52 protein-coding genes and 1 tRNA gene (1 of these 53 cut by a window edge) are annotated in these 56,845 nt (G+C 62.1%); 29 read left to right on the plus strand and 24 right to left on the minus strand.

All coding sequences use genetic code 11. The annotated features are described in order from the left end of the window. Window positions 1–126: 126 nt before the first annotated feature. The 3 genes from AADA15_RS03055 to AADA15_RS03065 all read right to left on the minus strand — a co-directional run bounded on the left by AADA15_RS03055 (window position 127) and on the right by AADA15_RS03065 (window position 3,374). On the minus strand, window positions 127–1,947 hold the full coding sequence (locus AADA15_RS03055) for a M3 family oligoendopeptidase (protein ID WP_341640077.1): 1,821 nt from the start codon (window positions 1,945–1,947) through the stop codon (window positions 127–129). A gap of 122 nt (window positions 1,948–2,069) precedes the next feature. Beyond that, window positions 2,070–3,029 (minus strand): alpha/beta fold hydrolase, encoded by a 960-nt coding sequence (locus tag AADA15_RS03060; protein WP_341640078.1) that lies wholly within the window; start codon window positions 3,027–3,029, stop codon window positions 2,070–2,072. 54 nt (window positions 3,030–3,083) lie between these two features. Next, the gene (locus AADA15_RS03065) at window positions 3,084–3,374 is read right to left on the minus strand and encodes an SCP2 sterol-binding domain-containing protein (RefSeq protein ID WP_341640079.1); all 291 of its coding nucleotides are present in this window, start codon (window positions 3,372–3,374) and stop codon (window positions 3,084–3,086) included. Between the two features lie 99 nt (window positions 3,375–3,473). Between AADA15_RS03065 and AADA15_RS03070 the strand changes: the two genes are divergently transcribed. The 6 genes from AADA15_RS03070 to AADA15_RS03095 all read left to right on the plus strand — a co-directional run bounded on the left by AADA15_RS03070 (window position 3,474) and on the right by AADA15_RS03095 (window position 9,548). Beyond that, window positions 3,474–4,049 (plus strand): tetratricopeptide repeat protein, encoded by a 576-nt coding sequence (locus AADA15_RS03070; RefSeq protein WP_341640080.1) that lies wholly within the window; start codon window positions 3,474–3,476, stop codon window positions 4,047–4,049. A 20-nt stretch (window positions 4,050–4,069) separates the two neighbouring features. Then, on the plus strand, window positions 4,070–7,012 hold the full coding sequence (locus AADA15_RS03075) for a helicase-related protein (protein WP_341640081.1): 2,943 nt from the start codon (window positions 4,070–4,072) through the stop codon (window positions 7,010–7,012). Window positions 7,013–7,018: 6 nt separating this feature from the next. Further along, window positions 7,019–7,393: an RNA-binding S4 domain-containing protein gene (locus AADA15_RS03080; protein ID WP_341640082.1), complete on the plus strand. Its 375-nt coding sequence runs from the start codon at window positions 7,019–7,021 to the stop codon at window positions 7,391–7,393. 63 nt (window positions 7,394–7,456) lie between these two features. Continuing rightward, window positions 7,457–7,795: a ferredoxin FdxA gene (gene fdxA / locus AADA15_RS03085; RefSeq protein WP_341640083.1), complete on the plus strand. Its 339-nt coding sequence runs from the start codon at window positions 7,457–7,459 to the stop codon at window positions 7,793–7,795. 374 nt (window positions 7,796–8,169) lie between these two features. Continuing rightward, window positions 8,170–8,679, plus strand: a complete 510-nt coding sequence (locus AADA15_RS03090; protein ID WP_341640084.1) for a CarD family transcriptional regulator — start codon at window positions 8,170–8,172, stop codon at window positions 8,677–8,679. 95 nt (window positions 8,680–8,774) lie between these two features. Beyond that, on the plus strand, window positions 8,775–9,548 hold the full coding sequence (locus tag AADA15_RS03095; protein ID WP_341640085.1) for an ion channel: 774 nt from the start codon (window positions 8,775–8,777) through the stop codon (window positions 9,546–9,548). Window positions 9,549–9,552: 4 nt separating this feature from the next. On the opposite strand, the gene cobS is transcribed toward AADA15_RS03095, so the two are convergent. Continuing rightward, a complete protein-coding gene (gene cobS / locus AADA15_RS03100) occupies window positions 9,553–10,308 on the minus strand; it encodes an adenosylcobinamide-GDP ribazoletransferase (protein ID WP_341640086.1) in 756 nt (251 codons plus the stop codon). Between the two features lie 101 nt (window positions 10,309–10,409). Between cobS and cobT the strand changes: the two genes are divergently transcribed. Further along, entirely contained in the window at window positions 10,410–11,426 is a 1,017-nt protein-coding gene (gene cobT, locus AADA15_RS03105) for a nicotinate-nucleotide--dimethylbenzimidazole phosphoribosyltransferase (protein WP_341640087.1), read from the plus strand. An 18-nt stretch (window positions 11,427–11,444) separates the two neighbouring features. Here cobT and AADA15_RS03110 read toward each other — a convergent pair whose 3' ends face one another. The 3 genes from AADA15_RS03110 to AADA15_RS03120 form a co-directional block, all read right to left on the minus strand. Further along, on the minus strand, window positions 11,445–13,325 hold the full coding sequence (locus tag AADA15_RS03110; RefSeq protein WP_341640088.1) for a monovalent cation:proton antiporter-2 (CPA2) family protein: 1,881 nt from the start codon (window positions 13,323–13,325) through the stop codon (window positions 11,445–11,447). Between the two features lie 105 nt (window positions 13,326–13,430). After that, entirely contained in the window at window positions 13,431–14,651 is a 1,221-nt protein-coding gene (locus AADA15_RS03115) for a PAS domain-containing protein (RefSeq protein ID WP_341640089.1), read from the minus strand. Between the two features lie 60 nt (window positions 14,652–14,711). Beyond that, window positions 14,712–15,167 (minus strand): Lrp/AsnC family transcriptional regulator, encoded by a 456-nt coding sequence (locus tag AADA15_RS03120; RefSeq protein ID WP_341640090.1) that lies wholly within the window; start codon window positions 15,165–15,167, stop codon window positions 14,712–14,714. A 145-nt stretch (window positions 15,168–15,312) separates the two neighbouring features. On the opposite strand from AADA15_RS03120, the gene hppD reads away from it, so the two are divergent. The 3 genes from hppD to AADA15_RS03135 all read left to right on the plus strand — a co-directional run bounded on the left by hppD (window position 15,313) and on the right by AADA15_RS03135 (window position 17,906). Then, complete coding sequence (gene hppD / locus AADA15_RS03125) at window positions 15,313–16,413, plus strand: 4-hydroxyphenylpyruvate dioxygenase (protein ID WP_341640091.1); 1,101 nt, start codon at window positions 15,313–15,315, stop codon at window positions 16,411–16,413. 221 nt (window positions 16,414–16,634) lie between these two features. Continuing rightward, window positions 16,635–17,069, plus strand: coding sequence for a GFA family protein (locus AADA15_RS03130; protein WP_341640092.1), 435 nt, complete (start codon window positions 16,635–16,637; stop codon window positions 17,067–17,069). A 174-nt stretch (window positions 17,070–17,243) separates the two neighbouring features. Continuing rightward, the gene (locus AADA15_RS03135; RefSeq protein WP_341640093.1) at window positions 17,244–17,906 is read left to right on the plus strand and encodes a hypothetical protein; all 663 of its coding nucleotides are present in this window, start codon (window positions 17,244–17,246) and stop codon (window positions 17,904–17,906) included. A 95-nt stretch (window positions 17,907–18,001) separates the two neighbouring features. Here AADA15_RS03135 and AADA15_RS03140 read toward each other — a convergent pair whose 3' ends face one another. Beyond that, complete coding sequence (locus AADA15_RS03140) at window positions 18,002–20,644, minus strand: hypothetical protein (RefSeq protein ID WP_341640094.1); 2,643 nt, start codon at window positions 20,642–20,644, stop codon at window positions 18,002–18,004. Window positions 20,645–20,815: 171 nt separating this feature from the next. On the opposite strand from AADA15_RS03140, the gene AADA15_RS03145 reads away from it, so the two are divergent. Then, window positions 20,816–21,559 carry an SIMPL domain-containing protein gene (locus AADA15_RS03145; protein WP_341640095.1) on the plus strand — a complete coding sequence of 248 codons (744 nt, stop codon included), beginning with the start codon at window positions 20,816–20,818 and terminating at the stop codon, window positions 21,557–21,559. Window positions 21,560–21,628: 69 nt separating this feature from the next. On the opposite strand, the gene AADA15_RS03150 is transcribed toward AADA15_RS03145, so the two are convergent. From AADA15_RS03150 to AADA15_RS03185, 8 genes are all read right to left on the minus strand, one after another. Further along, window positions 21,629–22,921: an O-acetylhomoserine aminocarboxypropyltransferase/cysteine synthase family protein gene (locus AADA15_RS03150; RefSeq protein WP_341640096.1), complete on the minus strand. Its 1,293-nt coding sequence runs from the start codon at window positions 22,919–22,921 to the stop codon at window positions 21,629–21,631. Between the two features lie 152 nt (window positions 22,922–23,073). Continuing rightward, window positions 23,074–24,006 carry an AEC family transporter gene (locus AADA15_RS03155; RefSeq protein ID WP_341640097.1) on the minus strand — a complete coding sequence of 311 codons (933 nt, stop codon included), beginning with the start codon at window positions 24,004–24,006 and terminating at the stop codon, window positions 23,074–23,076. A gap of 36 nt (window positions 24,007–24,042) precedes the next feature. Continuing rightward, window positions 24,043–24,840, minus strand: coding sequence for an MBL fold metallo-hydrolase (locus tag AADA15_RS03160; protein ID WP_341640098.1), 798 nt, complete (start codon window positions 24,838–24,840; stop codon window positions 24,043–24,045). Further along, complete coding sequence (locus tag AADA15_RS03165; protein WP_341640099.1) at window positions 24,840–25,652, minus strand: TatD family hydrolase; 813 nt, start codon at window positions 25,650–25,652, stop codon at window positions 24,840–24,842. Before AADA15_RS03165 ends, AADA15_RS03160 begins: the two co-directional genes overlap by 1 nt. A gap of 60 nt (window positions 25,653–25,712) precedes the next feature. After that, window positions 25,713–26,831: a DNA polymerase III subunit delta' gene (locus tag AADA15_RS03170; RefSeq protein ID WP_341640100.1), complete on the minus strand. Its 1,119-nt coding sequence runs from the start codon at window positions 26,829–26,831 to the stop codon at window positions 25,713–25,715. Next, complete coding sequence (gene tmk, locus AADA15_RS03175; protein ID WP_341640101.1) at window positions 26,828–27,481, minus strand: dTMP kinase; 654 nt, start codon at window positions 27,479–27,481, stop codon at window positions 26,828–26,830. The genes AADA15_RS03170 and tmk overlap by 4 nt, the downstream gene beginning before the upstream one ends. Further along, entirely contained in the window at window positions 27,478–28,659 is a 1,182-nt protein-coding gene (locus AADA15_RS03180) for a D-alanyl-D-alanine carboxypeptidase family protein (RefSeq protein ID WP_437343166.1), read from the minus strand. The genes tmk and AADA15_RS03180 overlap by 4 nt, the downstream gene beginning before the upstream one ends. A gap of 54 nt (window positions 28,660–28,713) precedes the next feature. Next, window positions 28,714–29,604, minus strand: a complete 891-nt coding sequence (locus AADA15_RS03185; RefSeq protein WP_341640102.1) for an SPOR domain-containing protein — start codon at window positions 29,602–29,604, stop codon at window positions 28,714–28,716. Between the two features lie 250 nt (window positions 29,605–29,854). On the opposite strand from AADA15_RS03185, the gene AADA15_RS03190 reads away from it, so the two are divergent. The 3 genes from AADA15_RS03190 (at window position 29,855) to AADA15_RS03200 (ending at window position 31,363) form a co-directional block, all read left to right on the plus strand. Further along, a tRNA-Ser gene (locus AADA15_RS03190) sits at window positions 29,855–29,944 on the plus strand. Between the two features lie 32 nt (window positions 29,945–29,976). Beyond that, window positions 29,977–30,474 carry a GNAT family N-acetyltransferase gene (locus AADA15_RS03195; RefSeq protein ID WP_341640103.1) on the plus strand — a complete coding sequence of 166 codons (498 nt, stop codon included), beginning with the start codon at window positions 29,977–29,979 and terminating at the stop codon, window positions 30,472–30,474. A 103-nt stretch (window positions 30,475–30,577) separates the two neighbouring features. Next, a complete protein-coding gene (locus AADA15_RS03200; RefSeq protein WP_341640104.1) occupies window positions 30,578–31,363 on the plus strand; it encodes a lysozyme family protein in 786 nt (261 codons plus the stop codon). 32 nt (window positions 31,364–31,395) lie between these two features. Here the strand turns inward: AADA15_RS03200 and AADA15_RS03205 are convergent, their stop codons facing one another. The 5 genes from AADA15_RS03205 to AADA15_RS03225 form a co-directional block, all read right to left on the minus strand. Beyond that, window positions 31,396–32,319, minus strand: a complete 924-nt coding sequence (locus AADA15_RS03205) for a hypothetical protein (protein WP_341640105.1) — start codon at window positions 32,317–32,319, stop codon at window positions 31,396–31,398. Window positions 32,320–32,331: 12 nt separating this feature from the next. After that, window positions 32,332–33,645 (minus strand): TRAP transporter large permease, encoded by a 1,314-nt coding sequence (locus AADA15_RS03210; protein ID WP_341640106.1) that lies wholly within the window; start codon window positions 33,643–33,645, stop codon window positions 32,332–32,334. Further along, the gene (locus AADA15_RS03215) at window positions 33,642–34,355 is read right to left on the minus strand and encodes a TRAP transporter small permease (protein WP_341640107.1); all 714 of its coding nucleotides are present in this window, start codon (window positions 34,353–34,355) and stop codon (window positions 33,642–33,644) included. The genes AADA15_RS03210 and AADA15_RS03215 overlap by 4 nt, the downstream gene beginning before the upstream one ends. A 92-nt stretch (window positions 34,356–34,447) precedes the next feature. Then, window positions 34,448–35,428, minus strand: a complete 981-nt coding sequence (locus AADA15_RS03220; RefSeq protein ID WP_341640108.1) for a TRAP transporter substrate-binding protein — start codon at window positions 35,426–35,428, stop codon at window positions 34,448–34,450. 54 nt (window positions 35,429–35,482) lie between these two features. Continuing rightward, window positions 35,483–36,724, minus strand: a complete 1,242-nt coding sequence (locus tag AADA15_RS03225; protein WP_341640109.1) for an NAD(P)/FAD-dependent oxidoreductase — start codon at window positions 36,722–36,724, stop codon at window positions 35,483–35,485. Window positions 36,725–36,867: 143 nt separating this feature from the next. Between AADA15_RS03225 and AADA15_RS03230 the strand changes: the two genes are divergently transcribed. Both AADA15_RS03230 and AADA15_RS03235 read left to right on the plus strand, forming a co-directional pair. Beyond that, entirely contained in the window at window positions 36,868–37,773 is a 906-nt protein-coding gene (locus tag AADA15_RS03230) for a LysR family transcriptional regulator (protein ID WP_341640110.1), read from the plus strand. Between the two features lie 78 nt (window positions 37,774–37,851). Beyond that, a complete protein-coding gene (locus AADA15_RS03235; protein WP_341640111.1) occupies window positions 37,852–38,589 on the plus strand; it encodes an aspartate/glutamate racemase family protein in 738 nt (245 codons plus the stop codon). Here the strand turns inward: AADA15_RS03235 and AADA15_RS03240 are convergent, their stop codons facing one another. The 3 genes from AADA15_RS03240 to AADA15_RS03250 are packed head-to-tail and all read right to left on the minus strand — an operon-like array spanning window position 38,590 to window position 41,686. Continuing rightward, on the minus strand, window positions 38,590–39,651 hold the full coding sequence (locus AADA15_RS03240; RefSeq protein WP_341640112.1) for an ABC transporter substrate-binding protein: 1,062 nt from the start codon (window positions 39,649–39,651) through the stop codon (window positions 38,590–38,592). It lies immediately after the preceding gene. Beyond that, window positions 39,621–41,024 (minus strand): sensor histidine kinase, encoded by a 1,404-nt coding sequence (locus tag AADA15_RS03245; RefSeq protein ID WP_341640113.1) that lies wholly within the window; start codon window positions 41,022–41,024, stop codon window positions 39,621–39,623. The genes AADA15_RS03240 and AADA15_RS03245 overlap by 31 nt, the downstream gene beginning before the upstream one ends. Then, complete coding sequence (locus AADA15_RS03250; RefSeq protein ID WP_341640114.1) at window positions 41,021–41,686, minus strand: response regulator transcription factor; 666 nt, start codon at window positions 41,684–41,686, stop codon at window positions 41,021–41,023. Before AADA15_RS03250 ends, AADA15_RS03245 begins: the two co-directional genes overlap by 4 nt. Before the next feature lie 120 nt (window positions 41,687–41,806). On the opposite strand from AADA15_RS03250, the gene AADA15_RS03255 reads away from it, so the two are divergent. The 13 genes from AADA15_RS03255 to AADA15_RS03315 all read left to right on the plus strand — a co-directional run. Next, a complete protein-coding gene (locus tag AADA15_RS03255) occupies window positions 41,807–42,787 on the plus strand; it encodes a Bug family tripartite tricarboxylate transporter substrate binding protein (RefSeq protein WP_341640115.1) in 981 nt (326 codons plus the stop codon). 96 nt (window positions 42,788–42,883) lie between these two features. Continuing rightward, complete coding sequence (locus AADA15_RS03260; protein WP_341640116.1) at window positions 42,884–43,378, plus strand: tripartite tricarboxylate transporter TctB family protein; 495 nt, start codon at window positions 42,884–42,886, stop codon at window positions 43,376–43,378. Between the two features lies 1 nt (window position 43,379). Beyond that, complete coding sequence (locus AADA15_RS03265; protein ID WP_341640117.1) at window positions 43,380–44,897, plus strand: tripartite tricarboxylate transporter permease; 1,518 nt, start codon at window positions 43,380–43,382, stop codon at window positions 44,895–44,897. 132 nt (window positions 44,898–45,029) lie between these two features. Continuing rightward, a complete protein-coding gene (locus AADA15_RS03270) occupies window positions 45,030–45,941 on the plus strand; it encodes an MBL fold metallo-hydrolase (RefSeq protein ID WP_341640118.1) in 912 nt (303 codons plus the stop codon). A 132-nt stretch (window positions 45,942–46,073) separates the two neighbouring features. Next, the gene (locus AADA15_RS03275) at window positions 46,074–46,934 is read left to right on the plus strand and encodes an arsenate reductase/protein-tyrosine-phosphatase family protein (protein WP_341640119.1); all 861 of its coding nucleotides are present in this window, start codon (window positions 46,074–46,076) and stop codon (window positions 46,932–46,934) included. After that, a complete protein-coding gene (locus AADA15_RS03280; protein ID WP_341640120.1) occupies window positions 46,931–47,929 on the plus strand; it encodes an ArsJ-associated glyceraldehyde-3-phosphate dehydrogenase in 999 nt (332 codons plus the stop codon). Before AADA15_RS03275 ends, AADA15_RS03280 begins: the two co-directional genes overlap by 4 nt. Then, complete coding sequence (gene arsJ / locus AADA15_RS03285) at window positions 47,926–49,191, plus strand: organoarsenical effux MFS transporter ArsJ (RefSeq protein WP_341640121.1); 1,266 nt, start codon at window positions 47,926–47,928, stop codon at window positions 49,189–49,191. Before AADA15_RS03280 ends, arsJ begins: the two co-directional genes overlap by 4 nt. Continuing rightward, window positions 49,188–50,201, plus strand: coding sequence for an ACR3 family arsenite efflux transporter (gene arsB / locus AADA15_RS03290; protein ID WP_341640122.1), 1,014 nt, complete (start codon window positions 49,188–49,190; stop codon window positions 50,199–50,201). Before arsJ ends, arsB begins: the two co-directional genes overlap by 4 nt. Before the next feature lie 552 nt (window positions 50,202–50,753). Next, entirely contained in the window at window positions 50,754–51,341 is a 588-nt protein-coding gene (locus AADA15_RS03295; protein ID WP_341640123.1) for a heme NO-binding domain-containing protein, read from the plus strand. Next, window positions 51,338–52,348: a diguanylate cyclase domain-containing protein gene (locus AADA15_RS03300; protein ID WP_341640124.1), complete on the plus strand. Its 1,011-nt coding sequence runs from the start codon at window positions 51,338–51,340 to the stop codon at window positions 52,346–52,348. Before AADA15_RS03295 ends, AADA15_RS03300 begins: the two co-directional genes overlap by 4 nt. A gap of 363 nt (window positions 52,349–52,711) precedes the next feature. Next, entirely contained in the window at window positions 52,712–54,766 is a 2,055-nt protein-coding gene (locus AADA15_RS03305; protein WP_341640125.1) for a molybdopterin-dependent oxidoreductase, read from the plus strand. Between the two features lie 103 nt (window positions 54,767–54,869). After that, window positions 54,870–56,300 carry a MocR-like pyridoxine biosynthesis transcription factor PdxR gene (gene pdxR / locus AADA15_RS03310; protein WP_341640126.1) on the plus strand — a complete coding sequence of 477 codons (1,431 nt, stop codon included), beginning with the start codon at window positions 54,870–54,872 and terminating at the stop codon, window positions 56,298–56,300. Between the two features lie 173 nt (window positions 56,301–56,473). Next, a protein-coding gene (locus AADA15_RS03315) for an SDR family NAD(P)-dependent oxidoreductase (protein ID WP_341640127.1) crosses the window boundary here: on the plus strand, window positions 56,474–56,845 show its 5' end (the start). Its footprint extends 393 nt past the window's final position; 372 of the gene's 765 nt are visible here — the first part of the coding sequence; it begins with the start codon at window positions 56,474–56,476; its stop codon lies off the right edge, out of view.

Raw genomic sequence — 56,845 nt, forward strand, 5'->3', positions numbered from 1 at the left:
TTCTGTGCGACGTCACCATGGAACGGCTGCAATAACAGACTTTCAGTAAGCAAATTCGAACGCCCGCTTTGTCCCGCACAGCGGACGATCAGGCGGGCGCAGAGCACACCCGCCTGACGCGATGGATCAGTCCTCCATTGCCTCCAGTTCGTCGATCATGCCCGAGATCATCGACAGGCCCTTGTCCCAAAACTTGGGATCCGAGGCATCAAGGCCGAAGGGCGCCAAGAGCTCCTTGTGGTGCTTGGATCCGCCCGCCTTCAGCATGTCGAAATACTTCTCCTGGAAGCCCTCGGGGTTCTCCTCGTAGACCGAGTAGAGCGCGTTCACCAGACCGTCGCCAAATGCGTAGGCGTAGACGTAGAAGGGCGAGTGCACGAAATGCGGGATATAGGCCCAGAAGGTTTCATACCCGTCCATGAAATCAAAGGCGTCGCCCAGGGACTCGGCCTGCACCGACATCCAGAGCGCGTTGATGTCATCGGGGGTCAGCTCGCCGCCGCGGCGCGCCTCGTGCAGTTTGCACTCGAAGTCATAGAATGCGATCTGGCGCACGACCGTGTTGATCATGTCCTCGACCTTGCCCGCCAAGAGCACGCGGCGCTCGTTCTGGTCCTTGGCCTTTTCCAGCATCTTGCGGAAGGTCAGCATCTCGCCGAACACGGAGGCGGTCTCTGCCAGCGTCAGCGGGGTCGATGACAGCATTTCACCCTGACCGGCAGCCAGCACCTGATGCACGCCATGGCCCAGCTCATGCGCAAGGGTCATCACGTCGCGCGGTTTGCCGAGGTAGTTCAGCATCACGTAGGGGTGCACCTCGGTGACGGTGGGGTGGGCAAAGGCGCCCGGCGCCTTGCCGGGTTTCACGCCCGCGTCGATCCAGCCCTTGTTGAAGAAGGGATCGGCCAGATCCGCCATGCGCGTATCAAAGGCGCCGTAAGCCTCCATCACGATATCGCGGGCCTCGTCCCAGCCCACGGTGCGGGTGACTTCCATCGGCAGGGGCGCGTTGCGGTCCCAGACCTGCATGCGGTCAAGGCCGAGCCATTTGCGCTTGAGCTCGTAATAGCGGTGCGACAGCTTGGGGTAGGCGGCGACCACTGCCTCGCGCAGGGCCTCGACCACCTCTGGTTCCACGTCATTGGACAGGTGGCGGCCCATCTGCGCCGAAGGCATGCCGCGCCAGCGGTCGACGATTTCCTTTTCCTTGGCTTGCGTGTTGTGCACGCGGGCAAAGATCTTGATGTTGTCGGCAAAGACGCTGGCCAGTTCCCGCGCGGCGGCCTCGCGTTTGCTGCGATCCGGGTCGGTCAGGAAATTCAGCGTGCCTTCGATGTTCATCTCTTCACCGTCGACGGTGAAGGTGAGGCCCGCGATGGTTTCATCGAACAGCTTTTCCCAGGCATCGCCAACCACACCCAGATCGTGCAGGAATTTTTCCAGCTCATCGGACAGCTGGTAGGGCTTCATCGCCCGGATGCGGCGGAAGACGGGTTCGTAGCGGGCCAGATCGGCATTGGCGGCAAACAGCGCCTGCAGGTGATCGTCCTCGATCCGGTTGATCTCAAGCGTGAAGAAGACCAGCGGCGTCGTGAAGACGGTGACCTTTTCCTGGCAGTCCGAGAGGAACTTGGCGCGGTCCGCATCGGTGGTCAGCTGGTAATAGCGCAGGCCGGCGAAGGACATGACTCGGCCTGCAATGGCGTTGATCTTTTCATTGCGCAGGATGCAGTCCAGCAGACCCTTGGCGTCAAGATCCGCCAGCTTGCCTTCGTAATCGGCGGCAAATGCGCTGCATTCCTGCTCCAGCCAGTCCAGATCGCGGGCCAGTTCCGGGGCATCCACGGCGGTGTAGAGATCGGTCAGATCCCATTCCGGCAGATTGCCGAGGCTTTCGGGGCCAGAGCCTGCATTTGCGTCGCGAAGGGGGAAGGGGAGTTGGAACATGGGGCCTCCTTGAAGGGTCATGTGACTGATTTGGGCACGCAAACCCGTGCCATTTGCCAAACATCTAAGCAGGGTGGCGCGGGATCACAAGCAGTCAGCTGTCCCGGCAATGAGCCCTGCTCTCAGCTGCGGTATTGATTGAACAGAGCGCACATGCGGTCAAAGGTATGCTGGCGGATGGCTGGGCCTTCCATCACCACCTCGTGCTGGGCCCCCTGAACCAGGTCCAGCTCTCCGCCCGGCCAGCGGCGCATCCGTTCATGCACGGCCTCTGCGTTCACGATCTGCTCGTCACTGCCCAGAAAGGTGACGCAGGGCAGCGCCGGAGAGGGCAGGGTTGCCAGCCGCGCACATTCCTTCAGGCTTTCGCTCAGCCAGTGTACCGTGGGGCCACCAAGCGTCAGATCGGGTTCTGCTTCCAGCTGTTCCTGCATGAAACGGTACATGTCCGCATCATTCGTCAGGGTGTTGCCCTCGTAAGGGGCGCTTTGCACATAGTGCCCTTTGGTGGTGGTCGGAGCGCGCATGGCGCTGAAACCAAAAATGGGCGCCAAAGTGCCAAGAATGCGGGCAACAGGCTGCATGGCGGGGGGGATCTGGATGCCCCACATCGGCCCGGTAAAGGCGCAGGCCTTGACCGGCAGCCCTTCGATCAGGGCCCGCAGGCCGATTGCGCCGCCCATGGAGTGTGCCAGCAGGAACCAGGGTTTGGGCAGATCCAGCGCTTCGGCGAGTTTCACTGTTGCGCGCACGTCGCGCTGGAAATCGGGAAAATGATCCACGTGACCGAGCAGACGGTCATCCAGCATGCGATCGGCAATGCCCTGACCACGCCAGTCAATCGCAAGGCTCGCAAAGCCGCGCTTGCCCAGATCGACCGCTGCGGGCCCGTATTTCTCGACATATTCGGTGCGCCCCGGAAAGATCAGGACGGTGCCCCTGATCGCCTCGTGCGCCGTACCTTTGGGCAGCCAATGGCCCACGCGAATGCGCAGGCCATCTTCGCACGAGACCCAATGTGCCGCTCCCCCCTCTGGTCCGTCAGCGATCTCACCGAAGTACGGGGCAGGGGTCAGCTCCATCAGGGGTCTCCTTTGGTCGGCCCAGTGGTCGGGCCGTAGTGTAGGTTTTGGCGATCAGGCCAGGGCCGAAGCCAGCTTCATCGCGGTGCCCATGTCGCCGTCAACGGTCAGTTTGCCGGACATGAAGGCGGCGGTGGGGTTCAGTTCACCTGACAGGATCGCCTCGAAGGTTTCAGCATCTGCGGACATTGTCACGTCAGTCTCGTCATCGCTGACACGCGCGCCGTCGCTGTCCAGCACGATGGCGCCCATATCCTCGATCTGGAACTTGGCGCTGCCGTCAAATCCGCCGCCGTCCATTTTTGCGTTCAGGGCCTCTGCGGCTTGTGTCAGGGTGTCGCTCATCGGTCATTCCTCGCTCATTTGCACGGGCATCGCATTTTTGTGTGAAGCTTTCGTCTACGCCACTGGTAAATACGCTGCCTTGGGTTACATTGCTTTATCATGATTGCAAATGTTCCGAACCTCAAAGCTATCGTGGCGGCAACGGCGCTGACAGTCACGTTTTCCCTGCCTTCTGGGGCGGCTGCACAGGCCGTGACGCCTCCGTCTGAGGCGGAACTCCTGAGTGAGCTGGCACAGGCCGACCCGGTGGATGCCAATGCCATCGAACGGGAACTGCAGGCGCTTTGGGGCAAAAGCGGTTCTCCGGCCATGGATCTGCTGCTGAAACGGGGCACTCAGGCGCTTGAGCGGGGCGAAACCTTGGTCGCGATCGAACATTTGACAGCACTCACTGACCATGCGCCTGGATTCGCCCGCGGCTGGTATGAACGCGCCCGCGCTTATTTCGTGGCGGGGCTTTACGGCCCGTCGGTGGCCGATCTGGAATACGCGCTTGCGCTCAATCCCAATGATTACGACGCGATCTTTGCGCTGGGCACGATCTTTGAACAGTTCCGGGATCCCAACAACGCCTATGCCGCCTATTTGCGCGCCAAGGCTATACATCCCAACCACGAGGAAGTAACCAAGGCGCTCGACCGATTGGCGCCTCTGGTCGAGGGCAAGGAACTATAGGCCCCGCCGGGGTGGCTCTTATGGCAAACGCATCACGGGTCGTGGCCGTTCTTGGCCCGACCAATACAGGCAAAACTCACTACGCAATCGACAGGATGCTGGGCTATCGCACCGGCATCATGGGCTTTCCGCTGCGCCTTCTGGCGCGTGAGGTCTATGACAAGGTCGTCGCGGCCCGCGGTCCGTCGGTGGTGGCGCTTGTCACCGGCGAAGAGCGCATCGTGCCGCCCCGCGCCCAGTACTGGATCTGCACGGTCGAGGCGATGCCCGAAGGGATGGGGTGCGATTTCCTTGCCGTGGACGAGATCCAGCTTTGCGCCGACCCCGAGCGCGGCCATGTTTTCACCGACCGCCTTCTGCGCGCGCGCGGCACCCATGAGACTCTGTTTCTGGGCGCCGATACCATGCGCGGGCCAATCCAGGCCTTGGTGCCCGGCGTGGAGTTTGTTCGCCGCGAGCGCATGTCGGATCTGGTCTATTCCGGGTCGAAGAAGATCAGCCGGATGCCGCCGCGCACTGCAATCGTCGGCTTTTCGGTCGACAACGTCTACGCCATCGCTGAGCTGATCCGCCGCCAAAAAGGCGGCGCGGCGGTTGTGATGGGCGCGCTCAGCCCCCGCACGCGCAACGCTCAGGTAGAGCTCTATCAGAACGGCGAAGTCGACTATCTCGTGGCCACCGATGCCATCGGCATGGGGCTGAACCTTGATATCGACCACGTTGCCTTTGCCTCGACCAGCAAATTCGACGGCCGCCGGATGCGCCCCCTTGCCCCCAATGAACTGGCCCAGATCGCGGGCCGCGCGGGGCGGGGGATGAGCCATGGCTCCTTTGGCGTCACCGGCGATGCCCGCCCCTTGGACGAGGGCACGGCACAGGCGATCATGGAGCATCGTTTCACGCCGCTGAAGAAACTCAACTGGCGCTCCGCGGCCTTGCAGTTCGGCACGGTTGAGGCATTGATCCGCTCGCTGGAAGCCAGCCCTGACGATGAGGTGTTGATCAAGGCGCGCGAGGCCGATGACCTGATGGCGCTGAAGGCGTTGTCGCAGGATCCGGAGATTCTGGCCCGCACCACCAATGCGCCTTCGGTGCGCCTGTTGTGGGATGTGTGCCGTATTCCTGATTTCCGCGGCATCAGCCACACGGAACATGCCTCGCTGTTGCGGGGGATATTCGATCACCTCCACGGCGGTGGTGTCGTGCCCGACGATTGGATGGCGCGGCAGATCAAAAGGATCGACCGGACGGACGGAAACATTGACGTATTGTCCAAACGGCTGGCATTTATCCGCACATGGACCTATGTGGCCCAGCGGAAAGGCTGGCTGCGTGATGAAAGTCATTGGCGCGAGCACACGCGCGCTGTAGAAGACAGGTTGTCGGACGCACTGCACGAGCGGCTGACTGAAAAATTTGTGGACCGGCGCACATCCGTGCTTTTGCGCCGGCTCAAACAGAAGGAGGCCCTTTTGGCCGAAGTGAATGACAAGGGTGAAGTGACCGTCGAAGGCGAATTTGTCGGACGGCTCGAAGGGTTCCGGTTCTCGCCTGACAAGGGCGCAGAGGGTGCCGAGGCAAAGGCGCTGAAATCTGCGTCCATGCAGGCGCTGTTGCCGCATTTTCATCTGCGGGCGGACCGGTTCTACAACGCACCCGATACCGAAATCGATTTCACCGAACAGGGCGGCCTCATGTGGGGCGACAGCGCGGTGGGCAAACTGGTTGCCGGGGCGGATCCGCTTACACCGGGTGTGCAGGTCTTCGTGGATGATGCTGCTGGAACCGAGGTTGCGCAAAAGGTCGAACGCCGCCTGCAGCATTTCATCAGCCGCAAGATCCAGGCCCTGTTCGAGCCGCTGTTGAACCTGCAAAAAGATGAGGAGCTGAACGGTCTCGCCCGTGGCTTTGCCTTCCGCATGGTCGAGGCGCTGGGCCTTCTGCCCCGTCAAGACGTCGCGCAGGAGGTCAAGGATCTTGACCAGGACGCCCGTGGCGCGCTGCGCAAACATGGACTGCGCTTCGGTCAGTTCACCATCTTCATGCCGCTGCTGCTGAAACCCGCCCCGACGCGCCTGCGTCTGGTGCTGTGGTCGCTGGCGAACGGTCTGCAGGAATTCCCCGAGGCACCGCCGCCGGGTCTGGTCACCGTGCCGACGCTGAAGGATGCGCCCGAAGGCTATGACACCATGTCCGGCTACCGCGCCGCGGGCGATCGTATGATCCGTGTCGACATGCTGGAACGTCTGGCCGACATGCTGCGCGCCGAGGACAGCCGCGGCGGTTTCGAAGCCAAGCCCGACATGCTGTCGATCACCGGCATGACGCTTGAGCAATTCGCCGACCTGATGCAGGGCCTTGGCTACCGCGCCGAACAAGGCGAGCGGGAGAAGGTCAAACCCGTGGATGCGGTGGTGACCGAAACCGGAACGCCTGCAGAAGGCCAGCCCGTCATGGACGCGGCCGCCGCAGTCGAGAACACGCCTGCGGCCGCTCCGGCTGGCGAAGGGGAGGCAACCCCGGCGGATGTCGTGCCCGAGGCGGCGGCGATCGAGGATGCAGGTGTTGCCCCGGTTGCAGAAACTGCACCCGAGGCGGAAGCAGCCGAACCCGTGGCCGAAGTGGCCGAGAATGAAACACCGACCGGCGCGGCGGCGGATGCGGCTGTTGATGCACCTGAAATCGAGATCTTCTACACCTTCACCTGGGGTGGCCGTGCCCGCCAGCAGGGCGGCGGACGCGGCCAGCGTCGCGGCCAGGAGGCTCAGGGCGGCGCAGGTGGCGGCAAGGGCAAACCCCGTGGTGCCAAGGGTGGCCCGGGCAAGCCCGGCGGCAAGAAGGGCGGACGCCCGCAGCAGCAGGGGGGCAAGACCTATTCGGCCCGCCCGCCCAAGAAGGAAAAGCAGATCGACCCCGACAACCCCTTCGCTGCGGCGCTCATGGGGCTGAAACAGGGCGACTGATCCGCGATGGAGGGCGCAGCCGCCAAGATCCGTATCGACAAGTGGCTATGGCATGCGCGGTTCTTCAAGACCCGCAGCCTGGCCGCCAAACAGGTCAGCGCGGGTCATGTGCGGCTCAACTCCGACAAGGTTTCGAAACCGGCTCAGAGCGTCTCTCCTGGGGACGTTCTGACCTTTCCTCAGGGGCGGCAGATTCGCGTCGTCCGCGTCGAAGCCATCGGTGAGCGGCGCGGTCCCGCCCCCGAGGCCCAGGCGCTCTACCATGATATGACCGAAAAGCAGGAAACCGTTCCGGACAATCCCCGGTTCGAGGGAAAGGGGCGCCCTGACAAGAAATCCCGCAGAGCGCTTGATCTTACCCGCGGTCGCGACATCTATTGACGTCTTGAAGATAACGCCGCGCTGGATTAGCTAAGCGTCAAACAGAAAACGGGACCTGGCCTCATGACCTATGTCGTTACGGAAAACTGCATCGCCTGCAAATACACCGATTGTGTCGAGGTGTGCCCGGTCGACTGTTTCTACGAGGGCGAGAACACGCTGGTGATCCATCCCGACGAATGCATCGATTGCGGCGTTTGCGAGCCTGAATGCCCCGCCGATGCGATCCGTCCCGACACCGAGCCGGACATGGAGAAATGGGTGGAGTTCAACCGGAAATACTCCGAGATGTGGCCTGTCATCGTCTCCAAGAAAGACCCGCTTCCCGGCGCCGAAGAACGTGATGGCGAAGAGGGGAAAATGGAGAAGTACTTCTCCGAGGCGCCGGGCGAAGGCGGCTGATACTCCGGGCTGAGCGCGGCCTGTCGATGGGTGCGCGCCTCTGCGCGATTCGCGCATCGGGTCTTCGCGAAGGGGCAGCGCTCCAGTCGCAGGTCGGCCTTCCAACGGCGAAATGCCTTTAAATTAGACGTTTGCGCCGGGTGTCCGCGGCTCTGTCAGGCTGCCTTCCGACAGGCCCTGTTTTGTGGTATTATCATTCTCCAATACCCAGAGTGAGAGAGATATGCCTGACCTGCCGGATGCGTTCTTGTGCAACTTGGGCAGTTTTTCTGCGGCTATAGCGTGAGCGCGGATCGCTCGAAGTGATCCGCCTCAGGTGCTTTTGTCGTTGTTGTGTCGGCCAGCCAGCCGACGAAGTGCAAGGAAAGACCTGTATGACCAAATCGAAGAAGCTCGAATTCCGCCCCAATGATTACGTGGTATACCCGGCCCATGGCGTCGGGCAGATCATCTCGATCGAGGAGCAGGAAGTGGCCGGCTTTGCGCTGGAGCTTTTCGTGATCACCTTTGAAAAGGACAAGATGACCCTGCGGGTGCCGACCAACAAGGCGGCCGAAGTCGGGATGCGTTCGCTCAGCTCGCCCGATGTCATCAACCAGGCCATGAAAACCCTCAAGGGCAAGGCCAAGGTCAAGCGGGCCATGTGGTCGCGCCGCGCTCAGGAGTACGAACAGAAGATCAACTCGGGCGACCTCATTGCCATCGCCGAAGTGGTGCGCGATCTGCACCGCACCGATGATCAGCGCGAACAGAGCTATTCCGAGCGTCAGCTCTATGAAGCGGCGCTTGAGCGTCTGACCCGCGAAGTCGCGGCTGTCGCGGACGGGGATGAACTCTCCGCTGCGAAGCAGGTCGATGAGGTTCTGACCTCGCGCGCGGCCTAAGCCAGCGCCTTGACCGTTGAAACTGGGGCCGCGGCAGGAACTGCGCGGCCCTTTGTCATGCCGGGTCATGCCATGCGCCAAGAAAGACCAATCCCATGCAGGACCTGAAATCGCGCATCGCCGCGCTTTACGAGGGCTCGTCGAACAGCGCCGTGCGCTTTCGCTATAGCGTCATCATATTCGATGCGCTGACGATCCTGTTCTTCATCGCAACGGCGCATGTGGCGCATGGGCTGCTTTTGATTGCGATCAGCCAGATACTCGGGGTGATCATCGGGATGGACCTGGCCGCGCGCCTGTGGATCGCCAAGAACCGCAAGGCCTTCTTCTGGCAGGTTTATACGTTGGCCGATGTCGTGGTCATCGTCACACTGCTGCTGGATCCCCTGTTCTCGGGCAGCCTTGCGTTCCTGCGGATCCTGCGCGCCCTGCGCCTGATCCATTCCTACCACCTGCTTCGGGATCTGCGCCGTGACAGCGCCTTTTTCCGCCGCAACGAAGATGCGCTTCTGGCGGGGATCAACCTTTTCGTCTTCATCTTTGCCACCACCATGACGGTGCTGATCTTCTTCATCGACGAAACCCAGACCCAATCGCCTTATATCGACGCGCTCTATTTTACCGTGGCCACCCTGACGACGACCGGTTTTGGCGATATCACCATGGCATCGCCAGCAGGCAAGATGTTCTCGGTCTTCGTGATGGTCGTGGGGGTCGCGCTGTTCGTGCGGCTGGCGCAGGCGATCTTTCAGCCGCAGAAGGTGCGCTATACCTGCCCGACCTGCGGTCTGACCCGCCATGATATCGATGCGGTGCACTGCAAGCACTGTGGGGAGCAGCTGAAGATCCTGACCGGCGGCGTCGACTGACCGGTCAGAGGGCCAAAAGCACCAGCAGTCCCATGATCTCGCAGATCTGTTGGGTGGCCCCCAGGATATCGCCGGTCTGCCCGCCTATCTTGGCGCGGGCAAGGGCGGCCGCTCCCAGGGTTGTCGCGATCATGAAAAGGGTTGCGCCAAGGGTTGCGTAGAAGCCCAGAGCAGGCAGGGAAATCATTAGCGCAATCAAGACGCCGAAGGTTACGGCCCTTTTCCCGGGGCGCCCAACCCCATGCGACAGACCTGCCTGTCGTGCGTTCGGCAGGGCATGCATCACGACCGGCATCGCTGCGCGGCTGAGGGCTGCCAATGCGACAAGGAACCAGGGGCCAGCGGTCTCAAACAGGGCTGCCAGTGCCATCCAGCGTAGTCCCAGCCCCAGGATCAGGGCCAGCACACCATAGGTGCCGATCTGGCTGTCCTTCATGATCTCAAGCCGCCGCGCGGTATCAAATCCGCCCCAGAACCCATCGGCGGTATCGGCCAGCCCGTCCTCATGCATGGCGCCGGTGAGCAGGATCTGCACGGCCAAGGCCAGCCCGGCCGCGACCGGCGCGGGCAGGTCAAGGCTCAGCGCAAGCGACGCCACCAGACAGGCAGGCAGGGCCACGGCAAGGCCCGCAAGGGGGAAGGCCCAGACCGCAGCCGATTGCCGCTTGAAGGCTTCCTGTGGCAAATGCGGCAGCGGCAGGCGGGTCAAAAGAACCAGCGCCAACAGGATATCGGCGGCGCGGATGTCGTATTTTCGCATTTGCGGGCCTCTTGCGGGACTTGCGGCGCGGGGGCGAGCGGTTAAACAGGTGCCCAACCGCTTTACCGGCGTTTCGCCAACCTTTGCAACGAGGCTGATCCATGCTGCCCCAGATATCTTCCCTTGATGACTTTCGTGCCCAGCTGAAGGCCGCGCCCGCTGCAGATGGTGCCGCCACAGCCGGGGCCGAGGCGCGCAATGGCCAGCTGACCAAGCCGCCGGGCGCCCTGGGGCGACTGGAGGATCTGGCGATCTGGTATGCAGGCTGGCGCGGCTGCGAGCGTCCCGAGATCAAGGCGCCGCAGGTGATCGTCTTTGCGGGCAACCATGGCGTCACGGCGCAAGGTGTTTCGGCCTTTCCGGCCGAGGTGACGGCGCAGATGGTGCTGAACTTCGACCATGGCGGCGCCGCGATCAACCAGCTGGCCAAACTCGCCGGGGCCCGCATGGACGTACATGCGCTGGATCTTGAGCGCCCGACCGAAGACTTCACCAAGGCCGCAGCGATGAGCGAAGCCGAATTGCTGTCCGCCCTGCAAACAGGCTGGAGTGCAGTCGATCCACAGGCCGATCTTCTGGTCGTGGGCGAAATGGGAATAGGCAATACCACCGCTGCTGCTGCTCTGGCCTGTGCGCTGTTCGGGGGCGCTGCTGCGGACTGGACAGGCCGGGGCACCGGCGTCGACGATGCGGGGCTTGCGAACAAGGCCCGCGTGGTGGCAGAGGGCGTGGCACTGCACGGGGCTGACATCCGGGATGGCCTGGACGCGCTGATGCGCCTTGGCGGGCGTGAGATCGCCGCCATGGCCGGGGCTATGGCGGCTGCGCGGGTGCTGCGCATTCCGGTGATCCTGGACGGCTATATCTGCTGCGCGGCTGCCGCCTGTCTGATGAAAACGGCTGAGGGCGCGCTGGATCACGCGGTCGCGGGCCACAAGGGCGCCGAGGCGGCCCATTTCGCGCTGCTCGAAAAACTGGGCAAAGAGCCGCTTCTGACGCTGGGCCTGCGCCTTGGCGAAGGCTCGGGGGCGGCGCTTGCGATCCAGATCCTGAAAGGCGCGATTGCCTGTCACAGCAGTATGGCGACTTTTGCCGAAGCGGGTGTTTCCGACGGCTGACCGGCTGGCTGGCGGGGGTCAGGAGGACTTGTGGTCCTTCTGCTCGGCCAGCTCCAGCAGAGCCGTTTCCAGGTCCTTTTCCAGCTCGCGCGCCCGTTTGATATAGGCGGGGTTCTCGCTGGCAGGTTTGCCGGGGATCCAGTGTTTTGCCAGCTCCCGGATGGTCAGGCGGTCATGGGCGTAGAAGGTCTGTTCGGCCTGAGCCGCCTCATATTCGCTGAGGCCGATCTGTTCGAGCACATAGCGGCCTGCCCGCAAGGAGCTGTCGAACATCTCGCGCACGATATCATTCGCGCCAGCCTGGTACAGTTCGAACACGTGATGGCGGTCATAGGCGCGGGCGATGATGTGAATGTCGGGGTAGTTGCGCCGCACGTATTCCACCAGTTTCACGGTGTTCTCCGGGTCATCCAGTGCGACAACCAGTATGTGGGCCTTTGCGATGCCGGCAGCTTTCAAGAGTTCGGGGCGCGTGGGATCGCCGAGAAAGCTTTTTACGCCAAAGCGGCGCATGAGCTGGACCGCCTCCATGTCGTTGTCGAGCAGGACCGTCTTGAAGCCGCTGGCCCGGACCAGCCGGTTCACGATCTGCCCGAAACGGCCGATCCCGGCGATGATGACCGGGCCTTCCTCATCGATCTTGTCGGGCTCGTGATCTGCACGCGCTTCGGTCAGGCGTTTGGACAAGAGATCATAGATGATGAACAACAGCGGCGTGATCAGCATGGAAAGCGCAATAACCAGCAGCAGTTTTTCCGACAGGGCAGGCGGGATGACGTTGAGCTGCTGTGAAAAGGCGAGCAGCACAAAGCCGAATTCACCGGCCTGAGCCAGCCCCAGGGTAAACAGCCATTGCGCGCGCTTGCGCAGACCAAAGGCGCGCCCCACGAAGAACAGGATCAGCCCCTTGGCGACGATCACAAGAAGCGCAAGACCGATTAGGTCTCCGGGGCTTGCAAGGAACAAACGGTAGTTGATGCCCGCGCCGACAGTAATGAAGAAGAGGCCCAGCAGCAGTCCCTTGAAGGGGTTCAGATCGCTTTCAAGTTCGTGCCGGAACTCCGAGTTGGCCAGAACCACACCAGCGAGAAAAGCGCCAAGGGCAGGTGAAAGCCCCACCAGTGTCATCAGAAAGGAGATGCCGACGACGATCAGCAGCGCCAGCGCCGTATACATTTCGCGCAGGTTGGAGGCATGAATGAAACGGAACAGCGGACGTGTCAGGTAGATGCCCGCAAGAATGATAAAGGCGATGGCGCCGAGGGTGATCAGGGTCACGGCCCAGCCTGGCATGCCTTCGACCAGCGACAGAGACCCATGTCCGCCGCCATGGGCGGCGTCTTCTCCGCGCTGGATCGACCCGTCATTTCCGAAACGGGGACCGACACCGGTGGCCAGCAGCGGCAGGAAGGCGAGAATCGGGATTACCGCGATATCCTGCGTCAGCAGCACTGAAAAGGACGCCCGCCCGCCACCTGTCTGCATCAGCCCCTTTTCGGATAGGGTCTGCAGGACGATGGCGGTGGACGAGAGGGAGAGCGCCAGACCGACTGCGAGGCTCACCTGCCAAGTTTGTCCTGCCGCCATTGCGGCCCCCATCAGGGCCAGGGTGCTGAACAGGATCTGCAGACCGCCAAGGCCCAAGAGCTTGTGCCGCATCGCCCAAAGCGCCCTTGGCTCCAGCTCCAGCCCGATGAGAAACAGCATCATGACCACGCCGAATTCGGCGAAATGCTGCAGATTCTGGGTCTCTGACCCGACCAGTCCGAAGACCGGTCCGATCAGGATGCCAGCGGCCAGGTATCCAAGGACGGACCCAAGGCCAAGGCGCGCGGCAATGGGCACCGCGATGACAGCGGCGGCAAGATAGATCGAAGCTTGATAGAGAAACGTGTCCATACTGCTGGTATCGCAAGCGTTAGCGGGCTTGGCAACGCAATTGGGCACGCCTCCGGCTGAGAACGCGCCCTTGTCGCAAAACTGCCGCCGCTGCCGACGGGGGGATCATTTGTCGTGGATGCGGATGTCGCCTGACAGTTTTTCGATCCGCTCCAGGCGTTCCGAAATCCGGCGCTGAAAGACGCCAAGCTGATCAATGATATCGGACAGGGTTTCGCCCGATTCCGGCAGGCGCGCGCTTTCGATCTTGCAGAGCACGCGGGTCGAGCTGAGGCCCAGGAACTGGCGGTGCATGACCTGGCAGGCATGCATGATCCGGTCGGCCTCGTGGTTGACGTCTTCCTGCCCCTTGCGCTTTCGTTCCTGCTGATCGCGCACGATCTGCTTCAGCAGGGCGCGTTCATGAGCCATGTCGACCCCTTCGATGGCACGACGTTCCTTGCTGAGCTGATCGTCGCATTCCTCCAGCATCCGGGTGATGCATTGCACCATCAGACTGGTGTTGACGGTCGATTTGATGGTGGCAAAGGTGCTGTTCTTTCCCATCACGTGGGCGGCAAACCAGTCCGACATTTCACGCGACATGGAGCCGTAGTTCTGCGACAGAACCGTCACCGGGCCACCGGCAGGTTCGATGCGCGATGCGATCACACGCAGATTGTGCGGGATCGTGTGCATGGCGTCGAAATCCTTGACCAATCCTTCGGTCTGTTCGACCAGGACCTGGGCGTTCTTCAACATTTGTGCAAGTGCAAGGAGTGTTTCGTCGGCCGGGTTGCCCAGAGCCGCGTCGCGGGTCTTGAATTCTTCGCACAGGGCATTGGCGGCAAATTGATCGTAATCCTCAAATCCCTTGCTGCGCACCCACTCCATCATGATCTCGGCGCTTTCCTCGGGGGCCAGGCCTTCCTGCTGTTCGGCTAGCAGCATGGTCTTGTAGACCTCGCGCACCTCTTTCAGCATCGGGCTGGAAGGTTTGATCCGTGCCGACAGATATCCGCCATCATAGGGCACCACCACGGCGAAGACCCAATAATGCAAACCATCCTTGGCCTGGTTCTTGACGTAGGCGCCGATGGTCTTGCCGGTCTTGATGGTGTCCCAGAACATGTGGAAGACACCGCGCGGCATATCCGGGTGGCGGATCAGCTTGTGCGGAGCGCCGATCAGTTCGGACCAGTCGTAATGAGCGACCCGTTTGAAGATATAGTTTCCGGCCTCAATGACCCCGCGTTTGTCCGTGCGGGAAAAGAACACCTCGTTCAGTTTGAAGGGGGCTTCTCCGCTGGAGGGGCGGGTTTCGATACGACGGTCGACAAATGACATAGGTGTCCCCAGAATTAGGCATGCGCCCTGCATCATTAACCGGAGAATCTTCCTGTATGGTTAAGTGGGGAGGGGCGCGTCCCGCTTTAATTGAGCCATAACGATCTGGCTTTGAACACGTGCAACCGCAGGGTGAGTCAGCAAGACTTCGTGAATCAGCGTGTTGAGCGCCTGCAGGTCACGGCAATAGACCCGCAGCAGGTAATCTGCCTCGCCCGTCATCGTCCAGGCCGAGGTGATCTCGGCCCGCGTGCTGACCAGCCGCGCAAAGCTGGCCGATTGCTCGGGGCCGTGGCTGCCCAGATGGACCTGGACAAACCCCTGAACCGTGAGACCCAGTTTTGCCGCATCCAGCCGGGCCGCATAGCCTTGGATGTATCCTTCGGCCTCCAGTCGCTGTCGCCTGCGCCCGGCCTGGCTGGCCGACAGGTTCAGCAGCTCTCCAAGCTCCTGCGCGGTAAGATGGGCATTCTTCTGCAATGCGGCCAGAAGGCGGGTATCGGTGGAATCAAGCACGTGCGTAAGTTTCCTGAAAAATAGACTATTCATGCGTATATCACGCAAGAAATCCTATCACGCTGCTCGATAACGCGCAAATCATGCGTTCAGGGTGCAGTATCATGGATGCAGAAACGAAACGCGCAAGCCAGGAGGAGCACCCATGGGTCCGTTCCCGCACAATGCCCCGAAGTCCGTCATCAGCGAAGAGAACCCCGCAGGCACCGACGGGTTCGAGTTCGTCGAATTCGCCAGCCCCGAGCCGCAGGAGCTGCGCGACCTTTTCACCAAGATGGGCTATGAGCTGGTGGGCCGCCACAAGACCAAGCCGGGGATCGAGCTGTGGCAGCAGGGCGACATCACCTATGTCCTGAATGCCGAAAAGGGCAGCTTTGCCGAGAAGTTCGTCGAAGAGCACGGCCCCTGTGCCCCGTCAATGGGCTGGCGCGTCGTGGATGCGCAAAAGGCGTTCGATCACGCCGTTTCCAAGGGCGCAGAACCCTATGAGGGCAGCGACAAGACCATGGATGTCCCCGCGATCAAGGGCATCGGTGGCTCGCTCATCTATTTCATCGACCAGTACTATGAGACCTCGCCCTACAACGAGGAATTCGAGTGGCTGAAACAGTCCAAGCCGCGCGGTGTGGGCTTCTATTACCTCGATCACCTGACCCACAACGTCTACAAGGGCAATATGGACAAGTGGTTCAAGTTCTACGGCGATCTGTTCAACTTCAAGGAAATCCGCTTCTTTGACATCGAGGGCAAATACACCGGCCTTCTGAGCCGCGCCCTGACCTCGCCCTGTGGCCGCATCCGCATCCCGATCAACGAGGATCGCGGCGAAACCGGCCAGATCGTGGCCTACCTCAAGAAGTACAAGGGCGAAGGCATCCAGCACATCGCCGTCGGCACCGAGAACATCTACGACTCCACCGACGAGATTTCCGAGCGTGGCATCAAGTTCATGCCCGCGCCGCCGGAAACCTACTACGATCTCAGCAAGGAGCGTGTCGTTGGCCACGAAGAGCCGCTGGACCGCATGAAGAAGCACGGCATCCTGATCGACGGCGAAGGCGTCGTGGATGGCGGCGAGACCAAGATCCTCTTGCAGATCTTCTCGAAAACCGTGATCGGCCCGATCTTCTTCGAGTTCATCCAGCGCAAGGGTGACGACGGCTTTGGTGAGGGCAACTTCAAGGCGCTGTTCGAATCCATCGAGCAGGAGCAGATCAACAACGGCGAGATTCAGGCCGCCGAGTGAGTTGGCGATGCTCGTGATCCAGCCCATGCGGTTGTGGGGGCTGAATACGTTTCATCTGACAACCGGCTCCTTCGGGGGCCGGTTTTCTTTTTGGGGGCGGATCGCAGAAAATCGGATTCCGACAAACGCCTTTGCGCCAGATCAATCACTCGGAAGTTGCAACGGCTAGTATCGGCTGTGTTTACAATCTTTGTTTCTGGAATTTTTGGGAGGGAAGGCGAATGGCCGAACAAACAGGTTTGTCGGGTAGCTGCCTTTGCGGCGCGGTCAAGGTGTCGGCCGTGGCACGAAAGCCAGAGGTGGCCGCCTGTCATTGCGACATGTGCCGCCGCTGGTCGGCCGGGCCGTTCATGGAGGTGACGGGCGAGGAGGTTCACTTTGAAGGGGCGGAACACATCGGTGTTTATCGATCATCGGAATGGGCCGAGCGTGGCTTTTGCAGGCAATGCGGGTCGAACCTGTTCTACCATATCCTTGGAGCCGATGATTATCAGCTGTCGATGGGCTTGCTGAACGATACCTCGGACCTGAAGTTTGCGTTGCAGGTGTTCACCGATAGCAAACCTGCGGTCTATGAGTTCGCGAACAGGACAGAGATGATGACCGCAGCAGAGGTCATCGCAGCTTTTGCCCCGCCGCCTGAGGATGGTTCATAAGCTGAACGAGCGGAGGCAAAAGTGCGGGGCAACGCATGTTGGGGGCAACGTGCCCCCTCGCTCCGGTTGTTCTCCGGGTGGCAATATTTGTATGTCTTGTATGAGATAGGTGCAGCGTGGCCCTGCTTGCGCGGCAAGTGATTGTTTTACTTTATTAATTGTAAGGACTAGACTGTGTATGCAATGAAGTTGAACGCTTACGTTGCGGGTCTTTTGGTTTTGATCGGTCTCGTTTCTGGTTGTGTGCCTACAAGCGAGACAGCCTCTGTCCCGGTGCCAGAGATCATGAGCAAAGACAGTGTGACTGTTGCTAACAAGACCAGAGTTGAGGTTCATTCCGGCATGACACTCGGCCAAGCGGCGCTTGCAGGTTTCACCAAGTTCAAAAATACGGGCGGGGTCTACGGTGCAATGTATGTCTCGCGGGATGGGAGTTCGTTCTCCTGGCGCTCGCGCCGCTATTCCGTGGAGGACGCGATGGTTGCCGCGCAAACCGATTGCGAGGCCTTCTACCGGACAGACTGCGAGCTATATGCGACCCTCGTGCCCGCCGCACCACGCGAAGGCCAGTTTTATCTTCGTGATCAGAGCAGGGACAACTGGGAAAGAGCTGTTCGAGAGACGCGGGCAGGGAACCTCATCGCGATAGCGGCAAACAAAACAGGCGCATCCGGTTTCGCCTGGGACTTCAGCAGCGCGGAAGAGGCCCGCGCAGCGGCGATCAGAACATGCGTGAAAAATGCGGCCGCCCTGCCTAAAGATGGTACCGCTCGCGTTGTCGCTGCGAATGAGGCGGCTGGAGTGTACCAGTGCCGCATCATTGGAGTCTTTCGATAGACTGTTCCGGTGCGCGTGAGCAGAGGAAATGTCGCTCAAGCTGTTGCGGTCTGACGATGCCAGGATCAGTCACTTCTGCTCCGTGGCAAACTCAATCAATCCGGGATCTTGAGCGTCTCGTTGCGACCGCTTTTCTGGTACTGGAGCTGTGCCTCCCCGATGGCGACGACCTGCCCGCCATCCAGCCGGTCACCGACCTGCACCTTCCGATAGCGCCCGTTTGGCAGACGTACCAGGGCACGCCGTTCGGCGGCCGTGCCGTAGACACCAATGAGGTTCAGCTTGCGCAGGTTGATCGCATTGTTGATCGTTGCCTGACGCGCCACCGAGGCAGAGCTTGGAATGCGCGGGGTGGCCGTGGCGGCGGCGGGCACGGCAGCAGCGGTCGCCGCGGCGGGTCTGCTGCGCTGAGCGCGATCCACGATGTTGGCAAAGTTGGCCGGGCGCTGTCGCGGTTTCACGGAAGAGGCGATGGCCTGCGCTGTTGCAGGTTGGTTTTCCTCTTCTTCGGTTTTCAGCGTGGCGGGGCGCACGCGGGGGCGCAGGCCGGCCAGCTCGGCCCGGCTGCGTCCGCCAAGCTGGGTGCGTTCCACCTGTTCGGCCAGATCGGTGGGTCGGGTGCGCGGGCGCAGCTGTGACAGGGCCTCAAGGCGTACCGCTTCCGCGGCGGCAGCTTCTGCTGCCGCCTGTGCATCGGGGTCGGCGCGCGGCGGGGTCGGGGGCGGCACCACCGGCGGGCGGCCAAGATAGACGATCACCCCATCGGGGTTCACGGTGCCTTCGGGCGTCGCTTCGACCAATCCGCGCTGATCCAGCGCAATCGCGCTGCCCGCTGCTGCCGGAGAGCTGACCACATCGGGCGCATCATCCAGTTTCAGATTCGGTTGCGGCGGCAGGGCGACAGCGTCCTGTGACAGGTTGGTGTGGTCGATGGAGGCAACGTAGATGTTGTCGAGGTCCACAACTGCGGGCACCTCGGCGATTTCCGGCACCGCCTGCCAGATGCCTGTTGCGGCATATTGGGCGGCCTGTTCGAGTGCGGCGTCCTGGCCAGCCTCCGTTTCAGGCGCCTCGGCAACCCCATCGGCAATGGCTTCCGGGTCCGGGGCTGCGGTCGGCGACGGGCTGCGACTGGCCAGCTCCGTGCCTGCTACACCTGGCGCGTCCGGCTCTTCGGGCAAAGGGAAAACGCCCGGATCGGGCTGGTCGGGGATCGGACTGACCTGAGGAGCGATGGGCCGGGTTTCCGGTTCCGCGAGGGCCAGAGGAACAGAAGCGGGTGCGGTGATGCTCTCGCTGTCCTCGGGGGACGGACGCTCGGAGATGGGGGGCTGGTCCGGGTCGTTGGTCTCGGCCTCGAGCGGTACTGCCTCCGGCTCTGGCACAGTGGACGTCTGCGTTTCGCCTGCATCCCGGTCCTCGATGGCCGCGGGCGCATCCGAGAAACGCGAAAAGGGTCCGGCACCGCTCACATAGGCCAATGCGGCGACCACCAGCATGAAGACCAGCAGGATCGCGGTCAGGATCAGACCCATGTTGCGGGATTTCTCAGGCGTCCATTGCGGCTGTGATTTTGAGAAGAAGCGAGAGAAGCCTCCGGCCGCGGCTGCGACGGCGGATCCGGACTGTCCCTCTTTGGCTGAAAGGTTTGCCGGGCCACCAGCGGTGAGCGGCGGCGCCGGGGGAATAGGGCGTGCAACAGCTGCGGCTGCCAGCTCTTTGGCCAGTTTCTCTTCCTGAGCTTTCAGCGGTGCCGGTGCTGCGGGGGCGGCAACCGGGTCTTTCGCGCCCGGCTGGCCTTTGCTGGCTGACAGAGCAGAGGCAGGGGCAGGGGCAGCGGGTGTTCGCGTGGCCCCGTCTAGTGACGGTATGTGCTCCGGTGTCTGCGCAGAAGCCACCTGCGCATTCACCGCATCATGCCGACGGCGACGGGTGCTGAATCCCGGGGCAGGCCCGGTATCTTCACCGTCCGCAGTTTCATCCTGGGGGCTCTCGGCCTCTTCCTCAAGGGAGGCGGTGACGCTGTCTGCTGTCAGCGTCAGCCCGCCCTTTGCACGCGCCGGGCCGCGATCGTCACGGTCCGGGTCAGGTTCTTCGGCGATGTCTTGCGGCGGGGCTGGTGATGGCGCATGTCCATCGGCAGGCGTGGCCTTGGGGGGTTCCAGCTTGGGAGCCGGGGGCAGTTTCGAAGGCGGCTGTTCGGCAGGGCCCACGTCCACAACGGCGATTCCGTCAGGCTCGATCGGGCTGTCCCCGATCGCTTTGGCCGGGCCGAAGAACGGCTCGCCGAGAAAATCCATGTCGCCGGGAATCGCCACGAAGCTGGCAGGGGTAAAGCCGTGATCCACCGCAAAGCTTTCGGCCTCGGCCAGGGTTTCGCGTGCGACTGCGGCAATATGGGTCAGCGTGCCATCTTCGGAAATGTCAAAGGACAGATCTGCGACCGCATAGGGCGTTGCCCCTTCCAGTGCCTGTGCCGCCAGCTCGCGCCGCGCGCGCGGATCGAGCATGCCGGTTTCGATTGTCAGGTACCGAATCTGGTCGTTCGGGATCACCAGTTTGCAGCAATCCGGATCGGTCAGATCGAGTGCGGCGCCTTTCTTGCGCAGATCGCTCAAGGCCCCCATAAGGTCGGAATGATCCAGCGCCACCGTTCCGATGTTGCGCCAGCCCCCGGCAGCACGGTGCAGGTAGGTGATACCGTCAGAAGACAGTGAGAGAGCAAACCCCGGTTTCATCGTGCGGTCAAACCATCCAAGTTCCTGTTGCCCGGACCGCGTTGTGCCCGATTGGCCTTGTGTGCAGACTTTAAAGCAGGAGTTTGCCGAGGAAAAGGAAAAGACAGAAACTGCCCTTGTCTGCGGCAAGGAAGCGCCCCCATCTTGATGTGGCAAAAGGAGGCAGTGCCCATGAATGCGAAATTGACAGCAATGATGACGACGCGGGCCCTTGTGGCGTCCCTGGCCCTGATGGCCTGTACAGCGGCACCGGTCCTGGCCGACCAGCATGTGCCGCCACGCCAGATTTCGGTGACGGGTGAAGCGCGCACCGAGGTCGCGCCGGACCGGGCCAGCATTACCCTTGGCGTGACTGCAAAGGCCGAGAGCGCGGCGGATGCGATGCGCGCCGTCTCGCAGGATATGGCGGCGGTGATTGACGGCCTGCGCGCGGCTGGTATCGCTGCTGAAGACATGCAGACCCAGCGCATTTCGGTAGACCCGGTCTGGAGCGGAGGGCACTATGACAGTGGATCCGGAAAACGTGAAATCACCGGTTTTGTCGCCTCAAACACGCTTTTGGTGCGGGTTCGTGACCTCGGGAACCTTGGCGCAATCCTGGATGACGTGCTGGATGCCGGCGCAAACGAGTTTCGCGGCCTGAGCTTTGGCGTTGCGGACCGGGCGGCGGTGCTGGACCAGATCCGGGGCGATGCGGTGCGCGATGCCATCCGCAAGGCGCGCCAGCTGGCCGAAGCCGCAGGTATGACCCTTGGCCCTGTGCGTTCCATCAGCGAGCATGGCGGTGGCGGCGGGGTTCCGATGATGGCGATGGAAATGGCGCGCTCGGGCGGCGTTCCTGTCGAGGCGGGGAGCCTGTCGTTTGAGCACGGCGTCTCGGTCGTCTTTGACCTGCTGGAGCCGAAGCCGGAGTAAAAGCAATTCACGCGAAAGACGAAAAAGGCCGGGGACTGCCCCGGCCTTTCTCATTTTCTGCTGCAGGGCTTAGCCGCAGGCTTTTGCCAATGCCTGGTCAAGATCGGCGATCAGATCGTCCGCATCCTCGATCCCGATCGAGATTCGCACCACGTTGGGGCCTGCGCCAGCGGCTTCCTGTTGTTCAGGCGTCAGTTGGCGGTGGGTGGTGGAGGCCGAGTGGATGATCAGCGAGCGGGTATCGCCGAGGTTCGCCACATGAGAAAAGATCTCAAGCGCGTCCACCAGTTTGATGCAGGCGTCATACCCACCCTTCACCGCAAAGGTGAACAAGCCGCTGGTGCCCTTGGGGTAGCAGGCCTGCGCACGCTCGTAATAGGGCGAGGAGGGCAGACCCGCATAGGTCACGTAGTCCACGCGCTCATCCTTCTCCAGCCAGCTGGCCACCTTCATTGCGTTCTCGCAGTGGCGCTGCATGCGCAGCGACAGCGTCTCGATCCCCATCAGCGTGTAATGGGCCGCCTGCGGATTCATGGTCATGCCGAGGTCACGAAGACCAATGGCGATGCCGTGGAATGTGAAGGCAAGAGAGCCGAAGGTCTCGTGGAACTTGAGGCCGTGGTAGGCAGGTTCGGGCGCGGACAGGGACGGGAACTTGTCCGAGGCGGACCAGTCGAAGTTGCCCGAATCGATCACCACGCCGCCGGTCACGGTGCCATTGCCGGTGAGGTATTTGGTGGTGGAGTGAACAACCAGCGTGGCACCCTGGGCAATCGGGTTGCACAGGTAGGGGGTTGCGGTGGTGTTGTCCACGATCAGGGGCAGACCTGCGGCATCGGCGACATCGGCGATGGCGCGGATATCGGTGACATAGCCGCCGGGGTTTGCGATGGATTCGCAGAACACCGCGCGAGTGTTTTCATCAATGGCATCGCGCACCGCGTCCAGATCGTCGGTGTCGACGAACTTGGCCGACCAGCCAAAGCGTTTGATGGTCTGGCTGAACTGGGTGACGGTGCCGCCGTAAAGGCGGGTCGAGGCCACCACATTGCAGCCCGGAGCCATCAGCGGGAACAGCGCCATGATCTGCGCCGCATGGCCCGAGGAACAGCACACCGCGCCGACGCCGCCTTCGAGCGTCGCGAGACGTTCCTGCAGAACCGCAACCGTGGGGTTGGTCAGGCGCGAATAGATGTAACCGACTTCCTGCAGGTTGAAGAGCGCCGCCGCGTGGTCGGCGTCACGGAACACATAGGAGGTGGTCTGGTAGATCGGCGTCTGGCGGGCGCCGGTGGCCGGGTCCGGCCGTGCACCGGCATGAATTTGCAGCGTGTCAAAGCCGTAGCTGGGCGCGTCGGTCATTTGTTTCTCTCCCTGAGGTCATTGGTTGGCACAGGTTTACGGCAGCAGCGCGCTCCAGACAACGCACTCCCTTCAAAATGGGACAGCCTGCCCGAAGGGGGCAGGCTTCGCAGGAAATCGTTCCGGCCATATTGGCGGCGGCGCAAGGGCGCTTACATCAGCACTTCCAGCCAGAACCAGACTGTCAGTACGGAAACCCCGGTCGCGATCAGCACAGAGGAGGCGGCCACCCGTTTTGCGCGGCCGTACATGTTGGCAAAGATATAGGCGTTGAAGCCCGGTGCCATGGCCGCATTCAGGACCCCTGAACGGAACAGATCCTGTTTCAGGCCCAGCACGCTGCCCAGGGTCCAGACAATGGCGGGATGAACCAGAAGGGCGGTGACGCAGACAAAGGCAATCGTGCGCAAATCGCCTTCGGGACGGTACTGGACCAGGACGCCACCCAGCGCAAAAAGCGCGCCCGGCAGCGCCGCGCGGATCAGGAGCTGCAGCGCGTCATCCAGTGCGCCAGGGACCGACAGCCCTGCAAGGTTGAAGGTGAACCCCAGCGCAATCCCGAGAATCAGCACATTCTTGAACATGGCGGTCAGGACCGAGCGGGCCATCTTGATGCCGCCGCTTCCCCGGTTGCGGACGATCTCCATCACGGTGATACCAATGCCGTAGCAAAAGGGTGAATGAAAGGCGATGATCGCATAGTTGCCTGTCAGGTTGTCGGCTCCAAAGGCCCGTTCGGTGATCGGCAGGCCCAACAGGACAGAGTTGGAAAACAGGCAGCAGAAACCGATGGCAACGCTATCTTCCCAGTCGCGATTGAAGATAAGGCGCGCGCCAAAGAGACCGATCACGAAGCAGATGCCTGCACCGGTATAGAAACTGATCAGCAGAATGGGGTCGAAGCTGCTCGACAGATCCAGGTTGGCAATGGCGTGAAACAAGAGGCAGGGGATGGCGAAACTCTGGGTGAATTTCATCAGCCCTTCGATATGGCCTTGGGTGAAATAGCCCTGCCGCGTGGCGGCATAGCCTGCGGCGACAACCAGAAAAACGGGAAGGATGACGTCGATCAGGCTTTGCAGCATGTGTTGGTCCTAATGGGAGAGCTGCGGCGCACCGCTCTAAATGGGAATGCGGATCACCATGCCGTCATAGGCGGGGGTGATGTGATCGGGGGTCTCTGCCTCGACCGTGGCGTAATCCATGTCGATATGCATGTTGGTCAGCACGGCGCGGCGCGGCTTCATGCGGGCGATCCACTCAAGCGCCTGATCCATGTTGAAATGCGTGGGATGCGGCGTGCGGCGCAGCGCGTCCACCACCCAGTAGTCAAGGTCCGTCAGCTCGGGCAGGGCGGCGTCGGGGATCTCTATCACGTCCGGCAGATAGGCAAGCCCGCCCATGCGAAAGCCGAGAGCGTCCATTGATCCGTGCCCGACCTCGAAGGGACGGAAGGGAATCTCTCCACCGGGGCCATCGATGCTAAAAGGCCCGTCGATGCTGCGCAGATCCAGAATGGGCGGGTAGGGGGAGCCTTCGGGCTGCACGAAGGCATAACCGAACCGCGACAGGAGTGCGTTCTGCGTGTCGCCATCCGCATAGACGGGAATGCGCGCGCGCATGTTGAAGACGATCATGCGCAGATCGTCGATGCCGTGCACATGATCCGCGTGGGAATGGGTATAGACCACCGCATCAAGCCGCCCGACACCCGCGTCCAGAAGCTGGCTGCGCATATCAGGAGAGGTGTCGATCAGCACCGTCGTGGTGCCTTCAGGGCCTTCCCGTTCCACCAGCATCGAACAGCGTCGCCGCCGGTTGCGCGGATTGTCAGGGTCGCAATCGCCCCAGTGCCCGCCAAGGCGCGGCACCCCGCCCGAGGATCCGCTGCCCAGAATGGTGAAGCGCAGCTCTGACATCACGCGGCGGCCTTGTGCTGGGCGACTTTCCAGAACAGGCGGTCGAAATTCTCCTGGGTGCGGGCGGCAAACTCCACGTAGTCGAGGCCAAAGGCCTCGGCACCAACCTTTGCCGTATGGGCGGTATAGGCGGGCTCATTGCGTTTTCCGCGATGCGGGGGTGGGGCGAGGTAGGGCGCGTCGGTTTCCACCAAAATGCGGTCCACGGGCGCGGCGGCAAAGATATCGCGCAACTCCTGGCTTTTGGGAAAGGCGGCGATGCCGGACATCGAGAGGTAAAACCCCAGATCAAGCGCCGCCTTGGCCAGTTCTGCCGAGGAGGAGAAACAGTGCATGACGCAGGAATAGCTGCCATTCTTCATCTCATCGGCAAGGATCCGCGCCATGTCGTCATCGGCAGCGCGGGCATGGATGATCAGCGGCAGGCCGGTTTCGCGCGCGGCAGCAATGTGAATGCGCAGGGAGGTCTGCTGAATCTCGGCGCTGTCGGCGGTGTAGTGGTAATCAAGGCCCGTCTCTCCGATGCCGACGAATTTCGGATGTCTGGCCAGCGCAACCAGTTCGTCCACGCTCACAAGTGGCTCATCCGCCGCGCTCATCGGGTGGGTGCCAGCGGCATAGAAAACCGGATCGTGCGCCTCGGCAATCGCGCGCACGGCGGGTTCGTTCTTCAGCTTGGTGCAGATGGTGACCATGCGGGTGACGCCGGCCTCGGCGGCGCGGGCAATCACCTGATCCAGCTCATCGTCGAAATCCGGGAAGTCCAAATGGCAGTGGCTGTCGGTGATCTGGGGAAGGGTGCTGCTGCTCATGCCTGTCTCTCGTCGCCTTGTTGCGCCGCAGCCCCCGGAAAAGCCCGCCTTGGCGGTGGGTCAGCGCGACGCGGTATCCTGCATCTTGAAAACCGTATCTAGAACTAGGGCGGCGGGGTCAAGGTTCACCGCCTGACCGTGGCGCGCCCGCGCCGTCGCCTCGGCCGACAGATCCGCCCATGCCCGCCCCTTGAGCGAATCGGGCGCCAGCCGCGTCAGCATTGCGGCTTCACCTGCCGCGGCTTCGGGGTGGGGGGGCTGACCGGTGGCGCCAGTACGGGCGAGACGCGCCATGGCAAATTCCACCAGCGTCAGAAGCAGTTCGAATTTCTCGGCCCCGCCGCGCTGGGCGGCCGTTTCAGCAAGTGCAAGGGCGCGCTGGCGGTCAAGGCGGGGCAGGGAGTCGAGGATCTGCACCAGCTCGCCATAGGTCTTGAGCCCGCCAAGGTTCAGAAGGCGCAGCGCGGCGCCGACGGATCCTGCTGCGAGGGCCGCAAGGTGATCCGGGTTGGACGGCAGCTCCGCCCCGGATTGCATGAGCGCAGCCTGCATGTCCTCTGCATTCAACGGACCCAGCCGCAGCGTCCGGCAGCGCGAGCGGATCGTCGGCAGCAGGCGCGAGGGCTGGTGCGAGATCAGGAACATGGTGGTGCGCGCGGGCGGCTCCTCCAGCATCTTGAGCAAAGCATTGGCGGCGCTCGGGTTCATCTCGTCGGCGGCATCCACGATCACCACCCGGCGCCCGCCATCGGTGGCCGACAGGCCAAAGAATTTGGTCAACGCCCGCACGTCATCGACAACGATCTGATCGCGCAGCTTTCCCTTCTCGTTGTAGCTGCGCGTGATCGAGGCAAGGCCCGGCTCGGCCAGCGCCTGTATCCGGTGAGACACCGGATGATCGGGGCTGATGTCGAGCGAGGTTGCAGGCGGCGGTGCGCCGAACAGCCCGTTTTCGGCAGGGGGTGTGGCCAAAAGAAAGCGCGCGAGACGCCAGGCAAGCGTTGCCTTGCCCACCCCCTGCGGCCCGGTGAGAAGCCAGCCGTGGTGCAGCCGGTCCGAATTGAAAGCCGTCAGAAAATCCGCCTCGGCCTTGTCCTGACCAAAAAGCCGCAGCGTTTCCCGTGGATGCGGCGCCCCCGTGGCCTGATCCGCACGCGGCAGGTCGTCTTCGCCGCTCATGCCGAGGCCCCTGAGGCGGCGAGCGTGTCTTGGGCGCGGGTCAGGACATCTCGGGCGACCACCTCAACCGGGCGGTTGCCATCCAGAACACAGAAACGGTCCGGAAATTCATCCGCCAGAGCCAGGAAGCCTGCCCGCATCTTTTCCTGCAGAGCGAGGCCAAAGTCCTCGAAGCGTTCCTCGGTGCCCTGACGTCCCTTTGCGCGCGACAGGCCGGTGGCCGGATCCATGTCGATGAGAAAGGTCAGATCCGGCTCGCGGCCAATCATCATCTCGTGCAGGCGGTCCACGGTGGTGCGCAGGTCGCCGCGCGACAGCCCCTGGTACATGCGGGTGCTGTCGGCAAAGCGGTCACAGACCACGATCTTTCCAGCAGCCAGAGCGGGGGCGATGGTGCGCTCCAGATGGTCCCGCCGCGCTGCGGTGAACAGAAGGATCTCGGTTTCGGCCGACCACTTGTCCGGATCACCCTCCAGCACCATTCGGCGAATGTCCTCGGCGCCGGGTGAGCCGCCCGGCTCGCGCGTCAGCACGACGTCGCGGCCCGCCTCGGTCAGAGCCTCGGCCAGCAGCTTGCACTGGGTGGATTTGCCGGAGCCGTCGATCCCTTCGAAGGTGATGAACAGCCCGGTTTTGGGTTCTGAAGTCACATTGCCTCCTCGGGGCCACTGAGGAAGCGTTTGATCAGCACCTGCGCTGCGGTCTTGACGCGCACGGGGAAGCCGCCGGCGGCCACATCATTGGCGGCCACCAGAGGCAGGCGCACCTCGGGCAGCTCATCCGGCTGGAACACCAGTTCCGCGAGCTTCTGCCCCTTTTGGATCGGCGCATCGACAGGCCCGGTATAGACGACCTCAGCGTTTACCACGCCACTGTTCAGGGCGGGCACCAACACTTCCAGATCCTCGGCAGGCACAAGCCCTACCGATCGAACAGCGCCGCGCCAGACTTCGGCTTCGGCGATCGGGACGCCGGCTTTGGCAACGGTTTTCTTGGCAAATTGGCGAAACGACCAGTTAACGAGGGCCTCGGCCTCCTCTGCGCGGGCTTTGGTGCTGTCAAGGCCGGTAATCACGAAGATCACCCTGCGGTCGCCCTGTTTGGCAGAGCCGACGAGGCCGTAGCCCGCCTCGCTCGTATGGCCGGTCTTCAGACCGTCGGCGCCGATGCCCAGCGACAGCAGCGGGTTGCGGTTGCGCGTATTGGAGGGCGCGCGCCCATCAAATTCGAAGGTCTTTTCGGAAAAGAGCGGATAGTATTCCGGGAAATCCTCGATCAGCCGTTCGGCCAGGATGCCAAGGTCCTGCATCGACATGCGGTGTCCTGCGGCAGGCCAGCCGTTCGAGTTCGCAAAAGTGGCGTTTGTCATGCCCATTTCAGCGGCGCGTTTGGTCATGTAGCGGGCAAATCCGGCTTCGGTGCCATCCGGGCTCAGCGCTTCGGCGATCACGGCGCAGGCATCGTTGCCGGACAGGACGATGATGCCACGGATCAGATCTTCGACCCGCACCCGATCGGTGGTGTCGAGAAACATGGTCGAACCGCCGTAGCTCATCGCGTGTTCGCTGACCGGAAGACGTTCGTCCAGGGTCAGTCGCCCGTCGCGCAGGGCTTCGAAGGCCACGTAAAGCGTCATCAGCTTGGACATGGACGCCGGCGGCAGCGGGACGTCCGCGTTCTTTGACAACAGGACCGTGTCTGTTCCCTGATCCAGGACGTAGGCCGCGCGCGCCTTGGTATCGAAGGCTGCAGCCGAAACGGTACTCAAACCCAGCACGAGGCCAGCCGAAATGGTGCTCTTGAGGGCGGTTCTGACAAGATCGATCACGGGTGTGTCATCCTTGTTGTCTGGGGGCAGGCATCGGCGGGGCATTGCCTGCGCTTAATTGGTGACGGCGTAAGCATCCGAGAAACCGGCCTCTTTCACGCCCTTCAGCAGCTGGCTGAGCTCGTTCTTGGTCTGCGCCGGGCCGACCACGACACGCCAGAACGCCTTGCCGTTGGAGGATTGCTCATAGACGGTCGGGATCATGCCGACGTTGCGCATCTGACCGGCGGTGCGTTCCGCATTTGCCTCAACGCTGAAAATGCCGATCTGGATGTATGGCTTGCCCAGTGGCGAAACACGCGGTTTTGCGGCAGCCGGTTTCGCGGGGGCCGGTGCTGGTGCGTCGATTGCGGCCGCTGCCCCGGCGATGGGATCAAGCGCGGTTTCTGAGACTGCGCTGGGAGCGGCTGCTTCGATGGTCACGGCGGGACTGTCTGCCGCCTCGGCGCCGACCTGTGGGAGCTCTTCGGGGGCGGCAGGATCTTCGGAGGTTGCCTCACGGCGCAAGGCGGTCACCTGCAGTTCGACCGGGGCGCCTGCCAGCATGCCGAGCGCAGCTGCCGCGTCAGACGAGGCCTGGATGCGCGGGCCGGGGATCTCACGCTCGCGGCGGAACAGGGCTCCGATCACGAATTTGCCGTTCGCACTGTTGCGGATGATGACGCGCTCCGGATCCTGTGCATCGGGATGCGCCACCCAGACGCCACCCAGCGAGGGGCGCCCGTCCCACAACCCGGCTTCGGTCACCTGAAAGACGTCCGGGGATTCCACGTCCCGTTCCACAAGGCGGGTTCTGTTGGAGGTCGGCGTCGCCTCCTCCGTCGTTGCCTTTTTCTGCAGGAACGGCATGCCGCCGCCGTCTTCACAGGCGGCGAGCAAAAAGAGGCTGAGCGCGGCAATCGTGATCCGCCCGCCGACTGGTCCGGTTGACTTGGCCTGTGTCATGGTTTTCCCCTGCCTATGCTCATGCTGGCGTGCTGCCCTGATCCGGGTTTTCCGGTGATTGTTCTGCTTTTCGCAAATGATAGCCTGCGTGTGCGGCCATGAAAACCCTGTGGCCGGTCCGGTTGATCAAAACTGTTTGGATTGACGGCCGACTGGCGTGTTTCCGCGTGCTTTCCAGTGCCGCAAGGCGGCCGACAACGCGATTTTCCCTTGCGCGCGTGCGCTTGCCGGCCTAAACCGCCTGCGGACCGGGGAGGTGGCAGAGTGGTCGAATGCGGCGGTCTTGAAAACCGTTGAACGTGAGAGCGTTCCCAGGGTTCGAATCCCTGTCTCCCCGCCACCAGATCTGCGGCTTCGCCAAAACGAGACCCCATGAGCGACATGATCCGACAGGCCCGCGCCGAGGATGCGCCCGCGATTGCCCGAATTTCCGCGCATATGATCCGCAACACGCTGATCACCTTCACCACCGAAGAAAAACCGCCCGAGGCCTGGCAGGAGACGATCCGGGAGCGTGGTCCCCGGTTTCTGGTGGCCGAGGCAGAGGGGCAGGTCGTTGGCTATGCCGTCTATGGCGCCTTTCGAGCCGGTCCGGGCTACCGCCATGCGGCAGAGCATTCGATCCAGCTTGCGCCTCGGGCGCAGGGCCGGGGGCTTGGCCGGGCGCTGATGGTCCGGCTGGAAGACATCGCCCGCTCCGATGCCATTCACGTGCTGGTGGCCGGGGTGAGCGGGGCCAATCCGCGCGGCGTTGCCTTTCATGCCGCTCTTGGGTTCACCGAGGTCGGTCGAATGCCGCAGGTTGGGCGCAAGTGGGATCAGTGGCTGGATCTTGTGCTGATGCAGAAGATCCTGACCAAGGCCCCCTGAACGGCGCCAGCTGCACAGGCAATGGCTCAAATACCGTTAAAGGAAATATCAATTCTGTCCGGTCATAGTGGGAAGCGTCCATAGATCGAACCAGAAGGTTTCCATGATCCTTGTCCATCGTGCCACGCCCTTAGCCGCAATCGTGCTTGCGTTTGCAGCTCTTCCCCTAGCCGCGGCTGAGCGCTTCTCGATTGTCGACCAGCAGTTCTTTCAGAATGGCGCGACAGCCTCTCGTCCGGTGCTGACAATACCCGCCAAGGCGCAAGCCCCCGCCCGATCGGGTACCGCGGCCCGTGCCAAGCCGGATCTCGAGGCCGAGATGGAAGCCGTGCAGGCGAACTTGGCCAGTCTGTTCACGGGACGCAGTGGAACCAGCCTGTTCCGGGAGTTGCCCCGGGCGGTCGTTGCCAGCGATGCGGTCAAAAAGCTGATGCAGCTTATTGCCAGCGCCGAGGCCGGGAAGAAGCAATATGATGCGGTGCAGTATGCGGCAACGATCAAGCCGCCCAAACGGCCCACTGAAATGACGATTGGCGAGATCTACAAGTGGATCGAGGACACGCCGGGGCAGCAGCATGCCATCGGGCGCTACCAGTTCATTCCGGCCACTTTGCGCCGCTTGGTGAAACACGTGGGGGCAAGCCGTTCTGACCGGTTCTCTCCGCTGTTGCAGGACCGTCTGGCGCATCAGCTGCTGGAAGAGGCCGGCCTCAGCGCGACCATGGCAGGAGAAATGAGCCGCCATGATTTCATGCACAATCTGTCCAAGATCTGGGCGGGGCTGCCGACCTCAAGCGGGAAGTCCTATTATCACGGGTTCGCAGGCAACAAGGCTGTGCTGAGCTGGGCCAGGTTCGACGAGGAAATGGCGCGGCTGTTTCCGGGCTGAAGCCGGATCAACGGCCGTATCTCACCGGGGCGTCAGGCGGATGCATATACGCGCCGCATGATCACAGCCGTCAGATACATGGGCACCTGATAGCAGCCGAGGAAAATCAGCAAGGGGTCCGTGGTGCTGGCGGGCAGGGCAATCAGGAACAGGGCGAAGTTGCGGTTGCCTGAAACGACGGCATAGGGCACCGCGACATGGGCATGGCCGCGCCAGCGCAGCACGTGGTAGGTCATCACCTGCAGGCCCAGATTGGCAACCAGCACCAGCGCCATCCACTTGGCGACGACCACGGGTGAAGCCTGCAGGGCAGGGCCAAGGGCCGACATCAGACCGATCACAATCACCGCAAGAGCAAAGGTTGTCAGCCCGTCCAGCGCCGTCATCTGGTCCGGGCGCAAATCCGGCAGGGTCAGGCGGCGCAGCGCAAAGGCGGCTGCAACTGTCAATCCAATGGCCCCTATCAGGCGCAGGGCGGCCCAGATCACCTCCTGCAGGCCGCCAAGGCTGGGCGCCAGCAGAAAGACCGGAACGATCGTCAGCGGCATAAGGGTTGTTCCCAGGATCAACACCCGAAAGGCGGGCTCCGGTGCATGTCCAAGAAGCAGCGTTATGTTCGGGCTGCCTGTCACTGACGGGGCGCTGAGCATCAAGAGAATGGCGATCGCCGCGGGTGTTGCCTCTACGCCGGTCAGCCAGAACAGCAACAGCGCGACAAGTGGTAACACCAGTTGCAGCACCATGACTGCCCGGAGGGACGAAACCCCATCGGCGAGCCCACCAAGGGCGGCGCGCGCACCGATGCGAAAGGCCGTCAGGAACAGCAGCAGGGCGACCAGCTGCGGGATGAACGGGCGCAGGAGCCGCGCCAGATCGGGCAGCAGCAGCCCGGCCAACAGGCCCAGAACCAAGGTGGCCCGGCCATGCCGGGCCACGAAGGCAAGCAGTGTCAGCATGGGCTCAGACCATCAGCCAGAGGGTGCTGCGCGGATGTTGTCGGGCAGCCAGGTTGCCAGCTCGGGCCAGGCGACAAGGATCACCACCATCACCAGCATCAGCCCGACCATGGGGATCGCGGTCTTGGCAATGTAGGAGATCTCATGCCGCGTCATGCCCTGCAGCACGAAAAGGTTGAAGCCGATAGGGGGCGTCACCTGTGCCATCTCAACCACAACGACGATGAAGATCCCGAACCAGATCACGTCGATCCCGGCCTGGCGGATCATCGGCTCGACGATGGCCATGGTCAGCACCACCGAGGAGATGCCATCAAGGAACATCCCCAGCACTACGTAAAACAGCGTCAGCGCGACGATCAGCACCAGGGGCGAGAGGTTCATCTCGTCAATCCAGCCCGCCAGCGCCCGCGGCAGGCCGGTGAACCCCATGGCCAGCGACAGGAAGGAGGCTCCCATCAGGATCAGCGCGATCATGGCCGAGGTTCGCGTTGCTCCCATGAGCGATGCCGTGAAGGTGCTCCAGTTGAGCGATCCCTGCGCCAGCGCCAGCGCCATCGAGCCGAGCACACCAACGGCGGCTGCTTCGGTCGCGGTGGCATAGCCGAGATACATCGACCCGATGACCACGGCGACCAACAGAAGGACCGGGATCAGGAACCGGCTTTCGGCCAGCATCTGTCCGAAGGTCATGCTGGGTTCCTCCTGCGGGCGTTCACCCTTGGAGAGGTAGTGCCAGGCGATGATATAGGCCATGAACAGCCCCGCCAGTACAAGGCCCGGAAAGATGCCGGCCATGAACAGCTTGGTGATCGATTCATTGATCGACACGCCGTAGACGATCAGTGTCAGCGAGGGCGGGATCATCAGGCCCAGCGTGGCGGCACCTGCAAGGGTGCCGATGATCATGAATTCGGGGTATCCCCTCTTGCGCAGCTCGGGGATCGACATCTTGCCCACGGTTGTCAGCGTCGCCGCCGACGACCCGGATACGGCAGCAAAGATGGTGCAGCCCGCAATATTGGTGTGCAGTAGCCCGCCCGGCAGCCAGCGCATCCAGGGGGCAAGGCCACGGAACATGTCTTCGGAGAGACGGGTGCGATACAGGATCTCTCCCATCCAGATGAAGAGCGGCAGCGCGGTCAGCGTCCAGCTGGAGGCACCGGTCCAGATGGTGGTGATCATGGCATCGCCCGCAGGGCGGGAGGTGAAAAGCTCCATCCCCACCCAGGCGACGCCCATCAGGGCAAGGCCGATCCAGACCGAACTGCCCAGAAGCGCGAAGAGCACAAAGAGAAAGATGATGGTGGCGTAGATCTCGCTCATTCGACGGCCTCCGAATTGATGCTGGCGCGGCGGGTGATCAGAAGGCGGCAGAGATAGTCCCACAGCGCCAGCGCCAGAAGCACCGTACCAATGGACATGGGCAGCTGGGGTAGCCACATCGGCGTGTAGACCCAGTCGGAGCCGGTATTGGCCCAGAGCTGCCCCCATTTCGTGGGGGCGGTTGCGAACATGGCGAAGAAGGACAAGAGCCATTCTGGCACGAAATCCTGTCCTTGGGTGCGGTCGTTCAGCATCTTTGAAAAAATGTTCGTCTTGATCGCGTAGCGTGCAAAATATGTGGCGGTGAGCGCACCGACCCACATGGCAAAACCATCCAGAACCAGGCCGATGCGGGGGCTGATGTTTAGGAAGATCGACACCCGGATATGCGCGCCGCGTGTCAGCGCATGCGCCAGCGCAAGGAATGACGTCGCCGCCATGGCATAGCCCGCGTATTCGGTCGATCCGGGAAAGGTCAGGTTGCTCCAGCGGGCGACCATCTGCGCCACGATCAACAGCAGGATCAGCAGCATGAACCCTGCCGCGATGACGCCGGAGCCAAGGTATACCTTGTCAGCGATACGTTGCAGGGGGCGCAGGGCGCGCCCCATGGGGCCCGGTGCCAGAAGGCAGGCAATGGCCAGCAGGGTCGGAAGAACAAAAAGCCACAGCCATAGCGGCAGGCCCAGAAACGGTTGCCAGTCGCGCAAGATCGACACCCCCAGAAATCGGATGCAGTAAGGTCAGGAAAGTGACGGCCCCGCCAGCTTGGGGCAGGCCGGGGCCGTCTGGGTTGGAGCGATCAGTTGCCGTTGTAGGCGTCGAGGATCGCCTTGCCGTCATCGCCGACCGAGGCAAGCCATTCCTCGGTCATCTTGGCGCCGATCTCCTTCAGCTCGCCCAGGAAGGCGGGGCTGGCATCGGTCACGGCCATGCCGTTGGCACTCAACTGTTCAAAGTACCAGTTCGCCAGCTCCTCGGACTTGGCGGCGCAGGCGGCGCCGGTCTCATCGGCGGCCTTCTGGATCGAGGCCTGGGTCTCACCGCTGAGGCCATCCCAGATCTGCTTGTTCACCATCACGTAGTTGCGCGGCAGCCAGGCGTTGACCTTGTAGTAATGGGTCAGGTGTTCCCAGACCTTGCGATCATAGCCGGTGGAGCCGGAGGAGATGAAGGATTCCGCAACCCCGGTTGCCAGCGCCTGGCTCAGCTCGGCGGCTTCAATCTGGACCGGGATCATGCCCAGTTCTTCGGCAAAGGTGGCGGTTGCCGTGTTGTAGGAGCGGAACTTCACCCCTTGGGTGTCGTCGGAAGAGGCGACCTCCTTGTTGAAGTAAAAGCCCTGACCGGGCCAGGGGCAGGTGTACAGCGCCACCAGATTGAGGTCCGCGAGCTGTGCGTTCACCTTGTCCTTGGCAGCATGCCACAGCTTTTCGTTCTCGGCATAGCTGGTGGCGACAAAGGGCAGGTTGTCCCAACCCAGAAGCGGTGCCTCATTGGCATGGGCGGACATGAACCGCTCGCCGATCGGGGCCTGTCCGGTCTGCACCGCGCGCTTGATCTCGCCGCCCTTGAAGAGCGAGCCCCCGGGGTGCACGGTGATGTCGATCTCGCCGCCGGTATAGTCGCGCACCTTGTCGGCGAAGACGACGCCCATTTCGGAATGGAAGTTCGTTGCTGCATAGGCCATGGGCATGTCCCATTTTTCTGCAGCACCGGCCGCGGCCGAAAGGGCCAGTGCAGATACGGAGTATGCAACTGTCTTTCCAAATTTCGCGATCATTTTGATCTCCCTGTTTTGGTTGGTTTTATTTGTTTTTGTTATGCTTTTTGTCCCTCAGGCGAACCGGCCCGGCTCATAGGGGCGCATGTCGATATTGCTGGGCCGCCCTGCGATCATGTCGGCCACCATACGGCCTGTCTTGGCGCCGCCGGTGAGGCCCACGTGGTGATGGCCAAAGGCGGCAAAGACGCCTGTCGTGCCAACCTCGCCGATCAGCGGAAGGCTGTCCGAAGGGGCAGGGCGATACCCCAGCCATTCCTCTTCGCTCTCCGCGATCATCTGCGGAAAGCATTCCTTGACCTTGCGCCGCAAGAGCGCGAGCGGTGCCTTTGATTTGGTCTCGCTCAGGCCGCCGAACTCGACCACACCTGCACAGCGTAGCCCCTGATCCATGGCCGTCGCAACGAATTTCCCCGAGGTCAGCATCATGGGGTTGTTCGGGGTCTGGCTCGGGTTCTTGAAGATGATGTGATAGCCGCGTTCGGCCTCAAGCGGCACGTTGAGGCCCAGCTTCTGCATCAGGGGCTTGGACCAGACGCCGGTGGCCAGAACCGCCTCGTTGCAGGTAAACCGGCCCTTGTCGGTGTCGACGGAGTTGATGCGCCCGCCTGAGAGGTCGAAATCCTTGACTTCGGCCTGGATGAAACGCCCGCCCATCTCCTGCAGGAGCGTTACCAGATCCCGCACGTAATTTCCGGGGTTGAGAATGTAGCCGTGGTTTTTCAGCATCGCGAGCAGCGTCATGTCAGGCGCCAGAATGGGTTCCTTTTCCTGCACGGCGGCGCCTTCGATCAACTCGGGCACGAAGCCGGCATCGCGGCGCAAATCCCAGACGTATTTGTCCGCCTCAAAAGCGGCGCGGTCAGCATAGGCAAAGTTGTACTCGCTTTCTTGTACCCATTTTGCCGCCGGGGTGCCTGCCGTCAGCGCCTGGTGCTGCTCGACGCTGTCTCCGATGACATGGGTCAGGCCTGCGGCGATGCGGCGGGTGTCGCCGTCGTTGGCATTGGACAGGTATTTCACCAGCCAGGGCACCAGTTTCAGCCCATAGGACCAGCGCATGAACAGCGGGAAATTCGGGTCCATCAGGTACTTTGGCCCCTTGAGCACAAGGCCCGGCGTGGTCACCGGCACGATGGCACAGCTCGCCAGGATGCAGCCGTTTCCGTAGGAGGCACCCATGCCCGGCTCGCCCTTGTCCAGGAGCGTGACCTCATGTCCTGCGCGGCGCAGCCAGATTGCGGTTGCCGCGCCGACAATTCCGGCACCAATCACGATGGTATGGGGCGTGCTCATCTGCGGGATCCTTCGGGGGTGGGAAATATGGTCTTGGTCATTGGTCTTGCTTCGGAAGGTTTGAACCAAGATGCATGGGGCAGAGCATCATTTCAAATACTAAGATATGGCTAGCTCATCAGAAAAAGTGATACAGCTTTCGCATGAACCTCAGATTTCGCCAACTTCAGGCTTTTCACGCTGTCATCGAAACGGGAACCGTCACCGGGGCGGCGGCCAGCCTTGGGATATCGCAGCCCGGCATTTCCAATCTGTTGAACCAGCTTGAGCGTCAGACAGGCATCAAACTGTTCGAGCGAGTACGCGGGCGCCTGACCGCAACGCCTGAGGCGAGCTTGCTGTTTCGTGAAATCGATACCGTGGTGCGGGGCTTTGATCACGTCACGCAGGCGGTGATCGACCTGCAGAACAAACAGGCCGGACAGCTGCAAGTGGCCTCGCAACATTCCATGTCCTTCGGCTTCATGCCGCGACTGATCGCTGAATTCGCCCGTGAGAGGCCCGATCTGTCGATTTCCTTTCAGTCGCAATACTCATCCAAGATCCAGGAATGGGTGCTCTCGGGCCTGTTCGAAATCGGCATTTGCGAGATGCCGCTTTTGTATGATGCGCTGGACGTGCATCCCGTGACCGTTGAATGCCGCATCGCCATGCCGGAAGGCAGCCCGCTGGCCCGGCATGAGGTTCTCACCCCCGAACTGCTGGAGGGAGAGCCTTTCATCGTCATGGGGCCTGACCACATGACCCACCGCCGCACCCGTGAGGCCTTTTTGCAGGCGGGGGTTCCGCTCAGGGCGCGGATCCACGCGCATCTGTTCAAGAATCTCCTCAGTTTCGTCAAAGAAGGGATGGGGGTTGCTGTCATCGACCCCTTTATCCTTGATTTCGACAAGGAGGGCGGTTTTGTCTCGCGCCCGTTTCAGCCGAGGGTGATGATGGAGATGGCGGTCATCACCTCAAGCGCGCGCCCCCTGTCGGCCATCGGGCAGGAGTTCCTGGTTCTCCTGAAACGGGCTTTGGTGCCGTACACTGAGGCAGCAGGTTGCTAGGATTGGGGTTTGCAAGGCTTGGAACGGAAAGGACGAGCGGGCATAGTCCTGCCAGATGATTTGAAACAGGAGCGGCCCATGCAACGGGGTGGGAAAACGGTCTACGGCGCGACGGTCGGCGTCCTGATGCTGGAGACGCAGTTTCCGCGTGTTCACGGGGATATGGGCAATGCGGGCACCTGGGAGTTCCCGGTGCAGTACCGGGTTGTCGAGGGGGCGACGCCAGAACGCGTGGTGCAGGGCAATCCGACAGAACTGACCGAGAGGTTCATCGCAGCGGGCCGCGAGCTGGTGCGTGCGGGCTGCGACGGGATCACCACCACCTGCGGGTTCCTGTCCCTGATCCAGGAGGATGTCCGGTCCGCGCTGGGCGTGCCGGTTGCAACTTCGTCCCTGATGCAGGTGCCGATGGTTCAGGCCCTGCTGCCGGCGGGGAAACGCTGCGGTGTGATCACGGTTTCCGAAACCTCGCTCGGCGCGCAGCATCTTGTGGCCGCCGGTGCACCGCCCGACACGCCTGTTGTTGGCACGGATGGCGGGCGCTGCATGACGCGGGATATTCTTGCGGACCGGCCGGAAATGGATTTCGAAGCCTGCCGCCTTGATATGATCGACGCAGGAAAGGCGATGATCCAGCGGCACCCGGATGTGGGTGCGATCGTGCTCGAATGCACCAATATGGCCCCCTATGCGCGGGATTTGCGCAAAGTGACCGGGCTGCCCGTTTATTCGATCTACAGCTTCATCACATGGTTCCACTCAGGCCTGCAGCCAAGGCGCTTTGAGCTTGATCTGGATGATCCGCGGCACGTGTGATCACGGCCCCTTTGTTTCATCCTGGGTGATGGCGCTGCGCCACTCGGTCAGAAACCGCGCGCGTTTCAGCTTGTCGAGGTAGACCAGCAGGCCGGGGCCAAGTTGAATGGGTCGGTAGGGCGCACCCTGCCTGCCCGAGGCGGCGGGGTAGCGGGCAAAAGGGTACGCCGGGTCCGGAGTTTGCGCCCAGGCGGCCGAGAGGAGGTGGTCGACAAAGGCGCCAGCCTCCTTTTCAAGCCGGGTGTCTTTGAGGATGACGGCAGTGCGCAGCATCATGTTGGTATAGTCCTGCGGCTCCACCACGACGATGCGATCGGCCAGATCGGCCCTGGCCAGCGCATAGCTGCCAAGAACATTGTAGGCGATCGCCAGATCTCCGCGGGCGATGTCCTCTATCATCTCGCCAGAGCAGCAATACAGACGCGTCTCAAGCCCGCCAAAGATCTCCATCAGCCGCCAGAATGAATCGGATGTGCGTGCATCCTGCGTGGCGAAGAGATACCCAAGCCCGCTGGCGGTGATGTCATAGGTGCCGATCCGCCCGCGGAACCTGTCAGGGTGGCGGCGCAGAAGTGTGATCAGTTCTTGCCGTGTTTTGGGCAGCTTCAACCCGGTAAAGGCCGCGCGCGACAGAAGCAGGGCGGCGGGCTCCTGCGAGAAGGCAAAGACATGTCCGCGCCAGCTGGCCCAGTCCGGCATCTGAGCTGACACCGCCGGCACATGGCGGCGGGTATAGCCGTCATTGGCCAGTTTGGTCTGCAGGTCCATCGCCGAGGAGATGGCGATATCAAATTGCGGCTGCCCTGGCTCAGGGTGGGTGATGGCGGTCATCAGATCGGCGCTGCTGAGGGTGGTATATTCGATCGCAATCCCTTGCGTATCTGCAAGAAAACTCTCGATCAGCGGCGCAAGCACATCCGTGTCGGTCGTGGAAAGAACCCGCAAGGCGGGCGCATCCTGCGGGCCGAACCTGCGGAACTCCTCGACTTCAAAAGCACCAGCGGGGGCAGCCAGGGCCAGGAAGCTGCAGATCAGCGCAATGGAAAGGACAAGGATACGCATGCGCCTGCTCCCGAGCCTGATGGTTCAATGATCAGCCTGCCGCCATGGGCCTCGGCCACTTCGCGGGCGATTGTCAGTCCCAGCCCCGAGCCGATTGTGCCCGCCGCATTGCTGCCGCGCACAAAGCGCTGGGTCAGGGCGGCGGTATCCTGTCCCGGTGGAAATCCACCGGCCTGGTCGGTGACCGAGATGATCACATCCAGCGGGCCCTGCCGCACATCGATCAGGACGTTGGTCTCGGACGGGGCATATTTTATGGCGTTGTCCAGAATGTTCCGCACTGCGTTCTGGATCAGGATCGCATCGCCCATCAGGGGTGCAACGCCTGTGCAGCTGTATTGCAGATCGATGTCCTTCAGATCGGCGACCGGGCGAAGCCGTTCGACCAGATCGCGGGCAAGGCTGTCCAGATCGACAGGTTTACGCTCAAGACTGTCGGTGCGAAAGGTGACCATGGCATGATCCAGAAGCTGCCCCGCCGCACGGGAGCTTTCATCGATGGCCCGGATCATTTCCCGCAAGGACGCTCTGTTTTCCGCCTTCTCAACGCGCCGCAGGGTGATTTCCGCCTGCGCCCGCACCGTGGCCAGGGGGGTGCGCACACGGTGTGCCGCTTCGGCGATAAAATCCTCGGACCGGGCCAGCGACACTCGCAGGCGCTCGATGAACCGGTTGAGCGAATGCACCAGTGGCGCCATTTCGCTCGGCACCGCGTGACGCACCGGGCGCAGGTCTTTTGGCCCCCGCCGGGACACGACACCGGTCAGGGCATGAAGCGGCTGGACACTGGATTGCGCCGCCCAGATCCCGATGAGAGCGGAGACGAGGAAAAAGCCGCCGCCCATCATCAGCGCCCAGCGGGTCAGCCGCGCCAGTTCCGCCGTCTGGCCTTCGCGGGTCTGGGCAACGGTGATTTCGATATCTGCCGGACCGCTGTCCAGAGACAGGCGTCGCGCCAGCGTTACCCTGCGCAGGCTGGCCCCGCGATACTCCTCGGTGGCATAGGCGGGTGCACCGGGCGTGGGCGACTGCGCAGGCGTGGGCAGATCCTCATAGCCGGTGAGGACCTTTCCATCCTGTCGAACCTTGTAGAACACCCTGTCATTGCTCACGTTTCCCAGCATGGAAAGGGCTGCATAGGGAATGTCGAGGGTGATCTGGCCAGCTTCCACACGCAGTGAATCCATGATCGAGGTCGCCGACGCCAGAAGGATGCTGTCCTGCGTGCGCTGCGAGATATCGCGGACAAAGACGAGGACGACAAAAAACAAGATCAGGGTGAGGAAAGCCGCGCTGAGCACAAGGCGCAGGGTCAGGCGGCGGCTCAGGGACCCGCTCGTGCGCACCTGGGACGGCGAGCGCGGGGCGCTCATTCCAGGGACATCCGGTAGCCCAGCCCGCGCACGGTCACAATGGCTGCGCCTGATCCTGCCAGACGTTTGCGCAGCCGGGCGACATAGACTTCGATGGCGTTTTCCGAAACATCTTCATCGTAGGAAAACAGCCGGTCCACCAGCTTGGCTTTGGAAAAGATCCGGTCGGGCGCGCTGAGGAAAATTTCCAGAAGGCGAAGCTCCTTGTTGCGCAGGGATACGGGGCTGCCTGCGACCACGAGCGTTCCGGCCAGGGGATCAAACACCAGGTCCGCGAATCGTTGCTGGTTGGAGCTGTTGCCGCCATGGCGGCGCAGGACCGCGCGGCAGCGGGCCTCCAGCTCGGAAAAATCAAAGGGCTTGGTGATGTAATCGTCGGCGCCGAGGTCCAGAACCCCGACCCGGTCCGAGACCTCCGACCTTGCGGTCAGGACGATCACGGGAGTTTTCCCGTCCCGTGCCCGATGCGCCTTGAGGAAGCTGCGACCATCGCCGTCAGGCAGCATAATATCAAGCAAAATCAAATCGTAATCCATGGTGTCAGCAAAGGCTTCGGCGTCTTTCTCGCACGGGGCGTGATCGACGACATGGCCATCCATCTGCAAACGATCGCTCACAGCGGCCGCAAGGCTCATGTTGTCCTCTACCAGCAGAAAACGCACCCGTTGCTCCCCCATTGTCGACTCGTCTGGAAACGCCCGTGACAGGTCGGTGTCAGCTTTGCGTGTTCTTGTTCAGTCATGAGCGGCTCAGCCGCCTTTTGTCAAATGGGAGGACAACAGATGACATTTACCCTGACCCGCCGGGCCCTGATGGCTGCGGCGACGGCGACCCTTGCCCTTGGCGCACCTGCACTGGCCGAGGACAGCAAACTGGACAGTATCCATTTTCTGATCCCCGGCGGCGCGGGCGGCGGCTGGGACGGCACCGCACGTGGCACCGGCGAAGCGCTGACCAAGGCGGGCCTTGTGGGTACCGCGTCCTTCGAGAACATGTCGGGCGGCGGCGGCGGCAAGGCCATCGGCTATCTGATCGAGAACGCCGACAGCAACCACGGCACCCTGATGGTGAACTCCACGCCCATCGTGATCCGTTCGCTGACAGGCGTGTTTCCGCACAACTTTCGCGACCTGACCATGGTGGCGGGAACCATCGGCGACTATGCCGCCATCGTGGTGGGCAAGGACAGCCCGATCAATTCCATGGGTGATCTGATCGCGGCCTACAAGGCCGATCCGCGCGGCACTGCGATTGGCGGCGGCTCGGTTCCCGGCGGTATGGACCATCTGGTCGCGGCCATGGTGATGAAGGCCGCCGGTGAGAACCCCACGCAGGTGAAATACATCCCCTATGATGCCGGCGGCATGGCCATGGCGGCGCTTCTGTCGGGTGAGATCGCCGCGCTCTCTACCGGTTTTTCCGAGGCCATCGACCTGGCCAACGCGGGTGAGGTCAAGATCATCGGCGTCACCGCAGATGACCGCGTTCCGGCCTATGCCGATGCCATGACCATGAAGGAACAGGGGATCGACGCGAGTTTCGTCAACTGGCGTGGCTTCTTTGCGGCTCCCGGCCTGCCGGAAGAGCGCAAGGCGGCCTATCAGGCGGCCATTGCCAAGATGTACGACACCCCTGAATGGGAAGAGGTCCGTGCCCGCAATGGCTGGGTCAACATTCATAACAGCGGTGAAGAGTTCGAGGCATTCCTTGCCGAACAGGAAGAGGTCATCAAGTCGCTGATGCAGGAACTCGGGTTCCTCTAAACCCTTGTCTCCTATCTGAGCGGTGCATCCGGGGCATCAATCGATCAGCCCCGGATGAGCCGTCTTCCCATTCCAGATCATACACCGGAGGAAAGCATGGCGCTTGACCGATGGATCGCGCTGGTCATCCTGTTGATCAGCCTCACCTATGGCTATGCGGCCTATTTCACCATGGACGCAGGCCTTCCCCCCTTCATGAAATTCAATGCCATCTGGCCCAGCACCTTTCCCAAGGTCCTGTCGGTCCTGGCCGCCATCTGCGCCCTGATCATCCTTCTGGGACCGCAAAAGGGCGACAATGGCCCCAAGGCCGGAGACATCGATCACCGGCGTCTTGGCGACTATCACCTTGGGCAGGCGCTGGCGCTTCTGGCCTTGATGGGGGCCTATGCGCTTCTCTTGCGCCCCGCGGGCTTCCTGATGTCGACGGTCGCCTTTCTCACCCTGGGCGCGGTGATTCTCGGCGAACGTAAGCTGCATTTCCTGGTGCCTATCGCGGCGCTCGCGGCGGGCAGCGTCTGGTATCTGGTGCAAGAGGTGCTGGGCATCTTCCTCAGTCCATGGCCCATCTTTTTCGGCGTAGGAGGCTGACATGTTCGAAGGCATCATGATTGGCCTGTCCAGCGCCTTTTCCCTCACGAACCTGATGATGGTCATTGGCGGCTGTCTGATCGGCACCTTTATCGGGATGCTGCCGGGCCTTGGGCCGATGAGCATCATCTCGATCATGATCCCGGTTGCGATCACCATTGGCGACCCGTCTGCGGCGCTCATTCTTCTGGCCGGGGTCTATTACGGTGCAATCTTTGGCGGCTCGACCTCGTCGATCCTGATCAATGCGCCGGGGGTGGCCTCGACCGTGGCGACCTCTTTTGATGGCTACCCGTTGGCGCGCCAGGGCAAGGCCGGCAAGGCGCTGACGGTGGCGGCGATCTCGTCCTTCTGTGGCGGTAGCATCGGCGCGGTGCTGCTCATGATCTTTGCCCCCGCTTTGGCCACCGTGGCACTGCTGTTCCACTCAGCCGAATATTTCGCGCTGATGGTGGTGGGCCTGTCGGCCATCGCCGCCTTTGCGGGCACGGGGCAGGTGGTCAAGGCGCTTCTGATGACGCTGCTGGGTCTCATCATGGCGACGGTGGGCGAGGGCGCGCTCTTCAACATGCCGCGGTTCACCATGGGGATCATGGATCTGCAGTCGGGCTTTGGCTTCATCACCCTTGCCATGGCGATGTTCGCCCTGCCCGAGGCGCTGTACCTCGTGCTGGACCCGAGCCGGTCCAAGACCGAGGGCGGCAGCAGCGAGATCAAGGACCTGCGCATCACCCGAGAAGAGGCGCGCGCCATTGCCCCGGTGATTGGCCGCCAATCGATCCAGGGCTTCCTGATCGGCGTTCTTCCGGGGGCAGGGGCCACGATTGCCTCCTTCCTCGGCTATGCGGTGGAGCGCAACATCGCCCCCAAGGACGAGCAGGAGCAGTTCGGCAAAGGGTCCATCAAGGGGCTCGCCGCACCCGAAAGCGCCAATAACGCCGCCTGCACCGGGTCCTTCGTGCCGCTGCTGACGCTGGGCATTCCCGGATCGGGGACCACTGCGATCCTGCTGGGCGCGCTGATCGCGCTCAATGTCTCGCCGGGGCCGCGCCTGATGATCGACGAGCCGCAGATCTTCTGGGCGGTGATCATCTCGATGTATGTGGGCAATCTGGTGCTCTTGGTGCTGAACCTGCCGCTGATCCCTTACATTGCCAAGGTACTGGCGGTGCCGCGCAACTACCTGATCCCCTTCATCCTGTTCTTCACATTGATGGGGGCCTACATCGGGCAGAACAATGCAACCGAGTTGTTGATCCTTGTTGGTCTCGGGATCTGCGCTACCCTTCTGAGGTTTGCAGATTATCCGCTGGCGCCCCTGCTGATCGGCTTCATCCTGGGGTCGATGCTGGAGGACAACTTTGCCCGCGCGATGCAGCTTTACGACGGGATGGGGTTCCTCTTGGATCGCCCGATGACACTGGCGCTGCTGGTTCTGGCCGCGCTTCTGGTGCTTTTGCCCAGCTACCGCGCCCGCCGCGCACGGCTGCGGCAGGTGGGCGTCTCCGACGGGGACTGACCAAAGGACCGGCCCAGGTTGTCGCACTCCGGGGCCGGTCTTTTCTCTCTGCGTCGGATGGTCCTCTGTCTGGCGACTGGCCGCTCTGGCAGGGTCGCGTGTGAACGCGCGCAGATGCCGGGAGGGCACCACATGAAATATCTTTCCTTGACCCTTGTGCTGACGGCTTTGCCGCTGGCATCCTTCGCGGACGTTCTGGAGGTTCAGCAGGTCACAGATGATGTCTGGGCCTTGGTCGGCCCGCACAGCCAGCGCAATGCCGAGAACCTTGGCAACAATGCCACCTTCGGCGTGGTGGTGACGTCCGAGGGGGTCGTGCTGATGGATCCGGGCGGATCGTGGAAAGGCGCGGCGATGATTGATGCCGCCATCGACCAGATTACCGATCAGCCGGTGACCCATGTGATCGACACCGGCGGGCAGGATCACCGCTGGCTGGGCAACGGCTACTGGCAGGCGCAGGGCGCGACGGTGATCGCATCAGAAGCCGCCGTCGCCGATCACAAGGACCGTCAGTCCATGCAGATGACGATGCTGTCGCAGCTGTTGGGGGATGAGTTGGCAGGGACCGAGCCGAGCTATGCCGATGTGACCTTCGAGACCGACCATGAACTGTCCCTTGGCGATCTGACCTTTCAGATCATGCATCGCGGTCAGGCCCATACACCGGGCGACAGTTTCGTCTGGCTGGAAGAGCGGGACGTGATGTTCACCGGCGACATCGTCTACGTAGAGCGCATTCTGGGCGTCGGGCCGCAGTCCAATGCCAAAAGCTGGATCGAGGCCTTTGATGCCATGGCCGCCTATGATCCGGTCCATGTGGTGCCGGGCCACGGCCGCGCCACCACACTGGATCGTGCAAGGGCTGATACCTACGCCTACCTTGTGAACCTGCGCACCCGGATCGGGGCGCTGATCGAAGAGGGGGGCGACATCATGCAGGCGCCAGAAATCGACCAGTCCGCCTTTGCCGGGCTGGAACAGTTCGAAAGCCTTGCCGGGCGCAATGCGCAAACCGTCTATGAGCAGATGGAGTGGGAGTAACGCCCCACGCCTTGATCTGAGTTCAAACTTGCCGCCTCCGCTTTCGGGGGCGGTTTTCATGTCCGGCGCCGTCATCAGGATGTTACAAAAACTTCACTGTTCTGACCTTCATAATTCGAATATTCATGAAATATGGAAAAAATGATTCCCTCTCGCCTCACCACCCTCGGCCATCCGCAGCGACTGGCCCTGTTCCGGCTGCTGATGCGCCGCTATCCGGATCGCCTGCCTGCCGGTGAAATCGCCGAGGCGCTGGGGCTGAAGGCCAGCACCCTGTCGACCTATCTCGCGGCGCTAATGCAGGCGGGGCTGGTCACGCAGCAGCGGGCCGGGACGTCGCTGATGTATTCCGTCGACATGTCAGCGGTAAGACAGACCTTTGACTACCTTCTTCTCGATTGTTGCCGCGGGCGCCCCGAGATCTGCGCGCCCGTTTCCACATCCCCTTGCGCAGGAGAGGCTGCCATGACCGGACAGGTATCCAACGGGCAGAAATACAACGTTCTTTTCATCTGCACCGGCAACTCTGCACGGTCGATCTTTGCCGAATGCATCCTGCGCGATCTCATGCCGGATCGCTTCAACGTCCATTCGGCGGGAACCCATCCCGGCTCAGGGATGAACCCTTTTGCGGTCGAGGTGCTGCGCTCGAAGGGGCATGACATCAGCGATCTGCGAGCCAAGACCACGGACGAGTTCACCGGACCCGATGCCCCCCGGATGGATTTTGTCTTTACCGTCTGCAATCAGGCCGCCAACGAAGAATGCCCGGCCTGGGACGGTCAGCCGATCAGCGGTCACTGGGGCATGCCGGACCCGGCAAAGGCCGAAGGCACCGAGGCCGAGAAAAGCCTCGCCTTCCAGCAGGCCTACGGCGCGCTGAAGCACCGGATCGAGGCCTTTGTCGCCCTTCCCATCGAAACGCTGGACCGCATCGCCCTGCAACGCGCGGTGGATGAGATCGCCAGCCAGCCACAGGATACATCTCAATGACCACCTATGCAGTGAACGGCCTTGGCCGGATCGGAAAACTGGCCCTGAAACCGCTTCTGGAGCAGGGGGCGCAGATCGCCTGGATCAATGATGCGGTGGGCGATCCCGAGATGCATGCGCATCTGCTCGAATTCGACACGGTGCATGGGCGATGGGAGGCGGATTTCTCCCATGATGCGGGCAGCGTTACGATCAATGATGTGCGTCTGCCCTTCATCGGCACCTCCGATCTGTCCCAGTTGCCGCTTGAGGGCGTCGATGTGGTGATCGATTGCACTGGTGTCTTCAAGAGTGAGGCCAAGCTTGCCCCCTATTTCGAGGCCGGCGTGAAAAAGGTCGTGGTCTCTGCCCCCGTGAAGGATGGCGATGCGGCCAATATCGTCTATGGGGTCAACCATGATACCTATGACCCAGCCCGGCACCGTATCGTGACGGCGGCCAGCTGCACCACCAATTGCCTGGCTCCGGTGGTCAAGGTGATCCATGAAAACCTGCGCATCCGCCATGGCTCCATCACCACGATCCACGATGTCACCAATACCCAAACCATCGTCGACCGACCCGCGAAAGACCTGCGCCGGGCGCGTTCGGCGCTCAATTCGCTGATCCCCACCACCACCGGCAGCGCCACGGCGATCACGCTGATCTACCCGGAGCTGACCGGGCGGCTCAACGGCCATGCGGTAAGGGTGCCGCTGCTGAATGCCTCGCTCACCGATTGCGTTTTCGAGGTGGAGCGCGAAACCACGGCAGAAGAGGTCAACGCCCTGTTCAAAGCCGCGTCTGAGGGAGAGCTGGAGGGCATCCTTGGTTATGAGACCCGCCCGCTGGTGTCGACCGATTACACCAATGACCGGCGGTCCTCGATCATCGATGCGCCCTCGACCATGGTGGTGAACGGGACCCAGGTGAAGGTCTATGCATGGTATGACAATGAAATGGGCTACGCTTGGCGTCTGGTCGACGTGGCCCTGATGGTGGGGGCCTCGCTGTGAGCCAGCGCCCCGAGGGCCTGTCTGCCTATATGGCGGTGACGGCGGCCTATTGGGCCTTCATGCTCACCGACGGGGCGCTGCGGATGCTGGTTCTGCTGCATTTTCACACGCTGGGGTTTTCTCCGGTGCAGCTGGCCTACCTGTTCGTGCTTTACGAGATCGCCGGAATGGTGACGAACCTGTCGGCAGGCTGGATCGCCGCGCGCTTTGGTCTGGCGGCGACGCTATATGCAGGTCTGGCGCTGCAGATCATGGCGCTGGGCGCGCTGACGCAGCTTGATCCGGACTGGGCCATCGGGGCCTCAGTCGTTTTCGTGATGTGCGTGCAAGGGATTTCGGGCGTGGCCAAGGATCTGGCCAAGATGTCGTCGAAATCGGCGGTGAAGCTCTTGGCGCCTGCTGCCGACGGCGGGTTGTTCCGCTGGGTGGCGGTGCTGACCGGATCCAAGAATGCCGTGAAGGGGCTCGGATTTCTGCTGGGCGCCGTCCTTCTGGCAACCTTGGGGTTTTCCTGGGCGATCATCGCAATGGCTATCGTGCTGGCGCTGGTCTTTGCCGTCATCGTGGTGCTGATGCCGCCGGGGCTGCCGACCGGGCGCAAGGGCGCGAAGTTTTCCGAGGTCTTTTCCAAATCGGCCAATGTGAACTGGCTGTCGGCGGCGCGGGTGTTCCTGTTCGGCGCGCGCGATGTCTGGTTCGTGGTGGGCATCCCGATCTATTTCTACGCGGTGCTGTCGGATGGGTCGGAGGCGGGCAACCGCGCGGCCTTTTTCATGATCGGCACTTTCATGGCGATCTGGATCATCCTTTATGGCGCGGTGCAGGCGGCAGCGCCCTGGCTGCTGGGCGCCGCGAAACGTCCCGAAGGTGATTTGATCCGCGCCGCGCGGGGCTGGGCGCTGGCGCTTTTTACCGTGCCTGCGGCACTGACCCTTGCGGTCTGGATCGCCGGAGCGCCGCAAACATGGCTGACGGTGGTTCTGGTGCTGGGGTTATTGGCATTCGGAGCGCTCTTCGCGGTGAACTCCTCCCTTCACTCCTACCTGATCCTCGCCTTCACACGGGCCGAGCGGGTGACGATGGATGTCGGGTTTTACTATATGGCCAATGCGGGCGGGCGCCTTGCGGGCACGCTGCTGTCCGGGCTGACCTACCAGTTCGGCGGGCTCGCGCTTGTTCTGGGCACAGCGGCCATTATGGTGGCCCTGTCTGCGCTTGCCTCGGGCAAGCTTCATGTCGAAGGCGTGGAGGCCACCACATGAGCATTTTTGAACGCTATCTCACCCTTTGGGTCGCGCTGGCCATGGCGACGGGCATCTTGATCGGCAATGCCGTGCCCGCGCTGGTCGAGGCGATCGCGGCGGCGGAATTTGCCAGCGTCAACCTGGTCGTTGCGGTGCTGATCTGGGCGATGGTCTATCCGATGATGGTCGGGGTGGACCCGGCCGCCCTGAAGAATGCGGTCAAACAGCCAAAGGGGCTGGGGATCACCCTCGTGGTCAACTGGCTGATCAAGCCCTTCTCCATGGCGGCGCTGGGTGTTCTGTTCTTCGAAGTTGTCTTTGCCGATTTTTTCGCGCCCGAGGATGCGCAGCAGTACATCGCCGGGCTGATCCTTTTGGGGGCGGCTCCCTGTACAGCGATGGTCTTTGTCTGGTCTCAGCTGACGCGCGGGGACGAGAATTATACGCTGTTGCAGGTTTCGCTGAACGATGTCGTGATGGTCTTTGCCTTTGCGCCCATCGTGGCCTTCCTTCTGGGTGTCACCGATATCGAGGTGCCTTGGGAAACGCTGGTTCTTTCGGTCGTTCTGTTTGTCCTGTTGCCGCTTCTGGCCGGGATCTGGACCCGGCGCAGGCTTGGGAATGATGCGCAGATCAAAGCCTTTCAGTCATGGGTCAAGCCCTGGTCGGTGATCGGGCTGATCGCAACCGTCATGATCCTGTTTGGCCTGCAAGGTCAGGTGATCCTGGATCGCCCCGAGGTGATTGCCCTGATCGCTGTACCCATCCTGGTGCAATCCTACGGGATCTTTGCCATCGCTTACGGCGCGGCCTTTGCATTGAAAGTCCCGCACCGCATTGCTGCGCCCTGTGCGCTGATCGGAACGTCGAACTTTTTTGAACTGGCTGTGGCCGTGGCGATCTCCCTGTTCGGCCTCAATTCCGGCGCAGCCCTGGCCACTGTCGTAGGGGTGCTGGTCGAGGTGCCGGTGATGCTGTCTCTGGTGGCCTTCGCCAACCGGACCCGCGCCCGGTTTCCCGGCACGTGACCGAGGGACCGGGACACCCGCATCGGCCCTTGAATCGGGGCCGCCAAGCGCCGGATTCGCCGCTGCAACGCGTGGCGCGCAGACAGGAGGTCGCCCTCGGCTCTGCTCCGCAAGCCGCAGAACTCCCGTTCCGTTACTCATCCGGCCTCCATGGCGCAAGGGGCATGAAGCGGCCCCGCCGGGCGGCCTTCCAATGCTTCCGTCCAGCCTGTCCGGATCTCACGCCAAACGGCCAGGTTGACGTGCGCAAATGGAAGTCGGTATCATCCGGCTCTGAACGCTCCACTCACGACTGATCTGCGGCGGCCGATTTTCATCTGACAGGTTGGCCTGTCCAAGATGAGGCGTTGCTCATCGCCGTGGGATTTCAGTACTATCCGAATGATCTGAACTGGTTTGCCTCCTGCGAGCAGATCTTCATGTCTTGGGAGCGACACAAAGGAGTATTTCAGTCTGGCAGGCCGACCTGCTTGCATGAATTTCGCACATGTTGGGCGTTTATTAACAAAGAGGCCCCATTAGTGGGACACGGTAAGGAAAAGGGGCCAAGTGATGCATGGTCTGATCAACAGGGCAATTCAGGCTTTTGTGACCAGTACCTATGGCGGGGACCGTTGGAACGAGGTCATGGATCAGGCGGGTCTCGGCTTTCGCGAGTTCGAGGCCATGCTCACCTATACCGATGAGCAATCCAACAAGATGCTCTTGGCCATGGAGAAGGTCTTGCAACGTCCCTTGCCCGAAATGCTTGAGGATATGGGGACTTTCCTGGTCTCGAACCCGCAAGTTGAAGCGCTGCGCCGCCTGCTGAGGTTCGGCGGGGTAAACTACGTCGAGTTTTTGCATTCCCTTGATGATTTGCCAGGGCGGGCGCGTCTTGCTGTATCGGATCTGCATCTTCCGGGGCTGGAACTGTTCGAACAGGCTCCAGGCCAGTTCGAACTGGTGTGCCAGCCTGGCCTGCCCGGTTATGCGAACGTGATGATTGGTGTCCTGCGCGCCATGGCCGACGATTACGGCGATCTTGTCATTCTGGATTACGCCGGCCCGCAGGATGGTGCGGAAGTGATTTCCATCACCCTTGTGGAACGCGAGTTCGCCGAGGGGCGAAGTTTCGATTTGGGGGCGCATTCGTTATGATGACAGGCCAGCAGCTTGCTGCCATCGCGGATCACATTTGCCCGATGTATGCGATCGTCGACGCAAGGGGGCGTATCCTGCGCGTTGGACCGACGCTCCGAAAACTGCGACCGGACTTGAAATGGGAAGGGCGGCGCTTTTTCAGGGTGTTTGATTTGTCCCGCCCAAGACGCGTCCGCTCGATGGAGGATCTGGTGAACACCGCCGGATCCAAATTGCATTTGCATTTTCGGGACACGCCGCAGACCAGCCTGAAAGGGGTCCTCGTTCCGCTGCCCGAGGGGCAGGGTGCCATCATCAACCTGTCGTTTGGTATTTCGGTCCTTGAGGCTGTCCGGGACTACGATCTGACAAGTGCCGATTTCTCGCCGACGGATCTTACGATCGAGATGCTGTATCTGGTCGAAGCCAAATCCGCCGCGATGGAGGCCTCCCGTCAGTTGAATCTGCGTCTTCAGGGCGCAAAAATCGCGGCAGAGGAGCAGGCATTTACCGATACCCTGACCGGTTTGAAGAACCGGCGCGCGATGGATCATATTCTTGAGCGCCTGATCAACAGCGGTCGAGACTTTGCCCTGATGCATCTGGATCTCGACTATTTCAAACAGGTCAATGACACGCTCGGGCATGCCGCTGGGGACGCGGTCCTGCAGCATGTGGCGCGTGTCATGGTCGATTGCACGCGCCAATCCGATACGGTTGCTCGGGTGGGCGGTGATGAATTCGTGCTCATTTTCAACGATCTTCGCGATGAGCGTCAGCTTGACGGTCTGGCCGAACGATTGATCGCCGAGCTTGAGGTGCCCATTCCCTACGGCGGCAAGGAGTGCAAGATCTCGGCAAGCGCAGGGACAACCCTGTCGGTCTGGCACGAAGGCACGGTTACGGCGGCGCAGATCCTGAATGAGTCGGATATTGCGCTTTACGCGGCCAAAGGGTCGGGCAGGGCGCGCCATTGCTTCTATAAAAAGGGCATGGAAAAAGACGTTCTGCCGCAAGGGGCATGAGCGGGATCCTCGTGACCTGACGTCGGCGTCCTCCGCCACAACCCGCTTTCTTTGGGGCGTTGGGCTGAGTGATCGCAAGGTTGACGCAGGTGCCCGGCAGCGCCCTTGGCGGCGCGGCGCAATGTTCTGTGAATAGCTTCAACGGTCGTTTCGGACACTGGTCATGGCCGCGATTGCATCGTCCTGCGGCGCGGGCAGGGAGGGTCTTCGTGCGGCAGAGCGGTTGAAGACGTGCAGGATCCAACCGGGGGCTCCAGAGGATAGCCGCCATATTGGTCTGTTCATATTATCCGATTTTGGACGTTTTTTCTGACCCAATTAAGCGTGTATCTGGTCTGTGACACTCTTAATTCAGAGGCCAGAATGACCGATCCTTCGCCTGCCATGTTGCACCCAAGCGTGTGCCCGCTCGACTGCCCTGACACCTGCAGCCTGTCGGTCCAGGTCCAGGAGGGAGAGATCATCGGTGTCAGAGGGTCGCAGGCCAACCCGTTCACGGCAGGGGTCATCTGCAACAAGGTGGCACGTTGCTTTCCCGACTATGTGCATGGCAAGGCGCGGCTCCGCCACCCGTTGAAACGCACCGGGCCGCGCGGGTCCGGACGCTATGCGCGGATTTCATGGGACGAGGCGCTTGACCGCGTCTACGAGGGGTTTTCAGGTGCGATCGCCCGACATGGCCCGCAATCGGTGCTTCCGCTCAACTATGCGGGGCCTCATGGGGAGCTGGCGGGCGCTTCCATGGATCGGCGGTTCTTCTACAGGATGGGGGCAACTCTGCTGGATCGCGGCCCGCTGTGCGGCGGCGTGCGCGGGGCCGCTTACGAAAGCCTTTTCGGACCTGTTCCCGGTATGCCGCCCGAACAGGCGCTGCATTCGGATCTGATTCTTGTCTGGGGCAACAATGTAACCGTGTCCAACCTGCATTTCATGCGGGTTGTGAAGCAGGCTCGTGCCGCAGGTGCCCGGGTTGTCGTCATCGACCCCAAGCGGATCAAGTTGGCCGAACAGTGCGATCTCCACCTGCCGCTGCGGCCCGGGACGGATGTGGTTCTTGGTCTTGGTCTAGCGGCCGAGCTGGAGCGGCGCGGTGCTCTGGATGCGGATTTCATCGCAGAATGGACACTTGGCATTGAACCTTACATGGCTGAGGCGCGCGGCTACACGCCGCAAAGCGTGGCGCAGATCTGTGGTCTTGATGTTGACGATGTCCTGAGACTTGTCGATTGGATTGCAGGAGCCAATTCCATGGCGAGCGTGTTCGGGAATGGCATTGAGCGCACACGTTCCGGTGGGGCGGGGCTGCGCGCGGCCATGGCGTTGAACGCGCTGACAGGCCATCACGGGCGGCTTGGGGCGGGGATCGTAGCCAAGTCTGGCGCCGCAGCCCCCAAGACATCCGATCGCCTGCAGGGCACCCACCTCAAGCGCCCCGGCACCCGATGCTTCAATATCGTGGATGTCGCGGCAAAGATGCTCGACCGGGAGCTGGAGCCGCCCGTGTCTGCGGTGATGATCTTCAACCACAACCCGGTGGCGACACACCCGGATCAGGAGCGGATGATAAGGGCCTTGATGCAGGAAGAGATCTTCGTCGTCGGCTCCGATGTGGTGATGACGGATTCCATGGCGTTCTGCGATGTGATCCTGCCTGCCGCCAGTCATTTCGAATATGATGATATCTACGGGGCGTATGGGCAGAATTACCTGCAGCGTGCCGCGCCGGTGATCGCACCGGTCGGGGAAAGCCTTCCCAACACCGAGATCTTCCGTCGGCTTGCCGCGCGGTTCGGCTATGCAGAGGAGGCGTTCAGGCACAGCGATCTTGAACTGATCGATCAGGCCATGGACGCATTGAGCCCGGTATTTGCGGGCAAACGGCCCAGTCAGTTGCCGCTGGACAGGGCAATCGAGCTGAACGCGGGCGATGGTGCACCGCTTGTCCTGTGCCGGACGGTCGTGCCAAAGACACCGTCCGGGCGGATCGAGCTGTTCAGCCAGAGCCTCGAAGACCGCTTTGGCTGCGGTGTGCCGCGCTATGCGCCTGCGCCGCAGGACATGCCTTTGGTCCTGATCACTCCCAGTTCCGACAAGCGCACCAATGCCACCTTTGGCCAACATGCCCTTTCTGCCGGAATGGAAGTCGTGCAGGTGCATCCGGCAGATGCCGAGGCCCGCGGCCTGAAGCATGGGGAGGTGGTGACCCTTTGGAATGCACAAGGGGAGGTCGGCGTCGTCCTTGAGCTGACGACCGCGACCCGCCCTGGCGTGGTCTACAGCCCCAAGGGCACCTGGCTTGCCTCGTCGCAGACGGGCCGGACGGCCAATGTCCTGATCCCGTCTGATCTGCGCACCGATATCGCCGATGGAGCCTGCTACAACGAGACCTTTGTCGACCTCAAAAGGGCAGAGCCGTAGTCGACCACCGAGCGGCACGCGCGGCGTTGTTATGATTGAAGCGCGGCTCTATGGTGGTGCGGGCCTGTCCTTCAAGGCTTCCTGCAACAGAAAAGGTCGGGCGATGTCGAAGACTGCCGCGCTTGATGAGCAGAACATTTCATCTTTGGCCTTCGCGCTGGATCGCGAGAATACCCTGCCGCTGTTCGAACAGATCTGCGTGGCGCTGCGCCAGAAGATCGTCGCGGGTGCCCTTCCAGAGGGGCTCCGATTGCCCGCGACGCGCAACCTCGCTGTCGAACTTGGGGTTGCACGCTCAACGGTGGTCTCCGCTTACGAACAGTTGGTGGCAGAAGGCTATATCTCGGGGCGCCGGGGGGCGGGCTATATCGTCTGCGCCATAGGGCAGGTCGAGATGCCGCAATCTGCCCCGAAGATCCTTCATCCCATTGAGGAAACCTCCCATGCGCCGCGGCCCTTCAGTGGGGGAGAGCCGGACATGCGCCTGTTCCCCTATCGGCAATGGGGGCGGTGCGTGGCCCGGATCTGCCGGGTTTCTCCCGAGGCCCTGCTGGAAGGCGGCTCGGTGCTGGGCAATGCTGCCCTCAGGCGATCCATCGCGGCCTATGTGGCGGACTGGCGTGGTCTGTCTGTCGGCCCTCATCAGGTGATCATCACGGCCGGGGCCGGGGATGCGCTGGAGCTGTGCCTGCGTACACTCACGCAGGCGGGGGATGCCGTGGGGCTTGAGGATCCCGGATACCGTCCCTTGCGCCGGATCGTTGAGCGGCAGGGCCTCGTGCGCAGTTCCGTGCCGGTGGATGACCTGGGCGCCTGTGTGCCGGCTGACAATGCGGGCGTAAAGGCCGTGGTGCTGACGCCATCGCATCAGTTTCCGCTCGGCGGTGCGCTGGCGCCTGGGCGTCGGCTGGAGTTTCTGGAGTGGGCCAGACGGACTGGAGGCTGGGTTGTCGAAGATGACTACGACAGCGAGTTCCGCTATGCCGGCCGTCCCATTCCGGCAATGACTGGATTTGATGGCCTGAACCGGACCCTTTATGTCGGCAGCTTCTCAAAGACCTTCTCCAATCGATTGCGTATCGGGTATCTTGTCGCGCCTGAAGCTTTGCTTCCGGCTTTGAAGGACGGTCTGCGTCGTACTGGCGCCCGCGCCAGCGCGATGCCGCAACAGGCTCTGTCTGAGTTTATCGACAGCGGGGAGTTCTATCGCCATCTGCGGCGGGTGCGGCGCATCTACGCCGAGCGCCGCAGGCACCTGCTGTCGCGCCTTGCGGCAGAGTTTTCGGACTTCGGCCATGCGCCGGATCACGGCGCGGGCATGCAGATTGTCTTCCATTTGAGGCCGGGTCTCCGTGATGCGGAGATCTGTGCCCGGGCAGAGACCGCAGGATTGGGCCTGCAGCCCTTGTCCGGTTTCGCGGTCGAGACGGGTGGATTGAACGGCCTTGTCCTTGGCTGCTGTCACATGCAGGAGCAGGAGATCGACCTTGGGTTGGCGCATCTGAGCCGAATTCTCAATGAGCGCTCGGGGTGAAGCAGCTCGAATCAGCTGGGGTCGGCAGCATGAGATTGCGCTAGAAACACGCATTTTCTGAAGGTTAGGGGCACCAAAAAATTCCCTTTGCGAATTTAGGTACTTGGTATAACTATCTCAATATAGATATGCTGGATAACGATGATGGCTGTTATCCAATTGGGAGGGCATCGATGAACATCGACGGACATGTGGCTTTGGTCACAGGCGCTGGCAGTGGCCTTGGCGCCGCGACAGCGCGACATCTTGCGGCCAAAGGGGCCAAAGTCGCCATTCTGGATTTCGACATCGAGCGGGCCAAGGCGGTTGCCGCCGAGATCGGCGGCATCGCGCTGCAGGTTGACGTCAGCGACTCGGATGCCGTTGGCGCCGCGGTGGACAGCGCAGTCGAACAGCTGGGCAGCGCCCCCCGCATTGCTGTCAACTGCGCGGGCGTCGGCATGGCGGCGCGGATCGTCGGGCGCGAAGGGAAGCTCTCTTTCGACGTTTTCGAAAAGACGCTGCGGGTGAACCTTTTTGGCACCTACAACATGATGAGCCACGCC

This window comes from Phycobacter sedimenti, from assembly GCF_038148855.1.
GTDB lineage: Bacteria > Pseudomonadota > Alphaproteobacteria > Rhodobacterales > Rhodobacteraceae > Phycobacter > Phycobacter sedimenti.

Coding starts and splice junctions, on each gene's coding strand:
- AADA15_RS03220 (WP_341640108.1), bottom strand. CDS start 35,428: ATGATCGCGAAATTTGGAAAGACAGTTGCATACTCCGTATCTGCACTG.
- arsB (WP_341640122.1), top strand. CDS start 49,188: ATGAGCATTTTTGAACGCTATCTCACCCTTTGGGTCGCGCTGGCCATG.
- AADA15_RS03160 (WP_341640098.1), bottom strand. CDS start 24,840: ATGTCAGAGCTGCGCTTCACCATTCTGGGCAGCGGATCCTCGGGCGGG.
- AADA15_RS03155 (WP_341640097.1), bottom strand. CDS start 24,006: ATGCTGCAAAGCCTGATCGACGTCATCCTTCCCGTTTTTCTGGTTGTC.
- AADA15_RS03165 (WP_341640099.1), bottom strand. CDS start 25,652: ATGAGCAGCAGCACCCTTCCCCAGATCACCGACAGCCACTGCCATTTG.
- cobS (WP_341640086.1), bottom strand. CDS start 10,308: ATGCGAAAATACGACATCCGCGCCGCCGATATCCTGTTGGCGCTGGTT.
- pdxR (WP_341640126.1), top strand. CDS start 54,870: ATGTCGAAGACTGCCGCGCTTGATGAGCAGAACATTTCATCTTTGGCC.
- AADA15_RS03280 (WP_341640120.1), top strand. CDS start 46,931: ATGACCACCTATGCAGTGAACGGCCTTGGCCGGATCGGAAAACTGGCC.
- AADA15_RS03305 (WP_341640125.1), top strand. CDS start 52,712: ATGACCGATCCTTCGCCTGCCATGTTGCACCCAAGCGTGTGCCCGCTC.
- AADA15_RS03150 (WP_341640096.1), bottom strand. CDS start 22,921: ATGACCGACGCGCCCAGCTACGGCTTTGACACGCTGCAAATTCATGCC.
- AADA15_RS03130 (WP_341640092.1), top strand. CDS start 16,635: ATGGCCGAACAAACAGGTTTGTCGGGTAGCTGCCTTTGCGGCGCGGTC.
- AADA15_RS03115 (WP_341640089.1), bottom strand. CDS start 14,651: ATGTCATTTGTCGACCGTCGTATCGAAACCCGCCCCTCCAGCGGAGAA.
- cobT (WP_341640087.1), top strand. CDS start 10,410: ATGCTGCCCCAGATATCTTCCCTTGATGACTTTCGTGCCCAGCTGAAG.
- AADA15_RS03090 (WP_341640084.1), top strand. CDS start 8,170: ATGACCAAATCGAAGAAGCTCGAATTCCGCCCCAATGATTACGTGGTA.
- fdxA (WP_341640083.1), top strand. CDS start 7,457: ATGACCTATGTCGTTACGGAAAACTGCATCGCCTGCAAATACACCGAT.
- AADA15_RS03055 (WP_341640077.1), bottom strand. CDS start 1,947: ATGTTCCAACTCCCCTTCCCCCTTCGCGACGCAAATGCAGGCTCTGGC.
- AADA15_RS03170 (WP_341640100.1), bottom strand. CDS start 26,831: ATGAGCGGCGAAGACGACCTGCCGCGTGCGGATCAGGCCACGGGGGCG.
- AADA15_RS03230 (WP_341640110.1), top strand. CDS start 36,868: ATGAACCTCAGATTTCGCCAACTTCAGGCTTTTCACGCTGTCATCGAA.
- AADA15_RS03300 (WP_341640124.1), top strand. CDS start 51,338: ATGATGACAGGCCAGCAGCTTGCTGCCATCGCGGATCACATTTGCCCG.
- AADA15_RS03195 (WP_341640103.1), top strand. CDS start 29,977: ATGAGCGACATGATCCGACAGGCCCGCGCCGAGGATGCGCCCGCGATT.
- AADA15_RS03265 (WP_341640117.1), top strand. CDS start 43,380: ATGTTCGAAGGCATCATGATTGGCCTGTCCAGCGCCTTTTCCCTCACG.
- AADA15_RS03065 (WP_341640079.1), bottom strand. CDS start 3,374: ATGAGCGACACCCTGACACAAGCCGCAGAGGCCCTGAACGCAAAAATG.
- AADA15_RS03240 (WP_341640112.1), bottom strand. CDS start 39,651: ATGCGTATCCTTGTCCTTTCCATTGCGCTGATCTGCAGCTTCCTGGCC.
- AADA15_RS03075 (WP_341640081.1), top strand. CDS start 4,070: ATGGCAAACGCATCACGGGTCGTGGCCGTTCTTGGCCCGACCAATACA.
- AADA15_RS03295 (WP_341640123.1), top strand. CDS start 50,754: ATGCATGGTCTGATCAACAGGGCAATTCAGGCTTTTGTGACCAGTACC.
- AADA15_RS03260 (WP_341640116.1), top strand. CDS start 42,884: ATGGCGCTTGACCGATGGATCGCGCTGGTCATCCTGTTGATCAGCCTC.
- AADA15_RS03200 (WP_341640104.1), top strand. CDS start 30,578: ATGATCCTTGTCCATCGTGCCACGCCCTTAGCCGCAATCGTGCTTGCG.
- AADA15_RS03225 (WP_341640109.1), bottom strand. CDS start 36,724: ATGAGCACGCCCCATACCATCGTGATTGGTGCCGGAATTGTCGGCGCG.
- AADA15_RS03270 (WP_341640118.1), top strand. CDS start 45,030: ATGAAATATCTTTCCTTGACCCTTGTGCTGACGGCTTTGCCGCTGGCA.
- AADA15_RS03140 (WP_341640094.1), bottom strand. CDS start 20,644: ATGAAACCGGGGTTTGCTCTCTCACTGTCTTCTGACGGTATCACCTAC.
- AADA15_RS03205 (WP_341640105.1), bottom strand. CDS start 32,319: ATGCTGACACTGCTTGCCTTCGTGGCCCGGCATGGCCGGGCCACCTTG.
- AADA15_RS03070 (WP_341640080.1), top strand. CDS start 3,474: ATGATTGCAAATGTTCCGAACCTCAAAGCTATCGTGGCGGCAACGGCG.
- hppD (WP_341640091.1), top strand. CDS start 15,313: ATGGGTCCGTTCCCGCACAATGCCCCGAAGTCCGTCATCAGCGAAGAG.
- AADA15_RS03060 (WP_341640078.1), bottom strand. CDS start 3,029: ATGGAGCTGACCCCTGCCCCGTACTTCGGTGAGATCGCTGACGGACCA.
- AADA15_RS03255 (WP_341640115.1), top strand. CDS start 41,807: ATGACATTTACCCTGACCCGCCGGGCCCTGATGGCTGCGGCGACGGCG.
- AADA15_RS03145 (WP_341640095.1), top strand. CDS start 20,816: ATGAATGCGAAATTGACAGCAATGATGACGACGCGGGCCCTTGTGGCG.
- AADA15_RS03185 (WP_341640102.1), bottom strand. CDS start 29,604: ATGACACAGGCCAAGTCAACCGGACCAGTCGGCGGGCGGATCACGATT.
- AADA15_RS03235 (WP_341640111.1), top strand. CDS start 37,852: ATGCAACGGGGTGGGAAAACGGTCTACGGCGCGACGGTCGGCGTCCTG.
- AADA15_RS03080 (WP_341640082.1), top strand. CDS start 7,019: ATGGAGGGCGCAGCCGCCAAGATCCGTATCGACAAGTGGCTATGGCAT.
- AADA15_RS03210 (WP_341640106.1), bottom strand. CDS start 33,645: ATGAGCGAGATCTACGCCACCATCATCTTTCTCTTTGTGCTCTTCGCG.
- AADA15_RS03095 (WP_341640085.1), top strand. CDS start 8,775: ATGCAGGACCTGAAATCGCGCATCGCCGCGCTTTACGAGGGCTCGTCG.
- AADA15_RS03110 (WP_341640088.1), bottom strand. CDS start 13,325: ATGGACACGTTTCTCTATCAAGCTTCGATCTATCTTGCCGCCGCTGTC.
- AADA15_RS03275 (WP_341640119.1), top strand. CDS start 46,074: ATGGAAAAAATGATTCCCTCTCGCCTCACCACCCTCGGCCATCCGCAG.
- AADA15_RS03245 (WP_341640113.1), bottom strand. CDS start 41,024: ATGAGCGCCCCGCGCTCGCCGTCCCAGGTGCGCACGAGCGGGTCCCTG.